Source organism: Hafnia alvei, from assembly GCF_900095695.1.
Classification (GTDB): domain Bacteria; phylum Pseudomonadota; class Gammaproteobacteria; order Enterobacterales; family Enterobacteriaceae; genus Hafnia; species Hafnia alvei_B.
The window spans coordinates 1-57,671 of sequence record NZ_FMIQ01000031.1; the positions used below are offsets into that span (position 1 = coordinate 1).

Sequence of the window (57,671 nt, forward strand, 5' to 3'; positions counted from 1 at the left end):
TTTTGTCACGCTCCAGCAGGCCGCCGCGCACCAGCCACAGGGATTCACTGCGGCTGAAATGCGCTTCGCCAACGGCGAGCGTGTTGAAATGCAGGCTGCGCACGCCGTTATCGTTGAGGATAAGGCCGGTTTTGGTCACCAGCAGGCTGATACCGCTGGGTAACTGCCAGCCGGGGCCGAGCAAGCCCACGGGCGCTGGGGTATCGGTTTGGTAGCTGCTGTAGCTGCGGGACAGGATAAAAGGCACGGCGGCCGGTAAGGCAACGTCGGTTTCGGCGGAGAGGACTTTGGCGCCGAGGGTCGGATTGACGGGCTTACCGACTTTTTGTCCATTGGGGCAGGTCGAACAGGCCACGCCGCTGGGTGCGCCGATCAACACGCCTAACGAGCCCTGCGTGATAGGGCCGCCGATTGTAGTTTCGTCTGTTTGACGCGCTGCGGGTAATCCTGCCATCGCACTTATCCCTGTACGTAATATGCACACCGAGTGTGCTTATCTATGCCACGGGCTGAGGGATTGTGAAATGGCGTTTGATTTATGAATTAATTAAGGGAAATTTAAGTGTTTGCGGAAAAACGCCCTATGAATAGGGCGATATTGAGGCTGTGGTCGAGTAAAATCAGTAGTGTGAAACCCGTTCCATCAAGAGTTTTACAAACCCTTCTCGATCGACGTTGAGCAATACTTCGGTATTGGGCGTATTCCCCGTTAGGTTATAGACGTCTGCCACGGTCATGCCCGTGGTGTATTTCCCCTGTGTTTCTACCCCAACCCAGTAGTGTGCCGAGGTGAATAGTTCTGGTTTAAGTAACCATGCCACGACGCAAGGATCGTGCATCGCCGCGCCCGGCAGCTTACGTGGTCCGCTAAGATAGAGTGGTAGATAGAAATCAAGCATCTCGGCCACGGCCTTCGCTACTGGATTATTTATTGCGCGAATTTGTTCGACTTCATCCGCCATTACCAACGCTTGATGGGTCATATTTAACCCAGCCATCACTAATGGCACGCCCGATTGCAACACAATTTCAGCGGCTTCGGGGTCAACGATGATATTGAATTCTGCCGCCGGAGTGGCGTTACCGCCGTCGATGCCGCCGCCCATGAAGACGATGCGTGAAATCTTAGATTTTAGCTCCGAGTATTGTGATAGCAATAGCGCGGCGTTGGTCATTGGCCCTGTGACTACCAGCGTTATCGGCGTATCTGATTCGCGGAGGATTTTTGCCATCAGCTCAACGGCATTGAGTGGGTGAGGCTGAATGGTGGCTGTTGGGAGCTTGGTGGTTCCCATTCCGGTTTCACCATGCACGTGGTCGGCAATCATTAATTTGCGCATAAGCGGCTGGTGCGCGCCGCCTGCTACAGGAATATCGGTACGCTGCATGAGCGTGAGCAAACCTAGCGCGTTATGCAGCGTTTTCTCAGGCGTTTGATTACCCGCAGAGGTGGTGACGGCTTTGATATCCAGCTCTGGCGAATGTAAAGCCATCGCCAGTGCGATTGCATCGTCAAGTCCTGGATCGCAGTCAAAAATAATAGGGGTTGGCATCGTTTTTTCCTCCGTTAGCGCAGATTGGCGTAGGCGGTGCCGACGCGTTCAACCAGTAAATCGACGAATGCCTGACGATCAATATCCATCATTACGGTGGTATTCGGGGCGTTGTTGGTCAGATTGTAGTAATCCACCACGGTCATCCCTTGTGTGTATTTTCCTTGCGTTTCAACGCCGACCCAGCGTTCAACACAGGTAAACATCGATGGCTTAATCAACCATGCGATGGTGCAAGGATCGTGTAGCGGAGCACCTTGGAATCCCCATTTTTCCTGTTTGTGATATTCCATGAAGAAATCTAGCAGGTCAGCGACCACGGCGGCGACGGGATTACCCAACTGACGGAAGCGTTCAATATCTTCACTCATGATTTGGGCACGATGAGTGACATCAAGTCCAGCCATAACAATCGGTAGCCCTGATTGAAATACGATTTCAGCGGCTTCAGGATCGACATAAATATTAAACTCGGCGGCTGGCGTCCAGTTGCCGAGCCCTGCTGCACCGCCCATGATCACGATGCGCGCAATTTTGGGCTGTAACTCGGCATGTGAGCTGAGGAGCAATGCAATATTGGTGAGTGGTCCGGTGGCGACAATCGTCACCGGCTCTGCGCTCTCACGTAGGGTTTTGGCGATAAGCTCAACGGCATTGCATTGTTGTGGTGCGAAGCTGGGTTCTGGAAGCTCAGGGCCGTCTAAACCGCTTTCACCATGCACGTTGTCGGCGATGATCAGCTCGCGCATCAGCGGTTTTACTGCGCCGCCGGCCACCGGAATATCGCTTCTTTGCAGCAGCGTTAAAATGCGCAGAGCATTGCGCAGCGTTTTCTCTGGCGTTTGGTTGCCTGCGGAGGTGGTAACGGCTTTGAGTTCGAGCTCTGGTGAGGCAAGGGCAAGGATGAGCGCAATAGCGTCATCGTGGCCGGGATCGCAATCAAGGATAATAGGTAAAGACATTCAAGAAGACTCCTGTCATCAGCGGGTTTTATTGTTTGAGCTTTTTTGTTTGAAGTTGATTGTTTGAAAATGATTGTGTGACCAGCTTAACGCGCAGAAGAAATTTGGAATAGAAAAGGGAGTGGAAAGCGTGAGGTAATGCGCAATCCCACGCGATTGTGGGAATTGCGCACGAAAACATTAATGAATGATTTTTGCGAGGAAATCTTTGGCGCGATCGGATTCTGGATTATTGAAGAAGTCGTCTTTATTGCGATCTTCCACAATTTTACCTTCATCCATAAAGATCACTCGGTTGGCCACTTTACGCGCAAAGCCCATTTCATGCGTCACCACCATCATGGTCATGCCTTCTTTTGCCAGCTCAACCATAACATCCAGCACTTCGTTGATCATTTCAGGATCGAGCGCCGAGGTCGGTTCGTCAAACAACATAGCGACAGGATCCATACACAGCGCACGTGCAATAGCCACGCGCTGTTGCTGTCCACCAGAGAGCTGGCTAGGGAATTTGTCAGCATGGGAGCTAAGTCCTACGCGTTCCAGCAGCTTTAACCCTTTGCTTTTTGCCGCTGCTTTTTCGCGGCCTAGCACCTTTACCTGTGCCAGCGTGAGGTTTTCGATAATCGACAAATGTGGAAACAGTTCAAAGTGCTGAAAAACCATGCCCACTTTCGAGCGTAGCTTGGCCAAATCTGTGCGCTTGTCGTTAACCTGAATTCCGTTCACCGTGATCTCGCCTTTTTGAATTGGCTCAAGACCATTAACGGTTTTTATCAACGTTGATTTACCTGAACCTGAAGGGCCACATACCACCACCACTTCGCCTTTTTTCACTTCCGTGGAGCAGTCTGCCAGCACCTGAAAGTGACCATACCACTTAGAAACATTTTTCAGGGAAATCATCAAACAGTCCTTTTTTTCAAGTAATTAACCAGCGCCGAAGCGGCTAGGCTGATAATAAAATAGACAAAACCGGCAAACAGAATCATTTCTACCTGCGTTCCATCACGTTCCCCAATGGTTGACGCGGTGCGGAAGAAATCGGCCAAGCTGAGTACGTACACCAGTGAAGTATCTTGAAAAAGCACAATTCCCTGAGTGAGCAGCAGCGGCACCATGGCGCGGAACGCTTGGGGCAGGATCACCAAACGCATCGATTGCCAGTGGGTCATGCCTAACGCCAGCGAAGCGCCTGACTGCCCCTTGGATACGCTTTGGATGCCCGCACGAATGATTTCTGAGTAATAGGCGGCTTCGAATAGAGAAAACGCTACCATGGCTGAGATAAGCCGAATATCGTTTTTTGGTGATAAACCTAGAACTTGTTGTAATAAGCTTGGAACAACAAGATAGAACCAAAGTAAAACCATCACCAACGGTACGGAGCGGAACAGGTTGACGTAGAGCGCGGCAAACCAGCTAATCGGTTTGAACGACGATAGACGCATAACGGCTAAAACAGTGCCCCAGATAATGCCAAAGACCACGGCGATGAGCGTAATTTTTAGCGTAATGACCATCCCATTCATCAGATAGGGCAGGCTGGGAACAATAGAACTCCAATCAAATTCGTACATTATTTGCTCCCCATATTCCCTGGTAGCTGAATCTTGCGCTCGACGAAGTGCATGATCAGCATGATCACCGCGTTGATGGCAATGTAGGCCAGCGTGATAGCGGTAAAGGATTCGTAGGCATGAGCGGAATAATCGAGTAGCTTGCCTGCCTGAGCCGCCATGTCGACCAGACCAATGGTTGATGCAATCGCCGAGTTCTTAACCAAGTTAAGCATTTCGGAAGTCATTGGCGGAACGATCACGCGATAGGCGTTAGGCAGCAAGACATAACGATAGGTTTGCGGCAGCGTGAGCCCCATGGCTAAACCGGCACTTTTTTGCCCGCGTGGTAGCGATTGAATGCCTGAGCGAACCTGTTCACACACGCGTGCAGCGGTGAATAACCCCAAACATAGCATCGATGAAACGAAGAACTGGATGTTGGGATCGAGCTCGCTTTTAAACCACATGCCAATATCGGCGGGCAATAACTCGGGGATCACCAGATACCACGTAAAGAATTGCACAATCAATGGGACGTTGCGAAAAAGCTCGACGTAACACATGCCGAGGCTTGAGAGAAAACGATTAGGAACGGTACGTAGGATGCCGAAAATAGATCCGACGAAAAACGCGATGATCCAGGCGCAGATAGACAGGGCTACCGTGACCTGAAAACCAGACCAGATCCACCCAAGATACGTCGTGTTGCCGAAAGGTGCCTGTTGCAAAAAGATGCCCCAGTTCCAGTCAATAGACATAGATAGCTCCCTAAAGTGAGATACGGCAATAACCTATTCAGATGTCAGGCTGGGTAGATAACCGCACACACGAAAATTGATGACAGTCACTTTTGAATTGGAGACAAGACAACTGCGACGAGAAAAAGGGGGAGGGAACGATCTCCCCCAATCCCGTCTGCCTAAAGTTTTGTCAGCAATCTAGCGCCTTTGTGTAACTCAAATGACAATGGCGATTGTCTCCGTCTCCTTAATTTTTAAATCGTGCGGAGACTAGGGTCTATTTAGCGATTTGGTCGTTAGGGGCTTTGAACAGCGCTTTCATGTCATCAGAAAGAGCAAAGTTCATATTCATGTTTTTTGGCGGAATTGGCTGGTTGAACCAACGTTCAAACCATTTAGCGGCTTCGCCGGAGGTTTGCGCTTTGGCAATGGTTTCATCCATCAGCTTTTTAAAGGCTGGATCATTCTTACGCAGCATACAGCCGTAGGCTTCATGTGACTGAGGTGTGCCAACGATCTCCCACTGATCGGGTTTTTTCGCTTTAGCACGCTCACCGGCTAATAAAGCGTCATCCATCATAAAGGCCACTGCGCGACCACTTTCCAGAGTACGGAAAGAGTCACCGTGATCTTTGGCGCTGATGATGCGCATTTTCATATTGTCTTTTTCGTTCAGTTTATTAAGCAGGATCTCAGAGGTGGTACCCGATGTTACAACGACTGGTTTACCCGCCAGATCTTTGAAATCTTTAATATCGCCGCCTTTTTTAGCCAGCAGACGAGTCCCGACAACGAAGATCGAGTTAGAGAAAGCCGCTTGCTGCTGGCGCTCTGCGTTGTTGGTGGTGGAACCACATTCAAAATCAAAGGTTCCGTTTTGCAGCAGTGGAATTCGGTTCTGCGAGGTGATAGGCAACATTTTTACCTGCAGATCAGGCATGTTCAGCTGCTTTTTAACCGCATCAACGATTTGATTCGAATAGTCTTGGGAATAGCCCACCACTTTCTGCGCGTTGTCATAATAAGAGAAAGGTACAGAAGATTCGCGATGACCAACGACGATAACGCCGCTGCTTTTAATCTTTTGTAATGTGTCTGCAGAAGCTTCAGTTTTCTGGGCATCTGCTGCTTTTGCTTCATCTGCGGCGTGAGCCACGGTGCCCGACATACCGATTAGCAGCATTGATAACGCCAGTTTGCGCATTTGCATTCGCGTACTCCTTTGATTGTTGTGCTACAAGTTTCACATTTAATTGTTATATAAAGCTTTTGTTACTGCTTTTTATCTTTTCGCACGTAGGTGCCGGAACGATGGCACCGCTGCACGTTTACCCATTGTCGAAATTGGTTGTCTCTTATTTGGCGTGCATAAAACGTCTGCACTTGATAGCAAAATAGCCTAATGTAACCAAATTGATATCTTTATGTTTATATTTTGAGACATAAACCGCACCATTTAGTGGCATATTTTTCTCGATGCACAAAAATAATGCAGCTAATGCATCAAGTTTGTGCAGAGTTTTTATCGATTAACGCCAATGCATGAGTTTCGGTGGTTATGAAGGGGATATTGCAAGAGGTGTGCCAGAAATTGAGCTCCGTTAGGGAGCTCATGGCGATATTAGGCTTGAGAGGCTGCTTGAGATAGCGCGATGTGGGCGTGAGCAATTTCCATAATAGAAGGCAGTGACGTAGGGTCAATATGGCGTTCGGTGTCCCATAAGCCCCCAAAGGTCACGGCTCTACCGCAGTGGATAAAGGCTTCTTCAACGTTAATTACGAGTACGCTACGGGCTGCATTTTCCTGAACATTGAAACGCTGGCACAACTCAGGATCGATGCTGAGTTGCGCTGTGCCATTCACACGAAAGGCTTCACTCCAGCCGGGGATTAAAAACAGCAGTCCGATGGTGGGATTACTCAGCAGGTTACGAATACCGTCTAAACGGTTGTTACCCGGTAAGTCTGGCAGTAACAGCGTCTTTTCATCTTCAACCACGACAAAGCCCGCATCTCCGCCTTTGGGAGAGCAATCCATCCCTTTTTCGCCAATAGTTGAAATCACGACAAATGAAGACGACGCGATCAGCTGGCGGGCGTAGCTATCAATGTGATCAATTTGCTTCTGCAGCACCATCTTATTGGGCTGAGCATAGTGTTCACGTAATTTTTGCTCATCGGCAATGATAAATTCAGGATTTAGCTGCATCACTTTCTCATTAATGACTAAGGAAATTGGGGGCACATTAACAGCAGTGAGTATGATTCGCAATCGCGAAAATAACCCTGCTTCATATGTAGGGAGGGGCTTTGGGGAATTGATAAGCACCTCCCCCGAGAAGGGGGAGGTGTGCCGGATTAACGGCGTTTACGCCCAGCAATCAATGCAAGACCGGCCATAACAAAGGTAATAACCCATAGTGGGATAGAACCAAAGCGGGCATAAGGCGTGATGCCTGTCGTTGGTGCAACGTTAACTTCAAGCACTTTGCGTTCGAACTGTGGGATTTCAGCAATCACATTGCCTGAAGCATCAACCGCGGCCGTGACGCCGTTGTTGGTGCTACGTAGCAGTGGGCGGCCAAGCTCTAACGCACGCATCCGTGCCATTTGGAAATGCTGCCACGGGCCAATAGAGTGACCAAACCACGCGTCGTTAGACACGGTGAGCAAGAAGTTGGTGTCTGGACGGAAGTTAGCCCGCACTTGTTCGCCAAGCACAATTTCATAGCAAATAGCCGCCGTTAGGTTATATCCCTGCACGCTGAGCTGCGGCTGGATATAGTCTCCACGGCTAAAGGCTGACATCGGCAGGTTAAAGAACGGTGCCAGAGGGCGCAGCAAATCTTCCATTGGCACAAATTCGCCAAAGGGAACCAAATGATGCTTGTTGTAGCGATTTTTGCTTGGATAAACGTACGGTTCTTTCTCACCCAAGACGATCACGGTGTTGTAGTAGCGTGGGCCATATTCGCCCATGCGGTCATCAACAATACCGGTAATCAGGCTGCTGTGGTGTGAGCGGAACAGGCTGTCGAGCATGGTTAAGAACTGGTTCTGATTCTTCTCGGTATCTGGGATTGCGGATTCCGGCCAAATAATAATTGGCGCTTTCCCCAGATAAGGACGTGATTCATCCAGATAGGTTTGTAGCGTGGTGATCAGCGCGTTTGGATCCCACTTCATGGATTGCTCAATGTTGCCCTGAACCATTGCCACGTTAACCGCTTTGTCTGTTTGGTTCTGATACCACTGAATGCCGCGCAGCGGCCAAGGTAATAACAGCAGCGCGAGAGCAACAATCGCGGGGACAATTTTGCGCAGGCAGACGGAAAGCACAACCAATCCACTGATAATCATCAGCAAATAGGTGATGGTGTCCATACCCGCAATCGGCGCGATGCCTTTCAGCGGGCCGTTGATCTGGCTATAGCCAAACTGAAGCCACGGGAAGCCGGTTAATACCCAGCCGCGCAAGAATTCAGTCAATTGCCAAAGCGCCGGAGCCGCAATAACCAAACGCCACACGTTCGCTTTAGGCCAAAAACGATTGAGCACGCCGGCAAAAAGCATTGGATACAGCGCAAGATAGGCGGCCAGCAGCACGACCAGTGACATACTCACCGGCGTTGGCATGCCGCCAAACTGTTCAATACTGACGTAAACCCAGTTGATTCCCGTTCCGAATAACCCCATTCCCCACAGAAAACCCAAACCGATGGCTTGTTTCGTGGTGCGGTTAAGCGTAACGGCAAGCAGCCCAATCAGTGAAACGAGAGCCGCAGGCCAGAAATCATAGGGAGAGAAAGAGAGGGTGCCGGCGGCACCCAAAATAAGCGGCAGCAGGGCGCGAACCCACTGGCGTTGGAGTAATGAACACATGTTGTTATTAATCTTCCAGATCCAATTTCGGTTGAGGGGACTCATCCGGGATTTTGACATGAACCTGTATAATGCGTCGACTATCGGCCATGGCTACTTTGAATTGGTAACCATCAATGTCAATGGTTTCGCCGCGTGCCGGGAGATGGCCAAAGGCTTGCATTACCAAGCCACCCACGGTATCAACTTCTTCGTCGCTGAAGTGAGTGCCGAAGGCTTCGTTAAAGTCTTCAATTTGAGTCAGCGCACGCACGGTGTACATGTGGCGGCTGATTTGGCGCACATCGCGATCTTCAACTTCGTCATATTCATCGTCGATTTCACCCACGATAAGTTCGAGGATATCTTCGATGGTGACCAGGCCAGAAACGCCACCGAATTCATCGATAACGATCGCCATGTGATAACGCTGTGAACGGAACTCTTTGAGCATACGGTCAACACGTTTGCTCTCTGGAACAACCACGGCCGCGCGCAGCACTCTGTCGATGCTGAACGGCTCAGAGTCGCTGCGCATAAACGGCAGCAAATCTTTCGCCATCAGGATCCCTTCGATGTGATCTTTATCTTCGCTAATCACCGGGAAACGAGAGTGGGCAGAATCAACAATCACGTCTAGACACTCTTCCAGCGTCTGATTACGTTTCAAGGTGACCATTTGGCTACGTGGGATCATGATGTCGCGAACGCGCTGCTCCGCGATATCCATCACGCCTTCCAGCATGTCACGGGTATCGGGATCGATCAGATCGTTTTGTTCGGAATCACGGATCAGTTCAACTAAATCTCCACGATTTTTAGGTTCTCCGTGGAACAGCTGATTGAGAATCAGAGAGAAAAAACCCTTTTTGGGACTGGGGCTATCGTTGTTTTGTGAATGGTCGTCGCTCATGGCGTTAGTGTGTGGTTACTCATATAAGTGGTCAATAATTCACGTCATACGGCGCGATTAGGGGCCGCATGACGCAATATTTAATTGGATTCTTTTTCCGCCGCGTAGGGATCGGGATACCCGAGTTCCTGCATGATTTCGGCTTCTAAAGCTTCCATTTCTTCTGCTTCTTCATCAATGATGTGGTCATACCCTAGCAGATGTAGACTGCCGTGAACAACCATATGCGCCCAATGCGATAGCAGGGAAATCTCTTGTTCTTTTGCTTCTGCTTCAACTACCTGCCGGCAGATAATCATATCACCCAACAGAGGAAGCTCAATGCCCGGAGGCGCTTCGAACGGGAAGGATAACACGTTGGTCGGTTTATCCTTACCGCGATAGGTCATATTGAGCTCGTGACTCTCTGCTTCATCAACCAAACGAATGGTGACTTCCGCTTCTTCTTGAAACTTAGGTAGCACCGCTTCAAGCCATTGACGGAAATCGGCCTCGACGGGCAACCCCTCCGTGTTTTCGCAGGCGATTTGCAGATCTAATATTACATTGCTCATAGTGTGTTGCTCATAATACTTCCAGCTTAGTGTGATTCTTGCCCTGAGGCTGACGTTTGGGCTTCGCGTTTACGCTGTTCAGCCAGCTCATCTTTGCGCTTTTGCTCTGCCAGTTCCCATGCTTCATAGGCTATGACGACCTGTGCGACCACCGGATGGCGTACCACGTCTTCGCTGGTCAGGAAGTTGAAGCTTATCTCTTCGACGGAAGAAAGCACTTCAATCGCATGGCGTAATCCCGACTTCTGAGCGCGCGGTAAGTCGATCTGGGTGACGTCACCGGTAATCACGGCTTTCGAGTTAAAGCCGATGCGCGTCAGGAACATCTTCATCTGTTCGATGGTGGTGTTTTGGCTTTCATCCAGAATGATAAACGCGTCATTCAACGTTCGTCCGCGCATGTAAGCGAGCGGGGCAACCTCAATGACGTTGCGTTCCATCAGCTTTTCTACGCGCTCAAAGCCGAGCATTTCGAACAGCGCATCATACAAGGGACGCAGGTAAGGATCGACTTTTTGGCTCAGGTCACCGGGTAAGAAGCCCAGCTTTTCACCGGCTTCAACCGCAGGACGGGTGAGCAAAATACGGCGGATCTCTTGGCGCTCTAAGGCATCAACCGCGGCGGCAACCGCAAGATAGGTTTTACCGGTACCAGCAGGGCCAACGCCAAAGGTAATGTCGTGATCCAACACGTTGGCGATGTACTGCGCCTGATTGGGCGTGCGTGGCTTGATGACGCCACGCTTGGTTTTGATATTAATGGCCTTACCGTATTCAGGAATATGGTCAGAAACCTGCTCCAAAATGCCACTTTCTTTAATGGCCAGATGGATTTGTTCAGGAATAATATCCGGAATATGGCCGCGCATTGGCGCCGTATCAACATACAGATGGCGCAGGATATCTTTGGCGGCGTTGACGCAGGCCGCTTTACCCACCAGTTTGAACTGGTTATCGCGATGGCTGATTTCGATACCTAAGCGGCGCTGTAGTTGCTTAATATTGTCATCAAACGGGCCACACAGGCTGTTTAGTCGCTGATTATCCGCCGGTTCTAATGCAAGTTCTTCAGTGATAATGTTCAAACTATTCCTCTGAGCTTATACCCATAACTAATAGCGTAAATGATACATGGCATTACGCCATTATTCTTCATCTGCGGGCTATTGTGATCAGAATTGCCAATACGCTTCGCAATTTCTCATTATTCAATGGGGGAGGAAGTGCATAATTTCAACCCATTTTGTTTTTCATGTTAACTGAAATGCATTATAGAGCCGCCAGCAGGGATGCTGGTGGCAGGTTGAAGGCACACAGGATGTGTGCTCTGAAACCGGTCGGCCAAGCGACTCGGTAAAAGCGCGCGGGTATTGGGTGCGCGCGCTGGCGCACCCAATTCGTTCGCGGATGGCCGTGTCTGCATAGAAATGCGTTGGCTTAATAGGCGAACGAAATTTTACACAACTCGCCTATTAACCTACGAAATGTAAGAGCATCAAGCACTAAGGCTGATAACTCCCCACCCCCAACGCATCCTCTTTACGCGTGCGTGCAATAACCGACTCCGGTGACTCATGAACGCGCAAATCCATCTGATCTTCGGTACGTACTAGCACGCCGCGCAGCGAGTTGGTTCTGACTTCAGTTATTTCCACATCAACGAAAGTGCCGACCAGCTCCGGTGAGCCTTCGAAATTCACCATGCGGTTATTTTCAGTGCGGCCTGAGATTTCCATAACATTTTTGCGTGATATCCCTTCCACCAAAATGCGTTGCACTGTGCCAACCATCTTGCGGCTGTAGCTCTGCGCCTGCTGATTGATGCGGTCTTGCAAAATATACAGGCGCTGTTTTTTCTCTTCTTCAGAAATGTCGTCGACCATGTCGGCGGCTGGCGTACCGGGGCGCGGGGAGAAAACAAAGCTGTAGCTTACGTCGAAGTTGATGTCAGCTATCAGCTTCATGGTTTGCTCAAAATCTTCCTGCGTTTCACCTGGGAAGCCGACGATAAAGTCTGAGCTGATGAGAATATCCGGTCGCGCTTTACGCAGTTTGCGAATGATGGATTTGTATTCAAGTACCGTATGGGTACGTTTCATCATGTTCAGAACTCGGTCTGAGCCGCTTTGTACCGGCAGATGCAGGAAGCTAACGAGCTCAGGTGTGTCTTCATACACGGCGATGATATCGTCTGTAAATTCAATAGGATGGCTGGTGGTAAAGCGAATGCGGTCAATCCCATCAATGGCGGCAACCAAGCGCAGCAGCTCGGCGAAAGTACAAATATCGCCGTCGAATGACGGGCCGCGATAGGCATTCACATTTTGCCCAAGCAGATTGACTTCGCGCACGCCTTGGGCGGCAAGCTGAGCGATTTCAAACAGCACGTCGTCGCATGGGCGGCTGACTTCTTCACCGCGGGTATAAGGCACCACGCAGTATGTACAGTATTTATTACAGCCTTCCATGATGGAAACAAAGGCGCTTGGGCCATCGGCACGCGGCTCGGGAAGCCGGTCGAATTTTTCGATTTCAGGGAAGCTCACGTCCACGATAGGGCTTTTGCTACCGCGAACCTTATTAATCATTTCTGGCAAACGATGCAGCGTTTGTGGGCCAAAAACGATGTCGACATAGTGGGCGCGTTGGCGCAGCAGTTTGCCTTCCTGCGAGGCCACGCAGCCTCCAACGCCGATAATGACGTTCGGATTCGCTTCTTTGAGTAACTTCCAGCGACCGAGCTGGTGGAAGACTTTTTCTTGCGCTTTTTCTCGAATAGAGCAGGTATTTAGCAGCAAGACATCTGCCTCTTCGGCATTCTCGGTCAGTTCGAAACCGTGCGTGCTGCCCAGTAAATCTGCCATTTTGGATGAGTCATACTCATTCATCTGGCAGCCCCAGGTTTTAATATGCAGTTTTTGTGTCATCGATTTGCCATTGCTTTATGCAGGTGGATTTCGGACAGACCGGCACTGTTATCTAAAGCGGATAAAGCATCGGGTGAAAATCGCTATAGATATTAAAAGGTAGAGGTGTCGGAACAAGCCCATACGCAGGTCGGCTATTGTAATCTTTGCCTTAGTTCATGACTACCCTATAACCTCACGCTTTGTGGACGGAATCAAAGGTAAAATCCGGTACAATGACGAAATATATAAGCAGGAGGATCTATGGCCGAGCATAAAAGTGATGTTGTCGTTATCGGTGGCGGCATGGTGGGCGCTGCCGCCGCGTTGGGGTTGGCACAGGCCGGTTTTACTGTCACGGTTGTTGAAAACCGTACGCCTCGCCCATTCGATGCGTCGCAGTCACCTGATTTGCGAATATCGGCTATCAGTGCCTCATCGGTGGCGCTGCTAGAGAGTTTAGGCATATGGAAAACGGTACGTCATATGCGCAGTGCGGCCTATCGTGGTTTAGAAACCTGGGAGTGGGAAGCATCCCGCGTCAGTTTCAGTGCCCAAGAGCTGGGTATTCCAGAGCTCGGCTACATGCTAGAAAACGAAGTGTTGCAGCTTGCGCTTTGGCAGCACTTAGAGCAGATGCCTAATATTTCGCTGATGGTTCCTGCTGAATTAAAAATCATCACACAAGACCAAGACGTGTGGAACGTGGAATTGAGCGACGGTCGTGAAATTGAAACCAAGCTGGTTTTAGGTGCCGATGGCGCAAACTCTTTGGTGCGCGCTCAGGCGGGCATAGGCGTGCGCGGCTGGCAATATCGCCAATCTTGCATGCTGATAACCGTTCAAACGCAGGAAGACCCCTTAGACGTCACGTGGCAGCAGTTTACGCCGCAAGGCCCGCGCGCTTTTCTGCCGTTATGGGATAACTGGGCTTCACTGGTCTGGTATGACAGTCCGGCTCGGATCCGTCAGCTTATGGCATTACCTATGTCGCAGCTTACGCAAGAAATCAAACAGACGTTCCCCGCGCGTTTGGGCGATGTTACGGCAACAGCCGCAGGATCGTTCCCTCTGGTGCGTCGCCATGCGAACCGTTACGTGCAAAATGGTTTGGCATTGCTTGGCGATGCGGCGCACACCATTAATCCACTGGCAGGGCAGGGGGTTAATCTGGGATATCGCGACGTAGATGCGCTGCTGGATGTGGTGATCAATGCGCGTCAGCAAGGTGAAATCTGGCACAGCGAGGAAATCCTGAAACGCTATCAACGCCGTCGCCGTCCAGATAATTTGTTAATGCAGGCTGGTATGGATCTGTTTTATAGCGCTTTCAGCAATGAGCTTAAGCCGCTGCAGCTGGTGCGAAATTTAGGATTGATGGCAGCGGAGCGCTCAGGAGAGTTAAAAAAACGCGCGTTGAAGTATGCGTTGGGGTTGTAGACCTCTAGCAATGTGTTGACTGCCTATGAGATCGAGATACACGGCCCCACCCTACGATTCCCCCTAAAATCAGGCTTAATTATTGATAAATGCTAGTCAAAGCTGAAGAAACTCAAGACGAAAAAAAGCTCGCTAAAAGCGAGCTCTTTTTATTGGCTGGGGTACGAGGATTCGAACCTCGGAATGCTGGTATCAGAAACCAGAGCCTTACCGCTTGGCGATACCCCAATTGTTTGGGTGTTACTATATTGCGTCTTTTAACGCGTAAACCTGTCTAAAACAGATTTAAGAAATATGGCTGGGGTACGAGGATTCGAACCTCGGAATGCTGGTATCAGAAACCAGAGCCTTACCGCTTGGCGATACCCCAAATGGTGGCTACGACGGGATTCGAACCTGTGACCCCATCATTATGAGTGATGTGCTCTAACCAACTGAGCTACGTAGCCAACTCAAGGAAACTCTTTAATACGTAATTTTAGTAGCCAATTCTATGGCTGGGGTACCAGGATTCGAACCTGGGAATGCTGGGATCAAAACCCAGTGCCTTACCGCTTGGCGATACCCCAATTGGGAATAGAATTCACTAGACCTTTTCGAGGAAAAGGATGGCTGGGGTACCAGGATTCGAACCTGGGAATGCTGGGATCAAAACCCAGTGCCTTACCGCTTGGCGATACCCCATCCGCTGCAAAACCGAGTCGTTTAAATGGTGCGGGAGACGAGACTTGAACTCGTACACCTTGCGGCGCTAGAACCTAAATCTAGTGCGTCTACCAATTTCGCCACTCCCGCTCATTTAATCGAAGGTGTTGAAAATAGATGGTGGCTACGACGGGATTCGAACCTGTGACCCCATCATTATGAGTGATGTGCTCTAACCAACTGAGCTACGTAGCCATCTATTTTTCGCCAACCTTCATCGGCGTTGCGGGGCGCATTATGCGTATATGAGAAAGTTGCGTCAACCCCTTTTTTATCGGAAAAGGACATCTGAGGCACGTTTGCGCGGGGATTATACAGCTCGGTGAGAAAATCAACAAAATTCAGGCTTATTAATAGGGTAAAACGGCGTTATCGATAAAAAAAACGGCGAACCTAAAAAGTTCGCCGTTTGGAGAATACATAACTTTTTAAACCGCTACTTTTGATAAGCAGACTGATGTACGCCTACAGCACGACCTGATGGGTCATCCATTTTTTTGAAAGACTCATCCCATTCAATCGCTTTTGCCGAGGAACAGGCAACGGAAGGACCGCCAGGAACACACTCAGCGGCGCTAGGCACGGGGAATAACTCTTCAAAAATTTCACGATACAAATAGCCTTCTTTCGAGTTTGGCGTGTTGTATGGGAAACGGAAGTGCGCATTTGCCAACATTTGATCGCTAATCTGCTGATTCGCGGTTTCTTTTAAAGTATCGATCCAGCTATAACCCACGCCGTCGGAGAACTGCTCTTTCTGACGCCATGCTACGCTGGCTGGCAGATAGGATTCAAAACATTCACGTAAGATGTATTTCTCCATTTTGCCGTTGCCGCACATTTTATCTTGTGGGTTTAGGCGCATAGCGACGTCGAGGAATTTTTTATCCAAGAAAGGAACACGTGCCTCAACGCCCCACGCTGACATAGCCTTGTTAGCGCGGGCGCAGTCATACATATGCAGCGCCAGCAGCTTACGCACGGTTTCTTCGTGGAACTCTTTGGCGTTCGGTGCTTTATGGAAATAGAGATATCCGCCAAAGACCTCATCGGCCCCTTCGCCGGACAGCACCATCTTGATGCCCATGGCTTTTATTTTACGCGCCATCAAATACATTGGCGTTGAGGCGCGGATGGTGGTCACATCGTAGGTTTCGATGTGATAAATCACGTCGCGAATGGCGTCTAAGCCTTCTTGCACCGTGAAATGAATTTCGTGATGCACCGTGCCAAGATGGTTTGCCACTTCCTGCGCGGCTTTTAAATCCGGTGAGCCTTCCAGCCCCACGGCGAATGAGTGCAGCTGTGGCCACCACGCTTCGCTGCGTTCACCGTCTTCAACGCGGCGAGCGGCAAATTTTTTGGTAATGGCGGAGATTACCGAGGAGTCGAGCCCACCGGATAGCAGCACGCCGTAAGGGACGTCAGACATTAGATGGCTTTTGACCGAATCTTCCAAGGCCTCTTTCAATTGAGCCGCGTCAGTGTGGTTTTCTTTAACGTTATCGAACTCAAACCAGTCGCGCTGGTAGTAGCTATGAATTTCGCCATCGTCGCTCGACATATAGCTGCCCGCAGGGAATTCTTTGATGGTGCGGCAAACCGGTACCAGAGCTTTCATCTCTGATGCTACGTAGAAGTTGCCGTGTTCGTCATAACCCATGTACAGCGGAATAATTCCGAGATGATCGCGGCCAATCAGATAGCTGTTTTTTTCTGTGTCATATAAAACAAAGGCAAACATGCCCTGCAGTTCGTCTAAGAACGCAGAACCTTGCTCTTCGTATAGCGCCAAAATGACTTCACAGTCAGAAGCTGTTTGGAATTCATAACGACCTTCGAAACGCTGGCGCAAAGCCTGATGGTTATAAATTTCACCATTCACGGCAAGAATATGGGTGTGCGCGGCATTGTACAAAGGCTGGGCGCCGTTGTTGACGTCAACGATAGACAGACGCTCATGCGCCAAAATCGCGTTGTCAGAAGCATAAATGCCGGACCAATCTGGGCCACGATGACGCATTAGGCGTGACAGTTCGAGTGCCTTTTTGCGCAGCTCAATAGGATCGGTTTTTAAATCAAGCACACCAAAGATAGAACACATAGATTTCTCCCATACTGCATTGTCTAGTTGTGACGTTGTGAGTCAGTTTAAGGCGGTAAAAAATTATTGATTTACGGCTCAGTGAGGCGTTTACCGCTGCTATAAATAACAAATTGCGTCAAAACCTGAATAGAATGCAAGTGCTTTAGCTTAATGGTGAGAAATAGTCTGTTGGTGTACTCTGAATCTTAATGATTATTCATTTTTTAAAGTGAATTATTGAGGAATCGATAATTTTTTAGCGTTCGATGAGTCATCGAGAAAAAAGCAGCGCAGAAAAAATGAAGTAAAAGCGGAGAGGAAAAAGAGAAAGTTGCGTCTGATCGAGCTGACCAGACGCAAATGGATAACGTTAGATGATGTCGATATCGGCAACGGAAGGGTAAATGTAGTTAGGTCGGAACGGCATGTTGTCCACGTCGTTTAACGTTGAGACGCCGGACAGCACTAATATCGTTTCTAGCCCCGCTTGGAAACCTGCCAGAATATCGGTATTCAGATTATCACCGATGATCACGGTGCTTTCTGAATGAGCCTGCATCTTGTTAAGCGCGGCGCGAATAATCCACGGACTTGGTTTACCAACGTAGAAAGGCTTGCGGCCTGAAATCAGTTCAATCGGCGCACATAACGCGCCACAGGCGGGGTAAAAACCACGGCCGTGCGTATCCGGGTTCGTCGCAATAAACCGTGCGCCGTTGACCACGAAGTATGAAGCCTTGTGGATCATCTCCCAGTTATACGAACGGGTTTCACCAACGATAACAAAATCGGGATTGATATCGGTGATGGTAAAGCCTGCTTTGTATAACTCGTGAATCAATGCACCTTCACCAATCACATAGGCTTTTTTCCCCTCCTGACGCTTAAGAAAATCGGCGGTGGCCATAGCCGAGGTGTAAAACACGCTTTCAGGGACATCAAGCCCAGCGGCTGCGAAGCGGTTTGCCAGATCCTGCGCGGTTTGAGAAGGGTAGTTGGTCAGGATAACCAGAGGAATGTCATTTTCTTGAATACGTGCCAGAAATTTATCTGCACCCGGAACCGGAGTGTTGTCGTGCATCAAAACGCCGTCGATGTCACAAATAATACTTTTGATTGTCATGGGTTTATTACTCGTTAAGTTGACAAGCACAAATCATATCATGCTTGTCAGTTAACGTAGCAGCTTGAAGTAAGAAGAGAATTAGTGCGGATGTTGCCCTTCCAGCAGGCGCTGTAGTAATACGCCGTTGAGCATGGCTCGCTTTACTAGCGCAAATGCCCCAATGGCTGACCGATGATCTAATTCAGACGTGACCACCGGTAGATTAATGCGGAAATTCTTCAACGCTTGAGTATTGATGCAGCTCTGAATCGCAGGCAGCAGCGTTTTTTCTGCTTCAATAATTTCGCCGGCGATGACCACTTTCTGCGGGTTAAACATGTTAATCGCAATAGCAATGGCGCGACCCAGATAGCGGCCTACCAATTCAATCACTTCTGTTGCTAGCGCGTCGCCTTTATTTGCCGCTTTGCAGATTGCGCTGATGCTGCAATCGTCCAGCGTGAGCTTGCTGGGATAGCCTTGCTCAAGCAGATGACGAACGCGTTGTTCAATGGCGGCGTTGGCGGCCACGGTTTCCAAGCAACCGAAGTTCCCGCAGTGGCAACGCTCGCCTAATGGATCGATTTGGATGTGCCCAATCTCACCAACGTTTCCCTTGCTGCCGAGAAATATTTTCTCGTTCACGATGATACCCGCACCGGTTCCTCGGTGTAGACGTACCAACATTGAATCTTCGCAGTCGCGGGTGGCGCCGAAATAATGCTCAGCTAAGGCGAGGCTACGAATATCGTGACCAACGAAGCTGGTGACGTTAAATCTGTCTTCTAGCGCTTTGACTAACGGCCAATCATTAACGGCAATATGCGGCATGTAGCGCACGATCCCATGCTGCGGATCGACCAATCCGGGCAAGATCACCGCAATGGCAATCAGCTCGCGGATTTTACGCTGATAGGTCAACATGAACTGCTCAATGGTATTCAGCAGTGCGTTTTCCACTGTTTCCTGAGTACGCTCAGGCAACGGGTAGTGCTCTTCGGCCAGCGATTTTCCGCTCATATCGTACAGCGTGATGGTGGCGTCGTGACGCCCTAAGCGGATGGCTACGGTATTGAAGAGGCGTGTTTCTGTCACAATGGAAATAGCACGGCGGCCACCGGTAGACGCTTGCTGATCGACTTCTTTGATCAGCCCGCGTTCCAGTAGCTGACGGGTAATTTTGGTGACGCTGGCGGGAGCAAGCTGGCTTAGTTCGGCAATTTGAATGCGCGAAATAGGGCCTTGCAGATCGATTAAACGATAAACAGCGGCGCTGTTAAGTTGTTTAACCAGATCTACGTTACCAATTTGTCCTTGTCCGCCTGTTGTCATCAATTTATTACCCGCTTAGAAAAATAGAGCTCAAGTTAATAAAGAAAGCACGCAGACTGATGTACGTTCTTTCTTATTTATTTTCGTAAACCGTTTCGCCGTTCACGATGGTTTTGATCACGCGATAGTCTGAAGTGAAAGCGGTCAGGTTCGCCACTTTACCCGCTTCGATGCTTCCCAGACGGCTATCAACACCCACCGCGCGCGATGGATAGAGCGTTGCCATACGCAATGCTTCATCCAGAGCAATACCGACGTGCTCAACGCTGTTTTTGACGGCGTCGATCATAGTCAGTGCAGAACCGCTCAGCGTACCGTTTTCATCAACGACTAAACCATTGCGGTAATATACTGTTTTTCCGGCGAAAATGAAGTGATCTATGTTGGCGCCTGCAGGTGCAGTCGCATCGGTGACCAGCACCAGATGTTCGCCTTTCAGACGTTTAGCCAGACGAATACTTGGCCAAGCGACGTGGTGACCATCGGCGATAATACCGGTGTACACTTCAGGGGTATCAAAAATTGCCCCCATCAGACCTGGAGCACGGCCAGAAATGGCTGGCATCGCATTATAAAGGTGAGTCGCAAAGCTCATACCTGCGGCGAAGCCTTTGCGCGCTTCTTCATAGGTGGCGTTGGAGTGGCCAGCGGAAACCACAATACCTGCGGCTTTCAGCTGCTGGATAGATGCCTGAGTTGCAACTTCCGGAGCCATCGTCACTTTGGTGATGGCGTCTGCGTGCTCGCACATGAAATCGATCATTTCATGATCCGGTTTACGGATGTATTTCGGATTGTGCGTGCCTTTCTTTTCCAAGCTGATGTATGGGCCTTCAATATGCAGACCTAGCGCCTGATTCTGGTGCTTGGTCAGATAGCTGCGCATAACATCGATACCGTGCTTCATTAAATCGTCAGCACTGGTGATAAGCGTAGGTAAATAGCTGGTACAGCCTGATTTCTCGTTGGCGTGCTGCATGATTTCAAGCGTTTCTTCCGAAACAGCTTCGACAGAATCATTAAACTGAACGCCGCCACAGCCATTAAGTTGCAGATCGATGAAACCAGGAGCAAGGATTGCTCCGCCTAGATCGTGAGTTTCAATGCCTGACGGAAGTTCAGCGACAGGACAGATCTTTTCAATTAAGCCATTGGCGATCATTACTGCATGGTCGTCGAGAATATCGTGGCCGGTATAAATCCGACAATGGGTCAAAGCGTACATCACATACCCCTGGTTACAGGTTGAAAATTATAGATTCTTCATGTTTTCCGCTTCTAACTCGCGGAAGTACTTAACTGTTTTGACTTTCAGCTCCATCGTGGAAGGCTCATCACATACGATGACGGACTTCGGATGAAGTTGCAGAGCGCTGATCGTCCACATATGGTTGACGCTGCCTTCAACGGCGGCCTGCAGAGACAGAGCTTTCGTGTGGCCAGTGACCAAAATCATCACTTCTTCAGCATCTAGCAACGTGCCAACGCCGACGGTAAGCGCATATTTTGGCACTTTTGTCATGTCGCCATCAAAGAAACGAGAGTTTGCGATGCGGGTTTCTTCGGTCAACGTTTTGATGCGAGTGCGAGAAGCTAAAGATGATGCTGGCTCGTTAAAAGCAATATGCCCATCGTTACCTACACCACCCATAAACAGATTGATTCTGCCGTAGGATTTGATTTTTTCTTCGTAGCGGCGGCACTCGGTATCAACATCAGCCGCATTGCCGTTCAGCAAGTTGATGTTTTCACGTGGGATATCCACGTGGTTGAAGAAATTATTATACATGAAGCTATGGTAGCTTTCTGGATGCTCTTCCGGCAGACCGATGTATTCGTCCATGTTGAACGTAACTACGTTCTTAAAGCTGATTTCGCCAGCCTTGTGCAGTTCGATTAAACGTTTGTAGGTTTGCAGCGGGGTGCCGCCGGTTGGTAGGCCAAGAACAAATGGGCGTTCAGCCGTTGGTTTGAAGGCATTGATACGGTTAACAATATGACGGGCAGACCATAAGCCAACGTCTGCAGCATTACTTAGAGGGATAAGTCTCATAGGGCACCTTTAGTGAATATAAATCTATATTATAAACGGGGGTCCACATTGCTCTTTGCTCAGAGTATAAGGCGTAATGCTTGCTAACGACTAATGTGTGACCTAACGCCGTTTGGATTTTTCGAATGATAAAATAAGTTTTGTATGATGGCTAGCAATTAGGCATGTTTAGAGCCTCCTTTGGTGATATTTATCACAAAACTGGAGGTTTTAATTTGCGGAGAAAAATAATTTTTTTACACTCCTGATTGTAGTCCATACTGTCAACTTAATAATTAAGTCAGTTATGACGTGACCATGAGCAGTGCCAATTCGAGCAATGACGGGTCCACAAGGGGGAAATGGTGAGTATTTTAGGTTATCTGCAAAAAGTCGGCCGTGCGCTGATGGTACCGGTGGCGACGCTACCGGCTGCCGCGATATTAATGGGTGTCGGTTATTGGATCGACCCGGTAGGTTGGGGGGGCGCTAATGCGTTAGCGGCCTTCTTCATCAAGTCGGGCTCTGCCATTATCGACAACATGTCCGTACTGTTTGCGATCGGTGTCGCTTACGGTATGTCTAAAGATAAAGACGGCGCTGCCGCATTAACTGGCTTTGTTGGCTTCTTGGTATTGACTACGCTGTGCTCTCCAGCCGCGGTAGCCATGATCCAGAAAATCCCTGCGGATCAGGTTCCAGCTGCATTCGGTAAGATTAACAACCAGTTCGTCGGTATCTTGGTTGGTATTATCTCTGCTGAACTGTACAACCGCTTCAGCGGCGTTGAGTTGCCGAAGGCGCTGTCCTTCTTCAGCGGCCGTCGTCTGGTGCCAATTTTGACCTCTTTCGTCATGATTCTGGTGGCGTTTATCCTGATGTACATCTGGCCGTTAATCTTCGACGGACTGGTGAACTTCGGTGAACACATTCAGAAAATGGGCTCTGTCGGCGCAGGTATCTACGCGTTCTTCAACCGTTTGCTGATCCCTGTTGGTCTGCATCATGCTCTGAACTCCGTATTCTGGTTTGACGTTGCGGGTATTAACGACATTCCTAACTTCTTGGGTGGCGCACAGTCTATCGAAGCGGGCAAAGCCGTTGTTGGTATCACTGGCCGCTATCAGGCTGGTTTCTTCCCAATCATGATGTTTGGTTTACCGGGTGCTGCGCTGGCGATTTACCATTGCGCACGTCCAGAAAACAAAGCCAAAGTGGCCGGTATCATGATGGCCGCTGCGTTTGCAGCCTTCTTCACCGGTATCACCGAACCGTTGGAATTCTCCTTCATGTTCGTTGCGCCAGTGCTGTATGTTCTGCATGCATTCCTGACCGGTATTTCCGTATTCATCGCAGCTTCTATGCACTGGATTGCGGGCTTCGGCTTCAGCGCCGGTCTGGTGGATATGGTGCTGTCTTCACGTAACCCATTGGCAACTCACTGGTACATGCTGATCCCTCAGGGTCTGGTGTTCTTCGTGATTTACTACGTGGTGTTCCGTTTCACTATCACCAAATTCAACCTGCTGACCCCTGGCCGTGAACTGGCTACTGACGCTGACGAAAGCGCTGATGGCTACGATCTGGATCTGGACAATGCGAAAGGCGGTAACGAAACGGCAAATCTGGCACGCAACTACATTGCCGCGGTTGGTGGCTCTGCCAATATCACCGGTATCGATGCATGTATCACGCGTCTGCGTCTGAGTGTTAAAGACTCTGCTATCGTCAACGACAGTTTGGCTAAACGTCTGGGTGCTTCAGGTGTTATTCGCCTGAACAAACAGAGCGTACAGGTCATCGTGGGTACACGTGCTGAAGCAATCGCGACCGCAATGCGTGGCGTGATGGCATCGGGTCCAATTGAAGCCGCTGTTGCTCATGCTGCGCCTGCAGCAGCTGAAGTGAAAGCACAGGCAACGCCAAACGCTGCTGCGGTGGTTAAAGCGACGCTGGTTTCTCCAATCACCGGTGAAGTGGTGGCGTTGGATCAGGTTCCTGACGAAGCGTTCGCCAGCAAAGCCGTGGGCGACGGTGTGGCGGTTCGCCCAACGGATAAAACCGTGGTTTCCCCAGCACGTGGCACTATTGTTAAGATCTTCAACACCAACCATGCGTTCTGTTTAGAAACGGATGAAGGCGCAGAAATCGTTGTTCATATGGGCATCGACACCGTGGCGTTGAATGGTCAAGGCTTCAAACGTCTGGTTGAAGAGGGTGCAGAAGTGAAAGCAGGTCAGCCAATTCTAGAAATGGATTTGGAATATCTGAACGCCAATGCACGCTCAATGATTAGCCCTGTTGTTGTCAGCAACATCGATGATTTCGGTGGTCTGAAAGCGCTGGCTGCGGGTCATGTCGTGGCGGGTGAAACCAAGCTGTATGACATCACTGCAAAATAAGAGCTTTGCAAAATAACTTGCTGATGAACGGTTAGCTGATTTATCAGAAACTGTTTTAAGCAAGCAGAACGGAGAAGGGGTGACCTTTCTCCGTTTTTTTGTTTTTAGCGTCCGCTGATATACAGTGTCACTTAGCAGATCTGTCATCTTTTGACATAACCATGGAAAAAACGCCGTGATAATGGCAACAAACGGTTGTTTCCCGCCACAGGTTGTAAGATCATTACTGGTTATGAGTCGCGTTTTTAGGCATAGAGGAATAGAAAATGAGTGAGGCTGAAGCCCGCCCAAGTAACTTTATCCGTCAGATCATCGATGAAGATCTGGCCTCAGGTAAACATAATTCAGTTCATACCCGTTTTCCGCCAGAGCCAAATGGCTACCTGCATATTGGCCACGCCAAATCCATTTGCCTGAACTTTGGCATTGCCAAAGACTATCAAGGCCAGTGCAATCTGCGCTTTGATGACACCAACCCGGTGAAAGAAGACATTGAATACGTTGAGTCAATTAAACGCGACGTACAGTGGCTAGGTTTTGAGTGGAGCGGCGCGGTGCGTTACTCCTCTGATTACTTCGATCAGCTGCACCAGTACGCCGTTGAGCTGATTAGCAAGGGGCTGGCTTATGTTGATGAGCTTACTCCTGAGCAGATCCGTGAATATCGCGGGACCCTGACATCTCCGGGCAAAAATAGCCCGTATCGCGACCGTAGCGTCGAAGAGAATCTGGCACTGTTCGAAAAAATGCGTAACGGCGAATTCGCCGAAGGCACTGCGTGCCTACGCGCCAAAATTGATATGGCGTCTCCGTTTATCGTGATGCGCGATCCGGTTCTGTACCGTATTAAATTTGCTGAACATCACCAGACCGGCAACAAATGGTGCATCTACCCGATGTACGATTTCACCCACTGCATTTCCGATGCGCTGGAAGGGATCACGCATTCACTGTGTACGCTGGAGTTCCAAGACAACCGCCGTCTATACGACTGGGTTTTGGATAACATCACCATTCCAACCCATCCGCGTCAGTACGAGTTCTCTCGTCTGAATCTCGAATATGCCATTATGTCTAAGCGTAAGCTGAACCAGCTGGTGACCGAGAAAATTGTGGAAGGTTGGGACGACCCACGTATGCCAACGATTTCTGGCCTGCGTCGTCGCGGATATACTGCAGCTTCTATCCGCGAATTCTGCCTGCGTATTGGCGTGACCAAGCAAGACAACAACGTTGAAATGGCTGCGTTGGAATCCTGCGTGCGTGATGACCTAAATGAAATCGCACCGCGTGCGATGGCGGTTCTGGATCCGGTCAAAGTGGTTATTGAAAACATGTCTGCGGATAGCGTAGAAATGCTGGCGATGCCAAACCATCCGAACAAGCCAGAAATGGGCAAACGCGAAGTGCCGTTTAGCAACGAGATCTATATCGATCGTGCCGATTTCCGCGAAGAAGCCAACAAACAATACAAGCGCTTAGTCTTGGGCAAAGAAGTTCGCCTGCGTAATGCCTATGTGATTAAAGCCGAGCGCGTTGAGAAAGACGCTGATGGCGAAATCACTACCATTTACTGCACCTACGATGCGGATACTTTGAGCAAAGATCCTGCTGATGGTCGCAAAGTGAAAGGCGTTATTCACTGGGTTTCTGCAAACCACGCAGTGCCTGCTGAATTCCATCTGTACGATCGCTTGTTCAGCGTTGCAAACCCAGGAGCGGCGGAAGACTTCCTGTCTACCATCAACCCTGAGTCGTTGGTTATCCGCAAAGGTTTTGTTGAACCAAGCCTTGGTGTAGCGACTCCAGAAGTCACCTATCAGTTTGAACGTGAAGGTTATTTCTGCGCTGACTGCCGCTATTCCGCGCCAGACCATTTAGTGTTTAACCGCACTGTGGGTCTGCGCGATACGTGGGCAAAAGTGGGTGCATAACCCAAGTTAGTCATCATTAAAAAGCCGCTTACGTTGTAAGTAGTACTGGTCATTTAAGCCTGATTTTAGGGGAAGTACACCGATGGGATCGTAGCGGCGTAAGCCGCCGGAGCGCCCCGCGGTGTGCTAGCCCCGTGTATCTCGATTTCTTAAACGATCCGCATTACTTATGCCGTAAGTGGCTTTTTTTATCTGTCTTCAATCGTCCCCCTTTCTAATTTAAATCCTAATTGTAAATAGTTTAGTAACTCGATGTTATTTCTCGAGGTGTATAAACGCCCTCTGAATATTTGTTTAACGAATTAATTAATTGCCACAGATTTACCTCGGCATAAAAATGGTTATCCCTTCAGCGTCTGTTTTCTAAGCATTCTCACCTGAGCTTACAATGAAATTACAAATATAATGCTGTTTTTAAAGGGTATTTTAATATTCCCCCAGCAAAAGTGTGTCACATGTAACAAAACATTAAAATATGTGCACTCGGTCAAGAATTGGCACAATTGTTTTACTTTTCATTTGATAATTCGCGTCGCGAAAAATAGTCTAAGACGGTAGATGAGCAATTGAGTTATTCACTCTACTACGAATTAATTTTTCCCCATTTTAGGGGTTTTGCGTCCTAGACCGGTGAACGTCGAGGGTCGCGTTTTTCAAAGTCAAAGAGGATCGATTTTATGGTTACGCATCGTTTGAAGCGCAACGCGCTAACGCTCGCCATAACTGGGGTGTTGTTGGGTAGTGGTTTTTATGCAATGCCAGAAGCTAAGGCTGAAGGCTTTGTTGATGATTCAACGCTGACAGGTGGTGTTTACTACTGGCAACGTGAGCGTGACCGTAAAGATGTCACCACTGGAAACTACGAGACCAACCTTAATCATTCCACGTGGAACGCCAATCTAGATTTCTCATCCGGCTATGCAGCCGACATGTTTGGTATTGATGTTGCCGCATTTACCGCAATCGAAATGGCAGAGAACCATGATAGCGGACATCCAAACGAAATTGCCTTCTCCTCGAAAAACAAAGGCTACGACGAAGACTACTCGGGTGATAAGAGTGGCATAAGCCTGTACAAAGCTGCTGCGAAATTTAAGTACGGCCCAGTCTGGGCGCGTGCCGGCTACATTCAGCCAACAGGCCAAACTTTACTGGCGCCACACTGGAGCTTTATGCCTGGTACTTATCAAGGTGCTGAGGCCGGTGCAAACTTTGACTACGGTGATGCAGGAGCGCTGAGCTTCTCCTACATGTGGACCGACAAATATAAAGCGCCATGGCATACCGAAGTTGATGGTTTCTATCAAAACGACAAAAAAACCGGCGTTTCTTATCTGCACTCATTAGGCGCCAAGTATGATTTCAAAAATGATTTCATACTGGAAGCGGCCTTTGGTCAGGCTGAAGGTTATGTCGATCAATACTTTGCTAAAGGTTCCTACAAGTTTGATGTCGCGGGTAACCCGATGACAACCAGCTACCAATTCTATGGCACGCGCGACCGCGTACATGACGGCGGCGTGAACGATCTTTACGACGGTACCGCATGGTTACAAGCGCTGACTCTGGGCTACAAAGTGGGGCAGTTCGACTTCCGCTTGGAAGGTACTTACGTCAAAGCTGAAGGTAATCAAGGCTACTTCTTACAGCGTATGACTCCAACCTACGCATCTTCAAACGGACGTTTGGATATTTGGTGGGATAACCGTTCTGACTTTAACGCCAACGGCGAAAAAGCCATTTTCGGCGGCGTGATGTACGACCTGAGCAAGTGGGATATGCCGGGCTTCGCCATCGGCGGTTCTTATGTTTACGCATGGGATGCTAAACCAAGCACCGATCCTCAGTACGATCAAAGTCAGCGCGTGAAAGAAAGCGCCTACAGTCTGGATGCGATGTACACCATTCAGGACGGTCGTGCGAAAGGCACGCTGTTCAAACTGCACTTCACTCAGTACGACAACCATTCAGACAACCCAAGCTGGGGCGGCGGTTATGGCAACATGTTCCAAGACGAACGTGATGTTAAGTTCATCGTAATCGCGCCGTTCACCATTTTCTAAGCCAAAGACTCGGCGTGTTTTGCTAAACATGCCGAGTCACTTTGACGGGATCAAAAAATGAAAAAAATTCTATTGGTTGTCGCTGCCGTTGTTGGGTTAAGTGCCTGTGTACAGCAATCTACTGCACCTCAAGAAGATGCAAAATTAAAGCAAGCCTATAGCAACTGCATTAATACCGCTGAAGGCAATCCAGATAAAATCTCAGCCTGTCAGTCAGTGCTAGAAGTGTTGAAACAAAGTAAGCCGCATCAGGCCTTTGCCGAAAAGGAAAGCGTGCGCGTATTTGATTACCAAAATTGTATTCAGGCAGCTAAAACCGGAGCTGGAGATAACTACCAGCAGGCCTGTGGCAAAGTTTGGCAGGAAATTCGCAGCAACAATAACTGATTAAGGACGGGGCTTTAGGATGAGCAAATTTAAATTGAACACGTTGGCCGTTGCCGTTTCTGCACTGGGCATGCTCGGTTTTTCCGCAGCAAGTCAGGCAGATCAGCAAATCGTTGACCAACTGAGTCAGTTAAAAGTTAACGTGAAAGTCACCGACAACCGCGCGGCAGAGAACGGCGTAGATTGTGCCGCGCTGGGCGCTGATTGGGCGTCGTGTAATCAATCCGTTATTACGCTAACCAGCGATAGCGATATTAAAGGCAACGACTGGGCGATCTATTTCCATAACCCACGTCAGGTTCTGGACGTGAAAAGCGATCAGTTCAAAATTACCTTTGTGACCGGTGATCTGCATAAGATTGAACCAACCGATAAGTTTAAAGGATTTACCGCTGGTCAATCGGTAGAAATTCCTCTAATTGGTGAATACTGGCAGTTGTTTGAAAGTGACATTATGCCTCGTTGGTACGTCACTTCTCAGGATGCTAAACCTAAGGTGATTGCCAGCACCGATACGGAAGATCTGCGCCAGTTTGTGACGCCGTTTGCGGGCGATCTGTGGAAGCGTACCAAAGACGATAAAAACGTTCTGATGGTGCCTGAAACTCGCTTCGACAAAAACGCTGATGTGAAAGAGCTGCCAGCACAGAGCCTGCGTGGCCAAATTATGCCAACGCCGATGGAAGTGAAAATCCATCAGCAGGACGTTGACCTCAGCAAAGGCGTAGCGCTCGATCTTACCGTTCTGAACAGCGCCACGGCAGAAGCCGCGCAGCAGCGTTTCGCGCTGTTAGGTGTGAAAAGCGATGCCAAAGGCTATCCAATCAAAACGGCGATTGCGGTTAATCACTTCAAAGGCGATTTAGCGGTGCCGGGGGCTTACGAGCTGAAGATCGGGCCGAAGGGCGCAGAAGTTATTGGTTACGATCAGGCTGGCGTATTCTACGGCTTACAGTCCATCCTTTCGCTGGTGCCAAGCGATGGCAGCATGAAGATTGCAACCTTAGATGCGAAAGACGCGCCGCGTTTCCAATACCGTGGCATCTTCTTGGACATCGGGCGTAACTTCCATTCCAAAGAAGCAGTACACCGTCTGCTAGACCAGATGGCGGCGTACAAGATGAACAAATTCCACTTCCATCTGACCGATGATGAAGGCTGGCGCATTGAGATCCCAGGTCTGCCAGAGCTTATCGATGTGGGCTCAAAACGCTGCCACGATCTGAGCGAAAAAGAGTGCCTGCTGCCGCAGCTAGGTTCGGGGCCTGATGCTAACAACAATGGCACTGGCCATCTGACTCGCGCCGAATATATCGATATCGTTAAATATGCTCAGGCGCGTCAGATTGAAGTGATCCCTGAAATCGATATGCCTGCACATGCCCGTGCAGCCGTGGTTTCGATGGAAGCGCGCTATGACAAATTGAAAGCCGCCGGTGACGAAAAGGGGGCGAATGAATTCCGTTTGGTTGATCCAACGGATACCTCAAATACCACCTCCGTACAGTTCTACGATCGTAAGAGCTATTTGAATCCATGCTTAGATTCCTCTAAGCGCTTTGTCGATAAAGTGATTGGCGAAGTGGCGCAGATGCACAAAGAAGCGGGGCAGCCGTTAACCACGTGGCACTTCGGCGGTGATGAAGCTAAAAACATCCGCTTAGGGCCGGGTTATCAGGATAAAAATGGCAAGATTGAGCCGGGTAAAGGCATTATCGATCAGAGCAAAGAAGATAAACCATGGGCGCAGTCTCAGGTTTGTCAGACCCTAATTAAGAGCGGCAAAGTGGAAGATATGGAACATCTGCCAAGCCACTTTGCGATTGAAGTCAGCCAGATCGTCAATAAGCATGGCATTGAAAAAATGCAGGCGTGGCAGGATGGTCTGAAAGATGCCAAAGACGCGAAGGCATTTGCCACCAAACGTGTAGGTGTTAACTTCTGGGATACGCTCTATTGGGGCGGTTTTGATACTGTCAACGACTGGGCGAACAAAGGCTACGAAGTGACGGTTTCTAACCCAGACTACGTCTACATGGACTTCCCGTATGAGGTGAATCCACAGGAAAATGGCTACTACTGGGGCACTCGCTTTAACGATGAGCGTAAAATCTTCAGCTTCGCGCCAGACAACATGCCACAGAATGCGGAAACTTCCGTAGACCGTGACGGCAACTTCTTTACCGCGAAAAGCGATAAGCCATGGCCGGGTGTTTATGGACTCTCAGCGCAGCTGTGGAGTGAAACCACGCGCACCGACGAAATGATGGAGTATAAAATCTATCCTCGCGTGATGACGGTAGCGGAACGCGGATGGCATCGCGCGGGCTGGGAGCAAGACTACAAAGCGGGCCGCGAATATAAAGGCGGAGAAACCAATCTGGTAGACAAAAAATCTCTGCTGAGTGATTGGCAGCGTTTTGCAAACCTGATGGGGCAGCGTGAGCTGGCGAAAATGGATAAAGCCGGTGTGGAATATCGCCTGCCGGTTCCTGGAGCAAAAGTTGTGGGCGGGAAACTGGAAGCCAACATTGCGCTACCAGGGCTGGGGATTGAATACTCGGTAGACGGTGGCAAGCAGTGGCAGCGTTATGATGCTAAAGCCCAGCCGACCGTTTCTGGCGACGTTCAAATTCGTTCAGTGAGCCCAGATGGCAAACGCTATAGCCGCGTAGAACCGGTACAGGCGTGATATCCAAATAGGTAAGCTAGCTATTTCCTACCCCGGTGGGGTAGGGAATAGCGCAATAACGTTTTTATGCAGTGGTTTTTAATACCGTTTCATCATCATCATTATTGTTGTCATGGTTTTTGCCGAAGCCATATGAGTGACTGAGTTATTTAGCCCCCAGCCTGAGGGGCTTTTTTTGTCTATTATTTGGTGAGAAAACGAATATTGCGGATTTCAGGAAATAAAAAAAGCGACCCTCAGGTCGCCTCATTACACTCGCGTATTCTTACTCTCTGCCATCGTGCAGACTTTCGTCTTCGCGGCAATCACCCGCAGCGCAGTGACCATAAAGATACAGGCTGTGGTTGGTCAGCTGGATACCGTATTTTTTAGCAATTTCGTGCTGACGTTTTTCAATGGAGTCATCACTAAACTCAATCACTTTACCGCAGTCTAAGCAGATCAGATGATCGTGGTGATGCTGCTGAGTCAGCTCAAATACGGATTTTCCGCCTTCAAAATTGTGACGAGTTACAATTCCAGCGTCGTCGAACTGGTTCAGTACACGGTAAACGGTGGCTAAGCCGATTTCTTCACCCATATCGATCAGCTTCTTATACAGATCTTCTGCGCTGACGTGGTGGCAAGTTGGATCTTGCAGAACTTCCAGAATCTTAAGACGCGGAAGCGTGACTTTAAGTCCAGCCTTCTTTAAAGCAGTGTTGTTATCTGTCATTCGGATTCTGTCCCGTTACTTAGTTCGAAGACGTTTAGGATAGTCTGCATTTGCTGCCAGCGTTGCCTGAATTGTCACCGAACTGAAAATATAATTGAGATTCATTATAAAGCTGATGGCGGTAAATGGAAACCGCAGTGTGTTAACAACTTGGGCGGAAGTACAGGGTGGAAATAAAACGTAACACACTGACAAATATGTAACTCTGCTGGTGGCGGGTGCTAGAGCGGGAAAAATGAGTTACATAGATGTTGCAAATTGCTTTTGCCAATCGTTGAAATACCCGCTGGCTTATGCAGTCAGCGGGCACAATTTCATATTAGCCAGCCAGTTCAGCCAAGCTCATCTCTTCGGAGATTTGTTTCACCCACGCATCAACACGCGTTGCGGTGAGTTCAGGCTGGCGATCTTCGTCAATAGCCAAACCGACGAAGGTTTTGTCATCAACCAGCGCTTTAGACGCTTCAAAATGGTAACCCGCCGTTGGCCAGTGGCCGACGATGGTCGCGCCGCGTGGCTCGATCAAGTCACGGATGGTGCCCATTGCGTCGCAGAAGTACTCTGCATAGTCTTCTTGGTCGCCGCAGCCGAACAGAGCAACCAGTTTACCGTTGAAGTCGATCTCTTCCAGAGAAGGGAAGAAATCATCCCAGTCACACTGAGCTTCGCCGTAATACCACGTTGGGATGCCAAGCAGAAGAATATCGAATGCCTCGATGTCTTCTTTGCTGCTTTTGGCAATGTCATGAACTTCAGCAACGTCTTTTCCGAGTTGCTTTTGGATCATCTTAGCGATGTTTTCCGTGTTGCCCGTGTCGCTGCCAAAGAAAATGCCTACGATTGCCATGTCGCGTTTATACCTTTTATATCAAATAATTAAACTAGAATCTTTAGAAAGACCAGTACGTACTTTACGCACTATAGCACTTTAAACCGTATCGATTTGTCGTCATTGTGTGCTGGTGGCGTTAAGATTTTAAAATCTGATTGAGCAAAATTTGTTCAATCAATTCACTGCGGCTAATGTTTTGTTCTTGAGCCAAACGATTCAGCATTTCAACCGCTTCTTCGTTAATTTTTAGCTCGACGCGACGCAGCCCTTTCACTTTATCGCGGCGCAGTTGGTTGCGTTTGTTAATTCTTAGCTGTTCATCCCGAGATAACGGGTTGGTTTTCGGGCGACCCGGACGACGTTCATCTGCGAACAGATCCAGAGTCGTGCGGTCCGTTTGTTCTTTGGCCATATCAGGTAGCGGTACTACAAGGAGAATTTTGAATCTGCGTAACGAATCAGATCATGATTAACATACTAGGGCCATTCACCCTTTACCGGCACTATCCTTGAACAGCAAAACTGCCTGCCAGAATAATAGCGCGCCATAATACCCCAGCGCCCCCAGCCGCGACAATCCTTAATCTTACTTACCTCACTGATGAACGGTGATTTTTTCTACAGTGTGGTTATGCTGAGGGGGAGAAGACAACAAAAGTAAGCCGTTTAGCTTATTCATCGCTATCCAGAAAACGGTGCAGCGTGCGTAGCACCAATTCGGGCTTTTCCGCATGCAGCCAGTGGCCAGTACCGGCAATCACGTGGGCTTTGGCATGAGGAAACTGACGTGTGATGGCGGCGCGATGAATATCTTGTATATAAGGCGATGAGCCGCCTTTGATAAACATTGCGGGGCCTTGGTAAGGCGTCACGTCTTGCCAGCCCACGATATTTTCGTATTGATCCCACAGCACGGGCACATTAAATAGCCACTCGCCGTCCTGAAAAGACTTCAGCAAAAACTGTATCACGCCTTCTTCTTGGATATAGCCGCGCATGATTTCAGCGGCCTCTTGGCGGCGCGTCACCTGCGCAGCCGTTACCGCATTAATAGCAGTAAAAATCGTATCGTGACGACGAACTTGATAATCAACGGGTGCAATGTCCAGCAAGGCAAGGCGACGAATACGGTCGGGGGCAAGTGCGGCCAGCGTCATGGCGGCTTTTCCGCCCATTGAATGCCCAATGACATCCAACTGAGGCAAAGAAAGATCGTCAATCAGCGCCAGTAAATCTTCGGCCATCGCGGCATAATCCATGCGCTCTGAGCGAGGTGAGTGTCCATGATTGCGCATATCCACCTGAATGACACGTCGATCGCTGCGCAAGTCTCGTCCTAATATACCTAGATTATCCAAGCTGCCGAATAACCCGTGGATCAGTAATGCCGGTGGAAACTGGGCTTGCTGGGTTGGAATATGTTCGCGGTAGTTGAGTTTCATATCGTTAAGTCTATTCGTGGTGTCTATTCGCGGAATCCATGTGCTAAACATGCGGCAATGGAGTGCGAAGAATCTTATGTTGTAACAAATAGGTTACCACGACTAAGCATGATTGTTAGTCACCGAGTATTATCCAGCAAAATTTAAGGGTATTCTTTCCATAAGTTTGGGAAAAAACTCACTGAATTGATCAGAGCATCGGGTTTACGCTATCCGCATGAGGCGTTTGACTTTATAATCCTGCTGATTAAGTCGTAAACCTGTATTGGATAATGATGAAAACTATTGAAGTCGACGAGGAGCTGTACCGCTACATTGCAAGCCACACGCAAAGTATCGGTGAGAGTGCTTCTGACATATTGCGCCGCCTGCTGAAAGTCTCCGAACATAAAGCGACTACTGCTCCGGCAGTAACACCGACCGTTATCGCTGCGCCAGTGGCTGCTCCGGTAACTGCCCGTCCGGTAGACCGCGTTCGTACCATGCGTGAATTGCTGCTGTCTGATGAATATGCAGAGCAGAACAAAGCGGTAAATCGCTTTATGCTGGTACTTTCAACGCTTTACTCTATTGATAATCAGGGATTTGCCGCTGCGACGGAATCCTTGCATGGCCGCACGCGTGTCTATTTCGCCGGCGACCAGCAAACGCTGTTGCAAAACGGCACGCATACCAAGCCTAAACACGTCGCGGGCACGCCTTACTGGGTGATCACCAATACCAACACCGATCGCAAGCGCAGCATGATTGAACACATCATGCAGGCGATGCAGTTCCCCGCTGAACTGATTGAAAAGGTCTGTGGGACCATCTAATTCAAGAACTGCCTAATCGCAAGCCTTGGCAACGCGATTAGGCACTCAACCATACAAGCGTAATAGCGTAGGGAGTAGTGACCATGGCAAATCACCCCCGTGCCGGGCAGCCTGCCCAGCAGAGCGATTTGATCAACGTGGCTCAACTGGTTTCTCAATACTATGTATTGACGCCGGAAGTGGGTAACACGTCGCATGCGGTAAAATTCGGGACCTCAGGTCACCGTGGCAGCGCCCAGCGCCATAGCTTTAACGAAGCGCACATTTTAGCTATTGCCCAAGCAATTGTTGAAGTGCGTAAAGCCAATGGCATCGAAGGCCCCTGTATCGTGGGTAAAGATACGCATGGGTTGTCTGAACCTGCGTTTATCAGCGTGCTAGAAGTTCTGACGGCAAACGGCGTGGACGTCGTGGTACAGCAGGATAATGGTTTCACCCCAACGCCTGCGGTTTCTCACGCTATTCTGACTCACAACAGCAATAAGAATGCGGTATTGGCCGACGGTATCGTCATCACGCCTTCGCACAATCCGCCTGAAGATGGCGGTATCAAATACAATCCGCCAAATGGTGGACCGGCAGATACCGATCTTACCAAGGTGATTGAACAGCGCGCCAACGAACTGTTAAGCCTTAACTTGCAGGGTGTGAAGCGTCAAACGCTCGATGCAGCTTGGAAAAGCGGCTTGGTGCACGCTAAAGATCTGGTACAGCCTTATATTGAAGGTTTGGTTGATATCGTTGATATGCAAGCCATTCAGCGCTCTGGCCTGCATTTAGGCGTCGATCCATTGGGCGGTTCCGGCATTGAGTATTGGCAGCGCATTGGTGAACATTACAAACTTGATCTGACCTTGGTGAACGATCACGTTGATCCATCATTCCGCTTCATGCACTTAGACCACGATGGCGTGATCCGTATGGATTGCTCATCGGAAAGCGCAATGGCGGGATTGCTGGCGCTGCGAGATCAGTTTGATTTAGCGTTCGCTAACGACCCAGACTACGATCGCCACGGTATCGTCACGCCTTCAGGCCTGATGAATCCGAATCACTACTTAGCCGTAGCTATTAATTATCTGTTCCAGCATCGCCCACAGTGGGGCGCTGATGTTGCCGTAGGTAAAACGCTGGTATCCAGCGCCATGATTGACCGCGTCGTCAATGACTTAGGTCGCAAACTGGTGGAAGTTCCTGTCGGCTTTAAGTGGTTTGTTGATGGCCTGTTTGACGGCAGCTTTGGTTTTGGTGGCGAAGAGAGCGCAGGCGCTTCCTTCCTGCGCTTTAACGGTACGCCGTGGTCAACAGACAAAGACGGCATCATTATGTGCCTGCTTGCCGCTGAGATCACTGCCGTTACCGGTGAAAACCCACAGCAGCATTACAATAAGCTGGCGGAACGTTTTGGTGCGCCAAGTTATAACCGTATTCAGGCACCGGCTACGCATGCGCAGAAAGATGCGCTGTCTAAGCTCTCTCCTGAGATGGTTAAAGCTGACAAACTGGCGGGCGATCCAATTACCGCTCGTTTGACCAAGGCTCCGGGCAACAACGCCTCTATCGGCGGGCTGAAAGTGATGACCGACAACGGCTGGTTTGCTGCTCGTCCATCTGGCACAGAAGAAGCCTACAAAATTTACTGCGAAAGTTTCTTAGGCGCTGAACATCGCCTGCGAATCGAGAAAGAAGCGGTGGATATTGTGAGCGCTGTGCTCGCCAGCGCCAAATAAGCGAGTTCTTCAGAAATTCTAAAAGCGCCTTTAACGGCGCTTTTTTTATGCCGCAAAAAGTGAAGCTCAACCTGCTCGAATATGATAAAAGTTATCATTATCAAAAAATATTCGAAGAGGGAATACCATGTCTGGATATCGCTACCGCATCACCGTAGAGCCGATTGCCGATCGTAAAGGCGATCCGATTGATAAAGCGCCAATCAGCTTTGAAGTTGAAAATCATGATGAGATTCTATCTATCGTCGAAAGGCTGGGGGCAAGGGACGATTTGCCATTCACCGGTGATAAATCGAAGGCCTTTGCCGTTGGTTTAAAACTGTTTTCAGAATCACTGCTGGAGAACCGTAAACATCCGCTGTTTGACGATCTGCGTGATTCATTCCGCGCTTTTATGATGACTTTAAAAGGTATCAAGCGCGGTGAGAGTGCCGACGAAGCAAAAGAAGAACAAAAAGAAGGTTAAAAATTACAGCATAAACCGGTAACCAACGCCGGTTTCAGTCAGTAAGTGCTTGGGGCGTGCTGGTTCAGCCTCGAGTTTTTGCCGTAAATGCCCCATATAGATCCGCAGATAATGGCTGTGCTCAACGTAGTTTGGCCCCCAAACCGTACTAAGCAGCTGGCGCTGTGTGAGCACTTTTCCTGCATTGGCGATAAGTTCGGTTAGCAAACGAAACTCCAACGGTGTGAGATGCAAATCCTCACCGGCTCGAGTGACTCGGCGGTTAATCAAATCCACCTCAACGTCTGAGAATTGAATTAGCGGGCTTTCCTGATTTTGCTGAGCATGGCGGCGCAAAGAGACGCGCACGCGGGCCAATAATTCCGCTACGCCAAAGGGTTTACTTAGATAATCATCGGCTCCGGCATCTAGCGCCAGCACCTTGTCCGACTCCTCGCTGCGCGCAGAAAGCACAATCACCGGAATTGAACTCCACTGGCGCAAATCGCGGATAAAATCTAGGCCATCGCCATCCGGTAAGCCTAAGTCGAGAATAATCAGATCTGGTTTTCGCGTTCCCGCCTCGATCAGACCACGCTGCAATGTATCGGCGTCGAAAACCCGCCAGCCCTCATTCTCAAGCGCAGAACGGACAAAGCGGCGGATCTCTTTTTCATCTTCAACGATGAGCACATTTATCGGGGTTTGATTCACGTTATCTCTCTGTTTCGCCGCTCTCTGTTTTTCAAGAACTTGGATGATCAAGTTCATCCTCAATATCAGGCGGTGCTTCTAGCGGTAGGGTAAAGTGGAAACAGGCCCCGCCTTGAGCAATATTTTCTGCCCATATTTTACCACCGTGTACTTCTATAATGGCACGACAAATGGCTAAGCCCAAACCGACCCCAGGAATCGCTGACTCTTTATCGCCGCGGGTAAACTTATTGAATATCAGCAGTAGCTGTTCGGCGGGAATACCGTTGCCGCGATCTTCAATTTCTACTTCTAACCAATCTTCTGAGGCTTTTGCCCGAATCGCCAACGGTGATTCCAGTCCGGCATATTTGCCCGCGTTTTCTAACAGATTTTGTATCACGCGCTCAATCAAGCTGCCGTCGCAGTTCACTAAGGGGAGATCTGCCGGTAAATCAATCGTCAGCGGATGCGAATTCAGCATCGGTTCTAACGTATTAATTGCACTGCCGACGATTTCCTCCAGCGATTGCCACTCTTTACGCAGGTTAAATCCGCCGGACTGAATACGTGCCATATCCAGTAAATTATTGACCAGCCGCGTGGTGTTGAGGATCTGCTGGCGGATTTGATTGGCCTGTTGGGCATGCGGCGATTTTTCAGCGGCCAGATCGAGCGTTAAAATTTCAGCCTGACCAAACAACACGGTGAGCGGGGTACGCAGATCGTGCGAAAGAGCGGCTAACAGCGAGTTTCTGAGCTGTTCGCGCTCGGTGTCCATACGTGCGCTCGCCGCCGTTTGGGCCAGATGTAAACGCTCAAGCGCGCTAGCAATCATCACCGCATAAGTTTGTAACAGACGCTGCTGTTCAGGCACCATCAATTGGCGCATGTTCATGGGTTCGATGGCTAAAACGCCAAAGGTCTGCTGTGAGGTGCTCAGGGGCAGTAGTTGATAAGGAACACCGGGTAGCGTATCGGTACCTGCCCCTGCGGGTTGCTGCTTATCGAAGCACCAATGTGCAATAGCAAAATCAACGCCCGACACACCTTCCTGTGGCGGTGTCACCTGAACCAACGGCGTATCATCGCTGGGAATTAATACTGATGTCCGTGCGTTGAAACTGCTGTTAAGAAAATAGCTGCCGCTGCGAGCGATATCTTCATTGGTAATTGCATTACTCAGGGCTTTGGACAGTTCATACATATGGCGCGCGCGCTGCTCGCGATAACGCGCCACTCGCGCCTGATAGCGCACACCTGCGGTCAGATTACCAATCACGATCCCGACGGTTAGCATCACACCAAAGGTCACGAGATATTGAACGTCGGTAACGGCGAACGACCACTGAGGTTGGATGAAAAAAAGATCGAAACTGGCAACGCTAACCACGGCGGAAAGTACGGAAGGCCAGCGGCCATAAAACAGCGCCACGATCACTACCCCCAGCAGATAGACCATCACGATATTAGCCTGATCGAAGTTGGGGAAAATCATTCTTGCCAGTAGCGTAATCAGCGCACATAGGGCAATGGCAACCAGACACCCGCGAATTTGCATCCGCCACTTTTCGCTGAAAGAGCGACTATCGGACTCTTTGCTGGCGGTGCGAGGTTTGTCTTCAACGGCGACGATAATTAAATCGAGATCCGGCCCGAGTTTAGCCAGCCTGTCAGCAAAACTTTCATGCCACCACCAACGCCGCTCTTTCTTATTGCGCCTGCCAATAATAATTTTGCCGAGATTATGCTCACGGGCGTAGCGCAGAATGGCTTTTTCTTCATTGGGATCGGATAGCGTGGTGGTTTCTGCGCCTAATTCTTGTGCCAGCTTAACGCTGCGTAAAATCGCCCGCCGCTGATTTTCCGGTAATCGATGCAGGCGCGGTGTTTCCACATAAACTGCGTGCCAGATGCAGCCAAGACGAGCCGCCAGCCTAGACGCTGTGCGGATAAGTTTGTCGTTATCGACGTTGTGGCCAATACACAGCAAAATGGCATCACGGGTATGCCAAACGCGTTCTTTATCTTGGCTATTACGAAACTCGCGCATTTGCTCATCAACGCGGTCTGCGGTACGACGCAGCGCCAATTCGCGTAAGGCAATCAAATTTCCTTTACGGAAAAAGTGCTCGATGGCGCGTTCTGCCTGCCCAGGAATATAGACTTTCCCTTCGTTTAGGCGCTGGCGTAAATCGTCCGGTGGTAAGTCCACCAGCACGATTTCGCTGGCATCATCGAAGATGCGGTCAGGCACGGTTTCGCGCACGCGAATTCCGGTTACGGAACCAACCACGTCGTTAAGACTTTCAAGGTGCTGAACGTTAACGGTAGTAAGCACGTCAATGCCCGCATCCAGCAGTTCCTCGACGTCTTGCCAGCGTTTAGGATGGCGCGAACCGGCGGCGTTGCTGTGCGCTAGCTCATCCATCAGGATTAGCGCAGGGTGGCGAGCCAGCGCCTGATCGAGAGCAAACTCTCGCACTTGACGACCGCGATGATGAATTCGCTTGAGGGGTAAGATATCCAGCCCCTCAAGCTGTGCAGCGGTCTCCGCACGGCCATGGGTTTCCACTACGCCGACCAGAACGTCTAAGCCTTGGGCACGAAGGCGCTGCGCTTCTTGCAGCATCGCGTAGGTTTTTCCAACGCCAGCGCAGGCGCCGAAAAAGACTTTTAGTTTTCCGCGTGGCTTTTCGCAAACCTGAGCCAGCAAGGTATCTGGATCGGGGCGGCGCAGCTCTTCATCGTCTAGCATGTCGTTCTCTTTATGATCGCGCTGGTGGCGTTATAAATGCGTGTTAGATGCATTGTGGGGCAATAATGCATCCAGTGCCATGTTCAGTTCTAATACGTTAACCACCGGCTGACCAATAAACTGTGGCAGGCTATATTGGGTGTTAGAGGCAATCAGTTTTTCAACGCTGGCCTGTGGCAAATTGCGCACTTTAGCGATGCGTGCAGCCTGATAATAGGCCGCTTGCGGCGAGATATGAGGATCCAAGCCACTGGCTGAGCTGGTCATTAGATCGACCGGAATAGCCATCGGCGCCGAAGGATCTGCTTGGCGTAATAGCGCAGCGCGCTCTTGCAAATTTTTATCCAACTGTGGGTTAGACGCTGCCAAATTGCTGCCGCCGGAAGCCTGTGGATTATAGGCCGCGTCAGCGGTCGCGGATGGACGATCCCAAAAGTATTTTGGTTGAGTAAAGTTTTGGCCAATCAAACGTGAACCCACGATGACGCCATCGTGTTCAATCAACGATCCTTCGGCCTGAGAGTGAAACATCACCTGCGCTAACCCTGTGGTTAGCAACGGGTAGGCAATACCGGTGATGGCGGTCAAAATCAGCATCATCATCATAGAGGGACGTAGTAGCGACATTATTCATTCCTTAAAACATTCTGTACTTCATATGCTTAGCTAAGAATATCTTCAGCAAACAATAGAACTTTCTGAAGCCTGATTTTAGGGGAAGTACACCGATGGGGTCGTAGCGGCGAAGCCGCCGGAGCGCCCCGCGGTGTGCTAGCCCCGTGTATCTCGATCTTATAAACGGCTGGCGTTAACTCATGAGCGTATTAAGCCAAGCCACAAACGGTCAGCAACATATCGATCAATTTGATCCCGACAAACGGCACCAACAGCCCGCCTGCACCATAGAGCCATAAATTTCGGCGCAACAGTGCGCTGGCGCTTAGCGGTTTATAGCTCACGCCTTTCAGCGCCAGCGGGATCAAGAACACAATGATCAACGCGTTGAAAATGACCGCTGACATAATGGCCGACGCCGGCGACGTTAGGTGCATGACGTTGAGCGCATTCAGCTGAGGATAAGTGGCTGCAAAGGCTGCTGGAATAATGGCGAAATATTTCGCCACGTCATTGGCGATACTGAAGGTAGTCAGTGAACCACGCGTCATCAGCATCTGTTTGCCGATATGCACCACTTCAATCAACTTGGTTGGGTTAGAGTCTAAATCAACCATGTTGCCCGCTTCTTTAGCGGCCTGTGTGCCTGAGTTCATGGCGACCGCAACGTCGGCTTGGGCCAGCGCTGGCGCATCGTTGGTACCGTCGCCGGTCATGGCCACTAAGCGACCTTCAGCTTGATACTGACGGATCAGCGCCAATTTGGCTTCGGGCGTAGCTTCCGCCAGAAAATCATCCACGCCAGCTTCGGCAGCGATAGCCGCAGCGGTTAAGCGGTTATCACCGGTAATCATGACCGTTTTGATACCCATGCGGCGTAGCTCAGAGAATCGCTCTTTGATGCCGCCTTTGACGATATCTTTCAGCGCCACCACGCCAAGAATCCGGCCATCTTCTGCCACCACCAGCGGTGTGCCGCCGGTGCGTGCAACGCTTTCCACGCGTTCATCAACCGCACGTGGGAAGTGGCCTTGGTTAGATTCAACGTGGCGGCGTATTGCGTCCACTGAACCTTTGCGGATCATTCTTCCCTGCACGTTAACGCCGCTCATGCGGGTTTGGGCCGAGAAGGGCACAAAGGTTGCGCCTAGGCTCGCTAAATCACGTTCGCGCAGATTGAAACGCTGCTTAGCCAGCACCACAATGCTGCGGCCTTCAGGTGTTTCATCGGCTAGCGAAGCGAGCTGTGCCGCGCTGGCGAGCTCTTCCTCACTCACGCCGGGGACAGGCAAGAATTCGGTCGCCTGACGATTGCCCAGCGTGATAGTGCCCGTTTTGTCCAATAGCAACACATCGACGTCACCGGCGGCTTCCACGGCGCGCCCGCTGGTGGCAATGACGTTTGCGCCTAGCATGCGGCTCATCCCCGCCACGCCAATGGCTGACAGTAAGCCACCAATGGTGGTTGGGATTAAACAGACCAGCAGGGCGACTAGCACGGTAATCGTCACCGGAACCCCAACGTGGCCGGCCTGCGCGCTAAACAGCGAGAAGGGGTAAAGCGTTGCCGTAGCCAGTAAAAACACCAGCGTTAAGGCAATAAGCAAAATGGTTAGCGCGATTTCGTTAGGGGTTTTACGCCGCTTCGCGCCCTCAACCATCGCAATCATGCGGTCGAGGAAGGTTTCTCCAGGATTAACGGTGCATTGGATCACCAGCCAATCTGACAGAATACGCGTGCCACCGGTAACGGAAGAAAAGTCACCGCCCGATTCGCGAATGACCGGTGCTGATTCGCCGGTAATCGCGCTTTCGTCAACCGAGGCGCCACCTTCTAACACTTCACCGTCACAGGGAATGGTGTCACCGGCTTCAACCAGCACAACATCGCCTTTGCGCAGAGAATCAGCAGATACTTTTTCTTGCTGCGAATCATGTTGCGGTGAGGCCAGTTTTTTAGCCCAGCTAGTTTTTTTCACCCCTTTCAGGCTTTCGGCCTGCGCTTTGCTGCGCCCTTCGGCCAGAGCTTCGGCAAAGTTAGCAAACAGAACCGTGAACCAAAGCCAAACAGCCACGCTTCCAGTAAATGCGGCGCTGCCGTCACTTTGCCCGCTGAGGATGGAGATCCAGATTATGGTGGTGAGAATGCTGCCCAAATACACCACGAACATCACCGGATTGCGCCACTGCACGCGAGGATAGAGTTTTTTAACAGCATCTTTGATAGCGGTACGGACCAGTTTTGGTTCGAACAACGCGCGTTGTTTACGAGTCATTATTTTATCTCTCAACGTGTTAACCAAACTTGCAGGTGTTCAGCTACCGGCCCCAGCGCCAGCGCTGGAATAAACGTTAATGCGCCGACCAATAAAATGGTGCCAACCAGCAATCCAATGAACAGCGCTCCTTGAGTGGGTAGCGTTCCGTTCCCGGCTGGCTGACGTTTTTTCGCGACTAAAGAACCCGCAATCGCCATCACCGGAATGATGACGCCAAAGCGACCAACGAACATGGCAATCGCCAACAGAACGTTATAGAACGGCGTATTCACACTCAGACCGGCGAAAGCGCTGCCGTTGTTGTTAGCCGCTGAAGAAAGGGCATAAAGCACCTCACTAAATCCATGAGCGCCCGGATTAAGAATGCCGGCGCGGCCTGCGTCGGTCATTAGCGCCACGGCGGAGCCAATCAGCACCAGCGCGGGGGTAACCAAAATGGCCACCGCCGTCATTTTCATATCGAAAACTTCGATTTTTTTGCCGAGATATTCAGGAGTACGGCCAATCATCAGGCCAGCAATAAAGACCGTCAGCAGCACGAAGAGCAACATGCCGTAGAGGCCAGAGCCCACGCCGCCAAAGACAACTTCACCGATCTGCATCAGCCACATGGGCACCATGCCGCCAAGCGCGGTGAAGGAGTCATGCATCGCATTTACCGCACCGCAGGATGCAGCGGTAGTGACAACCGAATACATCGCCGTTGCCAGAATGCCAAAGCGAGTTTCCTTCCCTTCCATGTTGAAATTGCTGGCTGCACCAAAGTCGGATAAATGCGGATTTCCCTGTAGCTCGGCGTACATCACCACGATAACCGCCACGACAAAAATCAGGCTCATGGCCCACAGTAGCGTATGGCCTTGGCGGCTTTCTCCCACGGCTTGCCCAAAGGCAAAGCAGAGCGCTGCTGGGATCAAGAAGATCGCCAACATTTGCACCATATTGCTCAGTGCCGTAGGGTTTTCGAATGGATGTGCCGAGTTAGCGCCAAAGAAACCGCCGCCGTTGGTGCCGAGTAATTTAATCGCTTCCTGCGAAGCCACCGGCCCCATTGGCAGCAGCTGAGTGCCGCCTTCCAGCGTATGCACCGTGATATAACCATGCAGGTTTTGTAGAACGCCTTGGCTGACGAAGAACAATGCCAGAATGAGCGACAGCGGCAGCAGAACGTAAAGCGTTACGCGGAACAGATCGACCCACGCATTTCCTAGCGTGCTTGCTGAGTGGCGAGCAAATCCACGGATCAACGCAAAGACTACGGCAATTCCCGTCGCAGCAGAAAGGAAGTTTTGTACGCTCAACCCAACCATTTGGCTGAAATAGCTTAAGGTGTTTTCGCCGCTGTATGCCTGCCAGTTAGTGTTGGTCACGAAGCTGACCGCGGTATTAAGCGCGAGGTGCCAAGACATCCCCGGCATTTGCTGTGGGTTCAGCGGCAATATGCCTTGTGCCATGAGTAGACCGAAGAGCAGTAAAATGCCCAGCAGGTTAAAGGCGAAAATGGCGAGCAAATATTGTAACCAACTCATTTCCTGCGGTTGGATCCCACAGCAACGCCAAAAACCATTTTCCACGCCGCGCAGGGCAACGAAGGGTTCACCATCAATCAGGCGTGCCAATACTCTTCCCAAAGGCAATGCCAAGGCAAAAAGCACCAGCAGAAATACCGCGATCATCAGAAACGCAGAAGCAGCCATCAGAATTCCTCCGCGTTAAATAATGCATAAATTAGATAAGCCAGCAGCAAGACAACCAAGACTGCACAGGCAATCACCCCGATATTCATACAACCTCTCCAAAGGCATTTTTGATACTGCCTAGCCTAGGTAACTTAGGGAATAAATAGCGTAAAAAGGCAGGGCGTGGGTGTAAAAAAAGTATAAAAATGGCGGAAAAACAGTCGATATCTGAGTGTTTTGCAAGCGAGATGTCGTTAAATGAAAAAGTGTGGAATACGTTTCGCAAATCTAATCGCAGCAGCTGGCGTCGCTTTTCTTCTGTCATTAGGGTGATGCCAATTCGTGGAGTGATGGGGAAAGAAGGGATGCTGGAGGTTTATCAGATAAATACATTTTTATATACGGTGTTGCAGCAGGCGCAGGTTGCTCTGCAACAACAGGATATCCAGCGTTTTGTGTGTGACGCTGCGGAAGCGTCTCGGCATGACGGGGTCGCTGAACGTCCGACAGCGACGCTATTACTGTCGGCACTACCTTTCAATCGACAATTGAAAAGGTTACAGGCTAGCGCAAAGGAGCAGGCTTTTTTTGTATGGAAAATGCTGTGTCTGCCTTTGAAGCAATTTCCAAGTTCAGGACGGCTGGTTTTAAATCAGCAAACGGATGAACCTGAATTAAATCGGCGATTGAAAAATCTCGCGGCAGAGCTAGGCCCCGTAGAGTTGCGGATCCTCAGGGGCTATCCATATCTTGTGCTGTATTTATTTAATGGTCGCGAAGTGTGTTTGCTGCGCTTGCTTGATGCATCATTGTTTAATGAAGCCTTCTTGAATGGCTATTTTTCATAGTGGAATTTTTAGTGTGAAACTTTTGTCACGCATAGTGAAATAAAAATGTTAAATAAAAGTATCAATAAAATAACTAATGTTAAGTTTTTATTTAACCATAAGGTAACAAAATTACATAAAGGCACAATGAAGGCGAAAAAAACGGCAAATATAGTGGTCGGATGAGTGGTAAACTTTCAGCAGATGGGGTAATATTTTGTTCAGATTACAGGCAAACTTAAATATGAAACATTTTAATTTATAACGTCCGCTGCTTTAGTGATCCCTTTAGGGAAACAGCTACGTTTTAAGGAGGACTCAATGTACCAACAGTATTCATTATCTCGCATTCTCCTGCGTCGTTGTGGCGTTGTTATTGCCGGTGTTTTGGCACTGCCAGTGATGTTATTCCGCAGTGATCGCGCACGTTTCTATAGCTATTTGCACCGTGTGTGGGCTAAAACTAGCGATAAGCCGGTTTGGTTGGCGCAGTCGGAGCAGGTTGCTGCTGATTTTTATTAATCGCCGCTAGCGAAACAGTAAACGTGAAGAAACCACCTCAATGCAGGTGGTTTTTTGCTATCTGGAACCATTAAAAGGAATTTTCTTCATCTGGTTTATCTTCGATTGTCCATATCCCTATCTTTCGTTGGTGTAATTCCTTCTCTTCTGCACCTACACTGAAAGTGCACAACCCATAAATATCAATAAATAGAGGTGCGCGATGTCAGATAAAATACCCGTTGGTGTGAGCGCCTGTTTACTGGGCGAAAATGTTCGTTTTGATGGTGGCCACAAACGGTTACCGTTTGCGGTGGATGAGTTGTCTGCTTTTGTTCGCTTCGAAGCCGTGTGCCCTGAAATGGCGATTGGTTTACCGTCTCCGCGTCCAACCCTCCGTTTGATCAAACAGGGCGATGATGTTGCTTTGGTTAACAGCCGCGACGGGGAAGGCGATGTGACGCAAAAAATGCGTGAGTTTTCCAAACAGAAAGTGGCGAGTCTTGAACATCTATGTGGCTACCTTGTCTGCGCCAAATCTCCCAGCTGCGGCATGGAAAGAGTGAAGGTGTATACCGAGCATGACGCGCGTAAAAGCGGGGTCGGGATTTTCACCCAGCAGCTGATGGCGCATATGCCTTGGCTGCCGGTAGAAGAGGACGGCAGATTATATGACCCCGAACTACGAGAGAATTTTGTTGAGCGCATTTACGCACTACACGAGTTTAACCAGCTTTGGAAAAACGGTTTAACCCGTGGCGCTCTGGTGGCTTTTCACAGCCGCTATAAGCTCTCTCTGCTGGCTCATTCACAGCCGGAATATCGCGAACTTGGGCGTTTTGTTGCGGCGATGGAGCAGTGGGAATCCTTAGATGAATACGCGTACGAATATCGAAATCGCTTTATGGCTTTGCTCAAGCATAAGGCCTCGCGGCGTAATCATACCAACGTGTTACAGCACGTTCAGGGCTATTTCCGTCGCCAGCTCACCAGCAGCCAGAGACAAGAGTTGGCCGATCTGATCCTGCGTTATCGGCAGGGAACCCAACCATTATTGGCGCCCATCACGCTGTTACGTCATTACCTCAAGGAATACCCAGACAGCTATTTAGCCGGGCAGCGCTATTTCGACCCTTATCCTGAAGTACTGCGTTTGCGGTATGGTCACTAAGCATTGACAAGGAAGCGTAATGACTGCCACACATTTAGTTTGGTTTCGTAATGATCTACGGATAACGGATAACCGCGCGCTGCATGCCGCCTGTCAGGATATTCACGCTAAGGTGATCGCGATTTATATCGCGACGCCTGAGCAGTGGCGGCAGCATGATATGGCACCGCGTCAGGCGGCATTTATCCAGCAAAATTTACATTGTTTAGATGCTTCACTAGCAGAAAAAAACATCACGCTTTTCTCTCATCAATGCGCAGACTTTGCCCAGAGCATTGAGTGGCTCAGTGATTTTTGCCAGAAAAACGGCGTCACCGACCTATTTTATAACCGCCAATATGAACTGAACGAGCGACACCGCGACGATCGAGCCGGTGAGTTACTGCAGGGAAAGTGCACGCTGCACGCCTTTGATGACAGTTTGCTTCTGCCACCCGGCAGCGTGGTGACCGGTAGCGGCGAAATGTATAAGGTGTTTACCCCGTTCCGTAAGTCTTTCCTACAGCGGTTAACTCATTCAGATACACGCTGTTTGCCAGCACCAAAACCGAGAGCGGGCAACGCTGAACGGTTGCCGATAGTGTCTTTTGATTATCCCTTCGAGCAACCCGACCCGTCACTATTCCCAGCGGGAGAGGACGCTGCGTTACAGCGTTTGCGAAGTTTCTGCCGCGAACGCGTGCAGGATTATCAACAGCAGCGTGATATCCCCGCCATTAATGGCACGAGTTGCCTGTCGCCTTATCTGGCCATCGGCGTGCTGTCGCCGCGTCAGTGTTTTAACCGGCTTTTAGCGGAGTGTCCGCAGGCGTTGGAAGACGATCAAAGCGGCGCCTTTGTTTGGTTGAATGAGCTGGTTTGGCGCGAGTTTTATCGCCACCTGCTGGTGGCTTATCCCAAGCTGTGTCGGCATAAGCCGTTTATTGCGTGGACTGACAATGTGCGCTGGAGCGGTGACGCCGATCATTTAGCCGCGTGGAAAGCAGGGAAAACCGGTTTTCCGATTGTGGATGCCGCGATGCGGCAATTAAACCAAACCGGGTGGATGCATAATCGACTGCGCATGATTGTCGCCAGCTTTTTAGTTAAAGATCTGTTGATAAACTGGCGAGCGGGAGAGTGCTATTTTATGTCTCAACTGCTGGACGGAGATTTGGCGGCAAATAACGGTGGTTGGCAGTGGGCGGCATCTTCGGGAACCGATGCGGCGCCCTATTTTCGTATTTTTAACCCGACCACACAGGGCGAGCGTTTTGACAAAAAGGGCGATTTTATTCGTCGTTGGCTGCCGGAGCTTGCGGATGTACCAGACAGTGATATTCATCACCCGCATCAATGGGCGATTAAACAAGGTCGCGTGTTAGACTACCCTGAACCTCTGGTGGATCATGCCGTTGCACGTAAGCAAACCCTTCAAGCTTTTGAAGAGGCTAAGCGAGGCGCGGGCTGATATTTCCAGCCGCTTTTACTGCAAGGAGCACGTAACAAATGCGAAAGACACTCATAGCTGTGGTGCTGGCGGGCTATTCCGCATTTACCTGGGCCAGTTTTGACGTTGTGGCGTTAGGCACTCAGGGAGGATTATCGGGAGATAACCTGACTTCCTACCTTATTCGCACCGAGGGGGATGCCCGCTATATTGCGCTTGATGCGGGGAGCACTTTACCCGGCATTGCGAAAGGCATTGAAAAAGGAAGTTTCCCAGACGTCACGCCAGAAAAAGCCGCACCGCTCACGCCGCAGGGATACATTTTTCGTGAGCAGATTAATGCCTATTTCATTAGTCACCCTCATCTGGATCACGTTGCCGGTCTGATTCTGGGTTCGCCAGATGACAAAAAGAAGACTATCTATACCCTCGCCGACAGTGCGAATACGCTGCATAACCACTATTTCAACTGGAAAAGTTGGCCGAATTTCAGCGATTCAGGCAACGGTGAACGATTAGGCACTTATCGAATTAATTCGCCGCGCGTCGGACAGACTTTTACATTAGGCGTCACGCCGATGCGCGGGGTGATTTATCCGCTGAGCCACAATGGAACGGCGTCGTCGATGCTGTTGATTAGCGCGCGCGGAGAGTCTTTTGCCTATTTTGGCGATACCGGCGCTGATGCCGTAGAACGCTCTAAAAATCTGGATGCAATTTGGCGTGTTTTAGGACCGCTTATTCAGCAAAAAGCGCTCAAAGGGATGATTATTGAAACCTCCTATGATGACGCGCAGCCTGACAACAAACTGCTTGGACATCTGACGCCGAAATTGCTGCTTTCAGAGCTGGCTCAGCTTGAGAAATACAGCGGCGGCGCAGGTTCGTTGAAAGATTTACCGATTGTGATTAGCCATATTAAACCCACGCTGGTGGCGGGGAAGGATCCGCAAGCGCTGATTCAGCAACAGCTGAGCGCAGGGAATTCATTGGGCGTGAAGTTTATGTTTATGCAACAGGGCGACAAAGCCGTTTTCTAATGATTAATCCAAATTTTTGTGACTAGACACTATGAATAATATTGAACTGGAAAAACTGCTCGATCAGCAACTTAGCGTTAACGATTTCCGTGACTATGCACCCAATGGTTTGCAGGTTGAAGGGCGACAGGAAATTAAGAAAGTTATTACCGGTGTGACTGCCTGTCAGGCCCTGCTCGACGCCGCCGTGGCGGAGCAGGCCGATGCTATTTTGGTGCACCACGGTTATTTCTGGAAAAACGATGCGCCTACCGTGCGCGGTATGCGTCGACGTCGTTTGAAAACGCTGCTGATTAATGACATTAACCTGTATGGCTATCATCTGCCGCTGGATGCCCATCCGGTGCTGGGCAACAATGCGCAGCTGGCACGCGTGATGAAAATCAAGCCATTAGGGATGATCGACCCTTTACTGCCTTACGGTGAGTTTGAGCAACCGATGAGCGCGGGTGAGGTGATTGGTCGCTTAGAGCGTAAGCTACAGCATGCCGTGTTACACAGCGGAGACAATGCGCCACAGGAGATCCGTCGAGTTGCGTGGTGTACCGGCGGTGGCCAGAGCTATATTGAACAGGCCGCTGAGTTTGGCGTTGACGCGTTTATTAGCGGTGAGGTTTCAGAGAAAACTATTCATATCGCCCGTGAGATGGGGCTGCATTTCTTTGCGGCGGGTCATCATGCGACAGAACGTGGTGGCATTCGTGCGTTAGGCGAGTGGTTAGCGGCGGAACATGGATTAGACGTGAAGTTTATTGATATCCCTAATCCAGCGTAAAAGCGTTATGCAGTAATGAGAAACACTCCGTTGCTATCGGTATTTGTCTGATAACAACGGAGGTAAAAATATTAGCTCTTTTTCACAAACTCAGATTTCAGCTTCATTTGGCCGAAACCGTCGATTTTACAATCGATGTTGTGGTCGCCTTCAACCAGACGAATTCCCTTCACTTTAGTGCCGATCTTCAGCATAGACGAGCTGCCTTTCACCTTCAGATCTTTGATCACGGTGACGGAATCGCCGTCAACCAGCAGATTGCCGTTGGCGTCTTTCACCACCAGTTCATCGCTTTCTTCTGCCGGTGCGCTGTCATTCCATTCGTAGGCGCATTCAGGACAGATGTACATATCGTTGTCCTGATAGGTGTATTCAGAGTTGCACTTCGGGCAGTTTGGTAATTGCATGCTAAGGTCGCCTTTAACAGAAAATAAAAAAATGCAGCGCTGCTATTGTGATGATTGATACCCACGGTCTTGGCGTCGTCTCAAGTTGGTAGGGCATCTAGCAGAGATTCCGCAGGGCGGATCTGCAAAGCGCGCGATCATACAACTTTTGACCAATGTCGAAAATGATTTATGTTAAAAAGATCGCAATTAGAGTGTTTCTTATAACCTAAATAGAGCATGGAGTCTATTTTCTCGCCGTTAGGCTGCAATGTGCCCCAGCGCCTGCAGAAATGCGTGCGCAATCGGTGATTGGAGTTCGCGATGGTAGAGCGCATAGAGATCGGCGGGGATCGGCTGTTTTAGGGGAACAAACGTCACGCCTGGCCAGTGAATAAGCGAGCAGGTTTCCGGTAATAACGCGATGCCCAAGCCTGCGCTGACCAGCGCCAACACCGTTTGTGGCTCCATGGCCTGTTGGGCTATGAGTGGATAAAAACCGGTCTGCACGCAGTAATCATAGAGCTGCTGGGCAAAATCGCTGTGGCTGAACGAGAGCGAGATAAATGGGCGTTCGGCAAGCTGCATAAGGTCGAGGCTTGAGAACTGGCATAAAGGATCGTGATCGAGCAATGCAACCATGACAGATTCGCGAGCAATATGCTGGTAGCAGATATTGGGCGTGGACTCTACGGCCACATTTCGGTTGATGCCAATATCGATGGTGTGCTGCATGATCTGTTCAATTTGGCGCTGCTGCGGCAGCTCATGCAACGTCCACGTAGCGTGGGGGTAATCAGCGCGAAATGATTTTAGCGCGGGTAACAGCGCCCCCCACAGCGCGGTGCCGATGATGCCGATATTCAAGTGTTGGTTTTCATTGCGTCCGATCTGACGCACATAATTCAATGAGGTTTCGGTCGCATTCAAAATGCGATCGACCTCGGTTTTGAGCACGCCTCCGGCGTGGGTTAACGCCACTTTTCGGCTGTTACGTTCGAGCAGCTTAACCTCAAGTATATCTTCTAGCTCTTTAATCTGCGTGCTGAGCGGCGGCTGGGAAATATTCAGCAGTGCCGCAGCGCGGCCAAAGTGCAGTTCATCAGCCAACACCTGAAAATAACGCAGCATGCGTAGACTGATACGGCCGTTGCTGTGTACGTGAGTGGTGAGTTGAGCGATAGGCGTGGTTGGCATGAGGCACCTGAATGAAAAAAGGCAGTACTGCATGATGCAGACCGCCTTGGAGGGAGTCAAATAATCAGAAAAATATCGCTAGGCCGAGGCTTGGGTTGCTTTGGCATGAGAGATTTTTTCAGCACGGCTGAGTGCGATGGCGGCCAATAACGCAATCAGCAATAAGCCATACGAAATTGCCGCGGTTCCCAATGCCCAATGCAGCCCGTAGTAGGAGTTCATCAGCGATGACACGGTTGCAAACAGCAATGTACCCACGGTGCCACAGGTGAGTAGGGCAGAGATAAGGGTTGGCGGGCTGTGGCGCACCTGAAGTGAACCATAGCTCATCAATCCAGAGAATAATCCGGAGTTGAAGAAGCCAAATACGCCGCAGGCGACCATGATGAGCTGGGTATTTGTGCTGGTGGTGATCACTAGAATGGAGGCCATTCCGATCAGCGCGCAAGCTAACAGGAAGGTGCGTAGCTTCATTAATTTGACAGTGAATTGGTTAACGAACAGACCCGTGGCTTTCGCCCACCAGTAGCATGCCGTGAACAGCGCAGCGTTTTCCGGCGTGATGTGGAAGCGATCTTGCAGATAGGTTGGTGTCCACATGGTGAAAATAGGTTCAGCCAATAAGAAAGCGAACAGCGCAAAGCAGAGCAGATAAATAGCGGCTCCCCATGGTTCTGCCGTGGTTTGGACGGCGTGCGTTGAGGTTTCAGCCGGTGCTTCGGTGGTTGGAAAGCGGCTACGCAAGGTGATGGACAACATTAAAGCACCGATTGCGCCCATAATCGCGTACATGGCTAACCAGTTTGCACCGAGTTTAAACATCCAAGCGAGCACGACCGAGAGCGTTGCCCCCGCTAAACTGAAGAAAAAGTCGGTAAAAATTAGGCTGGAAGAGCGTTTTTTCTCTTCAGGATTGATGCGAACCACCAAATAACTGCCGATGGTCATAAATACGCCCCCGCAGGCGCCAATCAAGGTCACGGCGACGCTGAAGACGGTGAGCGTGGGGCTAAGAAACAGTACGATGCTGACGATCACGGTGACGGCGGAGGCGATCACCAATGGCTTTTGCAGACCCCATTTTTTCATCAAGAGTCCGCCGAGCATGATCGGTAGGAACATCCCCAGATTCATCAGCGTAAATACCTGACCGATGAAGCTGTAGTCTTTGTGAAATGCGTCGCACAGCGGGCCGAGAACGATACCCAAGGTAGAAACCAGTGCGCCCACAAAATAGTAACTGAGGTAGGAAATCGCGTTCATATTCACGCGAGAGAAAGATGACTCTGTCATAGCGAAACTCCAAGCCGGAGAATGAATAAGGCGGGCTTATGCTGTAATACTTCCGCTGAAGTTCGATTTTAGGGGGAATCGTAGGGATGGGGTCGTAGCAGCTTTAGCTGCCAGAGCGCCCCACCCTGCGGTAGCCCCCGTGCATCTCGATCAATTAAACGTTCGCATTACGCTTATGCTGCCCGCTATTGGCCTAAATTACTGCGCATAGCCCGCAACAAATGTACCGATCAGGCGGACAAAGTCGTCGGTTACCATGGCAGCGCATTTCAGCGTTTGTTCGTGAGAAAGCTCGACGTCGCTCAGGCCTTCAGCCATGTTGGTGATGGCTGAAACCGCCAGCACTTTCAGGCCGCAGTGGCGAGCCGCAATCACTTCAGGCACCACAGACATCCCCACCACGTCGCCGCCGATCATTTGCATCATGCGGATTTCAGCGGCGGTTTCGAAGTTAGGCCCCGGATAGGAAACGAATATCCCTTCGTGCAGTTTTAGCGACAAAGATTCGGCGGTTTGATGCAGGCGGCTACGCAGGTCGGCGTCATAGGCGTTGGCGAGGCTGAAGAAACGCGGGCCAAAACGTTCATCATTAGGGCCAACCAGCGGCGTTGAAGGCATGGTGTTAATGTGATCGTTAAGTGCCACCAAGCTCCCAGCGGGAATACCGGTATTCAGAGAGCCAGCCGCGTTGGTACAAAATAGGAACTCACAGCCCAAAAGTTTGAAGGTGCGTACCGCTGGGGTCATGATCCCCATGCCTTTGCCTTCATAGAAATGTCCGCGCCCTTTCATACAGACAACGTCTACGCCGTTGATCGAACCTAACACTAACTCTCCGGCATGGCCGACGACGGTACTGACGGGAAAACCGGGCAGATCCTGATAGGAAATAGCGACTTTGTTATCAAGCTGGTCGGCAAATACACCTAAACCGGAGCCGAGAATGAGCGCAATGCGTGGTTTGAATCCGGGCTTAGCCGCGCGGATGATATCTGCGGCATGAAAAGGGAAGTTATCACAATGTGAGAAAGACATAGTCGACTCCAGAAAAGGGAAGGTATGTCCGCATTGTGTGTATGGCTTCGATTGGCAATCCAATATTAAAAATGCTTTGATTGATATGAAAATCGAATTGATAGCGCGCTTGGGCAATTTATATTTCAGATTCAGCGCATTGTGAAAGCGACGAGGAAGAGGTACTCGCGGATGGGTGCTAACTCAAATTGCCATTCTGTGATCGGAATCTCACTGGTGGATTCATTGACGGCGGTGTTGTCTTTGCGCATAAGTTAACGTAGTGATTGATTATTTGTGGGTGAAATCCATAGGGAGGCGGTCTTGCAAAAAGCACGATGTTATCTGTTAGGTGAACGCGCGGCGGTGTTAGAACTTGAGCCCCCTTTGTCTTTAGAGAGTCAAAAGCGTATTTGGTCGTTAACCACGCGCCTGCGCGAGTATCCGAACGTAGCGGAAGTGATTCCCGGTATGAACAACATTACTCTGCTGCTATCGGTACCGAAGGCCGATCCGGTTGAAGCGCTGGAAAAACTACAGCAGTGGTGGGAAGAGAGCGAGTCTGCCCAGCCAGAAGTGAGCCACATTGATATCCCCGTGATCTATGGCGGAGCAGAAGGACCCGATCTAGAAGAAGTGGCTCGATTGCATAATCTGACCGCACGTCAGACCGTCGAGCTGCACAGCAGCGCCGAATATGTGGTCTATTTCCTCGGTTTTCAGCCGGGCTTCGGTTATTTGGGCGGTTTGCCTGAGGCGTTGCATACGCCACGACGCGCGGTTCCCAGAGTGAAAGTGCCGCAGGGCTCGGTGGGTATCGGCGGCAGCCATACCGGTGTTTATCCGCTAGCATCTCCCGGTGGTTGGCAGATTATTGGCAATACGCCGCTGGCGTTATTTGATCCTCAGGCTTCGTCATCAACCTTGCTACGTCCCGGTGATAGCGTGCGCTTTGTACCGCAGAAGGAGGGAGTATGTTGAAAATTATTCGTGCGGGTTTGCAAACGACGGTACAGGATCAGGGGCGTCATGGCTTTCGTGGTCAGGGCGTGGGTTTAGGCGGTGCTTTGGACGCGCCCGCGCTGTACGCCGCGAATATCTTGGTAGGAAATAAAGGCACTGACGCAGGGCTTGAGATCACCCTCGGTGAATGTACGGTGGAGTTTACCCGCGATGGCTGGATGGCATTAACCGGCGCGGGGTGCGATGCCTATCTGGATAAGCAGCGTATCTGGACCGGCTGGAATTATCCGGTTCGTGCGGGACAACGTTTGATGTTACACCGCCCTAAGCGCGGCATGCGTAGCTATCTTGCCGTCAGCGGAGGGATTGATGTGCCCGAAGTATTGGGATCGCGAAGCACCGATCTCACCGGCGGCTTTGGCGGATTGGAAGGGCGTAAATTAAAGGATGGCGATAGCTTACCTTTAGCCGATGTGCGCTTTGTGCCGAAAAAATCCCAAGGTATTAAGCAACTACTTTTCAACAACTATATCCGTGTGTTGCCGGGGCCAGAGTTTCAGGAATTTAGCCCGCAGGAACAGGACTTTTTCTGGCGTACACCGTGGCATCTCAGCCCGCAAAGTAATCGTATGGGCTATCGCTTAACCGGACATTCGTTGAAACGCGAGAGTTCACGCGAGATGTTTGCACATGGTCTATTGCCCGGCGTTATTCAGGTGCCTCACGGCGGTCAGCCGATTGTGCTGATGGCTGATGCGCAAACCACCGGCGGATATCCGCGTATTGCCTGTGTGATCGAAGCCGATCTCTATCATTTGGCACAGATCCGCCTCGGTGAGCCGATTCACTTTATTCGTTGCACGCTGGCACAAGCCCAGCAGGCGTATAAAGAACAGAGAATTTATCTGCGCCAGCTGGAGCGAGGGATTCAGGGTGATTGATCTCAATGCGGATTTAGGCGAAGGCGGGGCGAACGACTATGCGCTGCTAAAGCTGGTCAGCTCAGCCAATATCGCCTGCGGATATCACGCCGGTGATGATGCAACCATGCGACAGTCGGTTATTTGGGCCAAGGAGTTGGGCGTCGCTATCGGCGCACACCCTAGCTTTGCTGACCGAGAGAATTTTGGCCGCAGCCGTCAAAACCTGCCACCGGATGAGGTTTATCAGTTGGTTACTGAACAGCTTCATGCGCTCAATCGGCATTGTTTGGCGCTGGGTGCAACCCTGCGGCACGTGAAACCCCATGGCATGCTCTACAACCAAGCTGCGGTTGACCCCGCGCTGGCGCATGCCATTGCGCGTGCCGTGCTGGATTTTAACCCCGCCCTGCGTTTGGTTGGTCTGGCGGGAAGCGCACTGATAAGTGAGGGGCGGGCATTAGGTTTAACCACATGGCAGGAAGTTTTTGCCGATCGCAACTATCAGGCTGATGGTTCTTTAGTTGCGCGTAGTGAACCTAATGCGTTAATCACTGATGACCAACAGGCACTGCGACACACCCTGATGATGGTACAACATCATCAGGTGGTTACCCCTCAGGGCGATATTGTGCCTGTTCAGGCTGATACCGTATGTTTGCACGGCGACAATGCGCATGCGTTGGATTTCGCACGTTTGTTACGCGCCCATTTTTCACAGCAAGGGATTAAGGTCAGCGCCGAGTGACGTTTGGCACGCTATGCCGATCGCGCTATTCTGGCCTTAGGTTTTAGCCAGATTAAGAGAGTTCAGATGCCAGAAGGCCCAGAGATTCGTCGCGCTGCGGATAAGCTCACCGATGCCGTAGTGGGCAAAACGCTGACCGAAGTATGGTTTGCGTTTCCTCAGTTAAAGCATTATC

The 57,671-nt window shown here is 50.1% G+C and carries 51 protein-coding genes and 7 tRNA genes (1 of these 58 running past the window's edge); 19 read left to right on the forward strand and 39 right to left on the reverse strand.

Features of this window, described 5'->3' with window-relative positions:
* From BN1044_RS23090 to miaB, 13 genes are all read right to left on the reverse strand, one after another.
* The coding region (locus BN1044_RS23090) for a DUF6531 domain-containing protein (protein WP_254663925.1) at window positions 1-454 on the reverse strand (454 nt) is incomplete at its 3' end.
* Window positions 455-620: 166 nt separating this feature from the next.
* Window positions 621-1,553, reverse strand: coding sequence for a pyrimidine-specific ribonucleoside hydrolase RihA (gene rihA / locus BN1044_RS08930; RefSeq protein WP_072308386.1), 933 nt, complete (start codon window positions 1,551-1,553; stop codon window positions 621-623).
* A 14-nt stretch (window positions 1,554-1,567) separates the two neighbouring features.
* Window positions 1,568-2,515, reverse strand: coding sequence for a pyrimidine-specific ribonucleoside hydrolase RihA (rihA, locus tag BN1044_RS08935; protein ID WP_072308387.1), 948 nt, complete (start codon window positions 2,513-2,515; stop codon window positions 1,568-1,570).
* Between the two features lie 180 nt (window positions 2,516-2,695).
* Window positions 2,696-3,421, reverse strand: coding sequence for an amino acid ABC transporter ATP-binding protein (locus tag BN1044_RS08940; RefSeq protein ID WP_025800658.1), 726 nt, complete (start codon window positions 3,419-3,421; stop codon window positions 2,696-2,698).
* On the reverse strand, window positions 3,421-4,095 hold the full coding sequence (gene gltK / locus BN1044_RS08945; RefSeq protein WP_072308388.1) for a glutamate/aspartate ABC transporter permease GltK: 675 nt from the start codon (window positions 4,093-4,095) through the stop codon (window positions 3,421-3,423). Before gltK ends, BN1044_RS08940 begins: the two co-directional genes overlap by 1 nt.
* Window positions 4,095-4,835 (reverse strand): amino acid ABC transporter permease, encoded by a 741-nt coding sequence (locus BN1044_RS08950; RefSeq protein WP_025800660.1) that lies wholly within the window; start codon window positions 4,833-4,835, stop codon window positions 4,095-4,097. The genes gltK and BN1044_RS08950 overlap by 1 nt, the downstream gene beginning before the upstream one ends.
* 259 nt (window positions 4,836-5,094) lie before the next feature.
* Window positions 5,095-6,027: a glutamate/aspartate ABC transporter substrate-binding protein gene (locus BN1044_RS08955; protein WP_072308389.1), complete on the reverse strand. Its 933-nt coding sequence runs from the start codon at window positions 6,025-6,027 to the stop codon at window positions 5,095-5,097.
* Window positions 6,028-6,438: 411 nt separating this feature from the next.
* Window positions 6,439-7,026, reverse strand: a complete 588-nt coding sequence (locus BN1044_RS08960) for an MSMEG_1061 family FMN-dependent PPOX-type flavoprotein (RefSeq protein ID WP_072308390.1) — start codon at window positions 7,024-7,026, stop codon at window positions 6,439-6,441.
* A 149-nt stretch (window positions 7,027-7,175) separates the two neighbouring features.
* Entirely contained in the window at window positions 7,176-8,699 is a 1,524-nt protein-coding gene (gene lnt, locus BN1044_RS08965; protein ID WP_072308391.1) for an apolipoprotein N-acyltransferase, read from the reverse strand.
* Window positions 8,700-8,706: 7 nt separating this feature from the next.
* Window positions 8,707-9,591: a CNNM family magnesium/cobalt transport protein CorC gene (corC, locus tag BN1044_RS08970; RefSeq protein ID WP_004096455.1), complete on the reverse strand. Its 885-nt coding sequence runs from the start codon at window positions 9,589-9,591 to the stop codon at window positions 8,707-8,709.
* A gap of 80 nt (window positions 9,592-9,671) precedes the next feature.
* The gene (gene ybeY / locus BN1044_RS08975) at window positions 9,672-10,145 is read right to left on the reverse strand and encodes an rRNA maturation RNase YbeY (protein WP_072308392.1); all 474 of its coding nucleotides are present in this window, start codon (window positions 10,143-10,145) and stop codon (window positions 9,672-9,674) included.
* A 26-nt stretch (window positions 10,146-10,171) separates the two neighbouring features.
* A complete protein-coding gene (locus BN1044_RS08980; protein ID WP_072308393.1) occupies window positions 10,172-11,230 on the reverse strand; it encodes a PhoH family protein in 1,059 nt (352 codons plus the stop codon).
* A gap of 417 nt (window positions 11,231-11,647) precedes the next feature.
* Window positions 11,648-13,072 carry a tRNA (N6-isopentenyl adenosine(37)-C2)-methylthiotransferase MiaB gene (miaB, locus tag BN1044_RS08985; protein ID WP_072308394.1) on the reverse strand — a complete coding sequence of 475 codons (1,425 nt, stop codon included), beginning with the start codon at window positions 13,070-13,072 and terminating at the stop codon, window positions 11,648-11,650.
* Window positions 13,073-13,315: 243 nt separating this feature from the next.
* Here miaB and ubiF point away from each other — a divergent pair, with 243 nt between their 5' ends.
* Window positions 13,316-14,491 (forward strand): 3-demethoxyubiquinol 3-hydroxylase, encoded by a 1,176-nt coding sequence (ubiF, locus tag BN1044_RS08990; RefSeq protein WP_072308395.1) that lies wholly within the window; start codon window positions 13,316-13,318, stop codon window positions 14,489-14,491.
* A gap of 153 nt (window positions 14,492-14,644) precedes the next feature.
* Here the strand turns inward: ubiF and BN1044_RS08995 are convergent.
* The 12 genes from BN1044_RS08995 to nagB all read right to left on the reverse strand — a co-directional run bounded on the left by BN1044_RS08995 (window position 14,645) and on the right by nagB (window position 21,772).
* Window positions 14,645-14,719 (reverse strand) — tRNA-Gln (locus tag BN1044_RS08995).
* A gap of 67 nt (window positions 14,720-14,786) precedes the next feature.
* Window positions 14,787-14,861 (reverse strand) — tRNA-Gln (locus tag BN1044_RS09000).
* 2 nt (window positions 14,862-14,863) lie between these two features.
* A tRNA-Met gene (locus BN1044_RS09005) sits at window positions 14,864-14,940 on the reverse strand.
* 45 nt (window positions 14,941-14,985) lie between these two features.
* A tRNA-Gln gene (locus BN1044_RS09010) sits at window positions 14,986-15,060 on the reverse strand.
* Window positions 15,061-15,100: 40 nt separating this feature from the next.
* Window positions 15,101-15,175, reverse strand: a tRNA-Gln gene (locus BN1044_RS09015).
* Between the two features lie 26 nt (window positions 15,176-15,201).
* Window positions 15,202-15,286, reverse strand: a tRNA-Leu gene (locus BN1044_RS09020).
* Between the two features lie 28 nt (window positions 15,287-15,314).
* A tRNA-Met gene (locus BN1044_RS09025) sits at window positions 15,315-15,391 on the reverse strand.
* A gap of 241 nt (window positions 15,392-15,632) precedes the next feature.
* Window positions 15,633-17,300, reverse strand: coding sequence for an asparagine synthase B (gene asnB, locus BN1044_RS09030; RefSeq protein WP_072308396.1), 1,668 nt, complete (start codon window positions 17,298-17,300; stop codon window positions 15,633-15,635).
* Between the two features lie 352 nt (window positions 17,301-17,652).
* Window positions 17,653-18,405, reverse strand: coding sequence for an HAD-IIA family hydrolase (locus BN1044_RS09035; protein WP_072308397.1), 753 nt, complete (start codon window positions 18,403-18,405; stop codon window positions 17,653-17,655).
* Between the two features lie 81 nt (window positions 18,406-18,486).
* The gene (gene nagC / locus BN1044_RS09040) at window positions 18,487-19,719 is read right to left on the reverse strand and encodes a DNA-binding transcriptional regulator NagC (RefSeq protein WP_072308398.1); all 1,233 of its coding nucleotides are present in this window, start codon (window positions 19,717-19,719) and stop codon (window positions 18,487-18,489) included.
* A 73-nt stretch (window positions 19,720-19,792) separates the two neighbouring features.
* Window positions 19,793-20,944: an N-acetylglucosamine-6-phosphate deacetylase gene (gene nagA, locus BN1044_RS09045; protein ID WP_072308399.1), complete on the reverse strand. Its 1,152-nt coding sequence runs from the start codon at window positions 20,942-20,944 to the stop codon at window positions 19,793-19,795.
* A gap of 27 nt (window positions 20,945-20,971) precedes the next feature.
* Window positions 20,972-21,772: a glucosamine-6-phosphate deaminase gene (gene nagB / locus BN1044_RS09050; RefSeq protein ID WP_072308400.1), complete on the reverse strand. Its 801-nt coding sequence runs from the start codon at window positions 21,770-21,772 to the stop codon at window positions 20,972-20,974.
* Between the two features lie 344 nt (window positions 21,773-22,116).
* Between nagB and nagE the strand changes: the two genes are divergently transcribed.
* The 5 genes from nagE (at window position 22,117) to BN1044_RS09075 (ending at window position 31,229) form a co-directional block, all read left to right on the forward strand.
* The gene (gene nagE, locus BN1044_RS09055; protein WP_175421598.1) at window positions 22,117-24,153 is read left to right on the forward strand and encodes an N-acetylglucosamine-specific PTS transporter subunit IIBC; all 2,037 of its coding nucleotides are present in this window, start codon (window positions 22,117-22,119) and stop codon (window positions 24,151-24,153) included.
* 266 nt (window positions 24,154-24,419) lie between these two features.
* Window positions 24,420-26,087 (forward strand): glutamine--tRNA ligase, encoded by a 1,668-nt coding sequence (glnS, locus tag BN1044_RS09060; protein WP_072308402.1) that lies wholly within the window; start codon window positions 24,420-24,422, stop codon window positions 26,085-26,087.
* A 677-nt stretch (window positions 26,088-26,764) separates the two neighbouring features.
* Complete coding sequence (gene chiP, locus BN1044_RS09065) at window positions 26,765-28,150, forward strand: chitoporin ChiP (protein WP_040045685.1); 1,386 nt, start codon at window positions 26,765-26,767, stop codon at window positions 28,148-28,150.
* 57 nt (window positions 28,151-28,207) lie between these two features.
* A complete protein-coding gene (gene chiQ, locus BN1044_RS09070; RefSeq protein WP_072308403.1) occupies window positions 28,208-28,537 on the forward strand; it encodes a ChiQ/YbfN family lipoprotein in 330 nt (109 codons plus the stop codon).
* 19 nt (window positions 28,538-28,556) lie between these two features.
* Entirely contained in the window at window positions 28,557-31,229 is a 2,673-nt protein-coding gene (locus BN1044_RS09075; RefSeq protein WP_072308404.1) for a beta-N-acetylhexosaminidase, read from the forward strand.
* Between the two features lie 265 nt (window positions 31,230-31,494).
* Here the strand turns inward: BN1044_RS09075 and fur are convergent, their stop codons facing one another.
* The 4 genes from fur to ybfF form a co-directional block, all read right to left on the reverse strand.
* Window positions 31,495-31,944: a ferric iron uptake transcriptional regulator gene (gene fur / locus BN1044_RS09080; protein ID WP_072308405.1), complete on the reverse strand. Its 450-nt coding sequence runs from the start codon at window positions 31,942-31,944 to the stop codon at window positions 31,495-31,497.
* Window positions 31,945-32,263: 319 nt separating this feature from the next.
* Window positions 32,264-32,791: a flavodoxin FldA gene (fldA, locus tag BN1044_RS09085; RefSeq protein WP_025800679.1), complete on the reverse strand. Its 528-nt coding sequence runs from the start codon at window positions 32,789-32,791 to the stop codon at window positions 32,264-32,266.
* A 121-nt stretch (window positions 32,792-32,912) separates the two neighbouring features.
* Window positions 32,913-33,188, reverse strand: a complete 276-nt coding sequence (ybfE, locus tag BN1044_RS09090) for a LexA regulated protein (RefSeq protein WP_025800680.1) — start codon at window positions 33,186-33,188, stop codon at window positions 32,913-32,915.
* 259 nt (window positions 33,189-33,447) lie between these two features.
* A complete protein-coding gene (ybfF, locus tag BN1044_RS09095; RefSeq protein WP_072308406.1) occupies window positions 33,448-34,218 on the reverse strand; it encodes an esterase in 771 nt (256 codons plus the stop codon).
* A 275-nt stretch (window positions 34,219-34,493) separates the two neighbouring features.
* On the opposite strand from ybfF, the gene seqA reads away from it, so the two are divergent.
* From seqA to BN1044_RS09110, 3 genes are all read left to right on the forward strand, one after another.
* Entirely contained in the window at window positions 34,494-35,033 is a 540-nt protein-coding gene (gene seqA, locus BN1044_RS09100; RefSeq protein WP_072308407.1) for a replication initiation negative regulator SeqA, read from the forward strand.
* A gap of 83 nt (window positions 35,034-35,116) precedes the next feature.
* Window positions 35,117-36,763 (forward strand): phosphoglucomutase (alpha-D-glucose-1,6-bisphosphate-dependent), encoded by a 1,647-nt coding sequence (pgm, locus tag BN1044_RS09105; protein ID WP_072308408.1) that lies wholly within the window; start codon window positions 35,117-35,119, stop codon window positions 36,761-36,763.
* Window positions 36,764-36,890: 127 nt separating this feature from the next.
* Window positions 36,891-37,229, forward strand: a complete 339-nt coding sequence (locus tag BN1044_RS09110; RefSeq protein ID WP_072308409.1) for a DUF3861 domain-containing protein — start codon at window positions 36,891-36,893, stop codon at window positions 37,227-37,229.
* Between the two features lie 3 nt (window positions 37,230-37,232).
* On the opposite strand, the gene kdpE is transcribed toward BN1044_RS09110, so the two are convergent.
* From kdpE to kdpF, 6 genes are all read right to left on the reverse strand, one after another.
* A complete protein-coding gene (gene kdpE / locus BN1044_RS09115) occupies window positions 37,233-37,922 on the reverse strand; it encodes a two-component system response regulator KdpE (protein WP_072308436.1) in 690 nt (229 codons plus the stop codon).
* A 31-nt stretch (window positions 37,923-37,953) separates the two neighbouring features.
* Complete coding sequence (gene kdpD, locus BN1044_RS09120) at window positions 37,954-40,659, reverse strand: two-component system sensor histidine kinase KdpD (RefSeq protein WP_072308410.1); 2,706 nt, start codon at window positions 40,657-40,659, stop codon at window positions 37,954-37,956.
* Window positions 40,660-40,689: 30 nt separating this feature from the next.
* The gene (kdpC, locus tag BN1044_RS09125) at window positions 40,690-41,286 is read right to left on the reverse strand and encodes a potassium-transporting ATPase subunit KdpC (protein WP_072308411.1); all 597 of its coding nucleotides are present in this window, start codon (window positions 41,284-41,286) and stop codon (window positions 40,690-40,692) included.
* A gap of 197 nt (window positions 41,287-41,483) precedes the next feature.
* Window positions 41,484-43,550, reverse strand: coding sequence for a potassium-transporting ATPase subunit KdpB (gene kdpB, locus BN1044_RS09130; protein ID WP_072308412.1), 2,067 nt, complete (start codon window positions 43,548-43,550; stop codon window positions 41,484-41,486).
* A gap of 11 nt (window positions 43,551-43,561) precedes the next feature.
* Entirely contained in the window at window positions 43,562-45,250 is a 1,689-nt protein-coding gene (gene kdpA, locus BN1044_RS09135) for a potassium-transporting ATPase subunit KdpA (protein WP_072308413.1), read from the reverse strand.
* Window positions 45,250-45,339: a K(+)-transporting ATPase subunit F gene (gene kdpF / locus BN1044_RS24200; RefSeq protein WP_038502049.1), complete on the reverse strand. Its 90-nt coding sequence runs from the start codon at window positions 45,337-45,339 to the stop codon at window positions 45,250-45,252. The genes kdpA and kdpF overlap by 1 nt, the downstream gene beginning before the upstream one ends.
* Before the next feature lie 99 nt (window positions 45,340-45,438).
* Here kdpF and BN1044_RS09145 point away from each other — a divergent pair, with 99 nt between their 5' ends.
* The 6 genes from BN1044_RS09145 (at window position 45,439) to BN1044_RS09170 (ending at window position 50,975) form a co-directional block, all read left to right on the forward strand.
* Complete coding sequence (locus tag BN1044_RS09145) at window positions 45,439-46,080, forward strand: hypothetical protein (protein ID WP_247650241.1); 642 nt, start codon at window positions 45,439-45,441, stop codon at window positions 46,078-46,080.
* Window positions 46,081-46,380: 300 nt separating this feature from the next.
* The gene (locus BN1044_RS09150) at window positions 46,381-46,581 is read left to right on the forward strand and encodes a YbfA family protein (RefSeq protein WP_072308414.1); all 201 of its coding nucleotides are present in this window, start codon (window positions 46,381-46,383) and stop codon (window positions 46,579-46,581) included.
* A 202-nt stretch (window positions 46,582-46,783) separates the two neighbouring features.
* Entirely contained in the window at window positions 46,784-47,731 is a 948-nt protein-coding gene (locus tag BN1044_RS09155; protein ID WP_072308415.1) for a YbgA family protein, read from the forward strand.
* A 19-nt stretch (window positions 47,732-47,750) separates the two neighbouring features.
* Window positions 47,751-49,181, forward strand: a complete 1,431-nt coding sequence (gene phrB / locus BN1044_RS09160) for a deoxyribodipyrimidine photo-lyase (RefSeq protein WP_072308416.1) — start codon at window positions 47,751-47,753, stop codon at window positions 49,179-49,181.
* Window positions 49,182-49,219: 38 nt separating this feature from the next.
* Entirely contained in the window at window positions 49,220-50,200 is a 981-nt protein-coding gene (locus BN1044_RS09165) for an MBL fold metallo-hydrolase (RefSeq protein WP_072308417.1), read from the forward strand.
* A 31-nt stretch (window positions 50,201-50,231) separates the two neighbouring features.
* Window positions 50,232-50,975, forward strand: coding sequence for a type 2 GTP cyclohydrolase I (locus BN1044_RS09170; RefSeq protein ID WP_072308418.1), 744 nt, complete (start codon window positions 50,232-50,234; stop codon window positions 50,973-50,975).
* Window positions 50,976-51,046: 71 nt separating this feature from the next.
* On the opposite strand, the gene BN1044_RS09175 is transcribed toward BN1044_RS09170, so the two are convergent.
* The 4 genes from BN1044_RS09175 to xapA all read right to left on the reverse strand — a co-directional run bounded on the left by BN1044_RS09175 (window position 51,047) and on the right by xapA (window position 54,886).
* Window positions 51,047-51,382 (reverse strand): zinc ribbon domain-containing protein YjdM, encoded by a 336-nt coding sequence (locus BN1044_RS09175; protein WP_025800696.1) that lies wholly within the window; start codon window positions 51,380-51,382, stop codon window positions 51,047-51,049.
* A 240-nt stretch (window positions 51,383-51,622) separates the two neighbouring features.
* Window positions 51,623-52,558 (reverse strand): LysR family transcriptional regulator, encoded by a 936-nt coding sequence (locus BN1044_RS09180; RefSeq protein WP_072308419.1) that lies wholly within the window; start codon window positions 52,556-52,558, stop codon window positions 51,623-51,625.
* Window positions 52,559-52,636: 78 nt separating this feature from the next.
* Window positions 52,637-53,851, reverse strand: coding sequence for an MFS transporter TsgA (gene tsgA / locus BN1044_RS09185; RefSeq protein ID WP_072308420.1), 1,215 nt, complete (start codon window positions 53,849-53,851; stop codon window positions 52,637-52,639).
* A gap of 198 nt (window positions 53,852-54,049) precedes the next feature.
* Window positions 54,050-54,886: a xanthosine phosphorylase gene (xapA, locus tag BN1044_RS09190; RefSeq protein WP_072308421.1), complete on the reverse strand. Its 837-nt coding sequence runs from the start codon at window positions 54,884-54,886 to the stop codon at window positions 54,050-54,052.
* 303 nt (window positions 54,887-55,189) lie between these two features.
* Between xapA and pxpB the strand changes: the two genes are divergently transcribed.
* The 4 genes from pxpB to nei all read left to right on the forward strand — a co-directional run.
* A complete protein-coding gene (gene pxpB / locus BN1044_RS09195) occupies window positions 55,190-55,846 on the forward strand; it encodes a 5-oxoprolinase subunit PxpB (RefSeq protein ID WP_072308422.1) in 657 nt (218 codons plus the stop codon).
* Window positions 55,840-56,769 carry a 5-oxoprolinase subunit PxpC gene (gene pxpC / locus BN1044_RS09200; protein ID WP_072308423.1) on the forward strand — a complete coding sequence of 310 codons (930 nt, stop codon included), beginning with the start codon at window positions 55,840-55,842 and terminating at the stop codon, window positions 56,767-56,769. The genes pxpB and pxpC overlap by 7 nt, the downstream gene beginning before the upstream one ends.
* Window positions 56,762-57,496, forward strand: a complete 735-nt coding sequence (gene pxpA, locus BN1044_RS09205; protein WP_072308424.1) for a 5-oxoprolinase subunit PxpA — start codon at window positions 56,762-56,764, stop codon at window positions 57,494-57,496. Before pxpC ends, pxpA begins: the two co-directional genes overlap by 8 nt.
* 66 nt (window positions 57,497-57,562) lie before the next feature.
* Window positions 57,563-57,671: the 5' end (the start) of an endonuclease VIII gene (nei, locus tag BN1044_RS09210; RefSeq protein WP_072308425.1), read on the forward strand. 683 nt of this gene lie beyond the right edge of the window; only the first 109 of its 792 coding nucleotides appear in the window; its start codon is at window positions 57,563-57,565; its stop codon lies beyond the right edge, outside the window.

Excerpts from the sequence above, each read along its gene's own strand:
- seqA (WP_072308407.1), top strand. The coding sequence starts at position 34,494 with ATGAAAACTATTGAAGTCGACGAGGAGCTGTACCGCTACATTGCAAGC.
- asnB (WP_072308396.1), bottom strand. The coding sequence starts at position 17,300 with ATGTGTTCTATCTTTGGTGTGCTTGATTTAAAAACCGATCCTATTGAG.
- BN1044_RS09075 (WP_072308404.1), top strand. The coding sequence starts at position 28,557 with ATGAGCAAATTTAAATTGAACACGTTGGCCGTTGCCGTTTCTGCACTG.
- BN1044_RS09035 (WP_072308397.1), bottom strand. The coding sequence starts at position 18,405 with ATGACAATCAAAAGTATTATTTGTGACATCGACGGCGTTTTGATGCAC.
- corC (WP_004096455.1), bottom strand. The coding sequence starts at position 9,591 with ATGAGCGACGACCATTCACAAAACAACGATAGCCCCAGTCCCAAAAAG.
- BN1044_RS09155 (WP_072308415.1), top strand. The coding sequence starts at position 46,784 with ATGTCAGATAAAATACCCGTTGGTGTGAGCGCCTGTTTACTGGGCGAA.
- fldA (WP_025800679.1), bottom strand. The coding sequence starts at position 32,791 with ATGGCAATCGTAGGCATTTTCTTTGGCAGCGACACGGGCAACACGGAA.
- kdpA (WP_072308413.1), bottom strand. The coding sequence starts at position 45,250 with ATGGCTGCTTCTGCGTTTCTGATGATCGCGGTATTTCTGCTGGTGCTT.
- BN1044_RS09170 (WP_072308418.1), top strand. The coding sequence starts at position 50,232 with ATGAATAATATTGAACTGGAAAAACTGCTCGATCAGCAACTTAGCGTT.
- tsgA (WP_072308420.1), bottom strand. The coding sequence starts at position 53,851 with ATGACAGAGTCATCTTTCTCTCGCGTGAATATGAACGCGATTTCCTAC.
- rihA (WP_072308387.1), bottom strand. The coding sequence starts at position 2,515 with ATGTCTTTACCTATTATCCTTGATTGCGATCCCGGCCACGATGACGCT.
- ubiF (WP_072308395.1), top strand. The coding sequence starts at position 13,316 with ATGGCCGAGCATAAAAGTGATGTTGTCGTTATCGGTGGCGGCATGGTG.
- pxpC (WP_072308423.1), top strand. The coding sequence starts at position 55,840 with ATGTTGAAAATTATTCGTGCGGGTTTGCAAACGACGGTACAGGATCAG.
- BN1044_RS08960 (WP_072308390.1), bottom strand. The coding sequence starts at position 7,026 with ATGCAGCTAAATCCTGAATTTATCATTGCCGATGAGCAAAAATTACGT.
- BN1044_RS08950 (WP_025800660.1), bottom strand. The coding sequence starts at position 4,835 with ATGTCTATTGACTGGAACTGGGGCATCTTTTTGCAACAGGCACCTTTC.
- nagC (WP_072308398.1), bottom strand. The coding sequence starts at position 19,719 with ATGACAACAGGCGGACAAGGACAAATTGGTAACGTAGATCTGGTTAAA.
- nagB (WP_072308400.1), bottom strand. The coding sequence starts at position 21,772 with ATGAGACTTATCCCTCTAAGTAATGCTGCAGACGTTGGCTTATGGTCT.
- BN1044_RS09145 (WP_247650241.1), top strand. The coding sequence starts at position 45,439 with ATGGCGGAAAAACAGTCGATATCTGAGTGTTTTGCAAGCGAGATGTCG.
- phrB (WP_072308416.1), top strand. The coding sequence starts at position 47,751 with ATGACTGCCACACATTTAGTTTGGTTTCGTAATGATCTACGGATAACG.
- chiQ (WP_072308403.1), top strand. The coding sequence starts at position 28,208 with ATGAAAAAAATTCTATTGGTTGTCGCTGCCGTTGTTGGGTTAAGTGCC.
- chiP (WP_040045685.1), top strand. The coding sequence starts at position 26,765 with ATGGTTACGCATCGTTTGAAGCGCAACGCGCTAACGCTCGCCATAACT.
- xapA (WP_072308421.1), bottom strand. The coding sequence starts at position 54,886 with ATGTCTTTCTCACATTGTGATAACTTCCCTTTTCATGCCGCAGATATC.
- gltK (WP_072308388.1), bottom strand. The coding sequence starts at position 4,095 with ATGTACGAATTTGATTGGAGTTCTATTGTTCCCAGCCTGCCCTATCTG.
- pgm (WP_072308408.1), top strand. The coding sequence starts at position 35,117 with ATGGCAAATCACCCCCGTGCCGGGCAGCCTGCCCAGCAGAGCGATTTG.
- BN1044_RS09180 (WP_072308419.1), bottom strand. The coding sequence starts at position 52,558 with ATGCCAACCACGCCTATCGCTCAACTCACCACTCACGTACACAGCAAC.
- kdpD (WP_072308410.1), bottom strand. The coding sequence starts at position 40,659 with ATGCTAGACGATGAAGAGCTGCGCCGCCCCGATCCAGATACCTTGCTG.
- ybeY (WP_072308392.1), bottom strand. The coding sequence starts at position 10,145 with ATGAGCAATGTAATATTAGATCTGCAAATCGCCTGCGAAAACACGGAG.
- glnS (WP_072308402.1), top strand. The coding sequence starts at position 24,420 with ATGAGTGAGGCTGAAGCCCGCCCAAGTAACTTTATCCGTCAGATCATC.
- miaB (WP_072308394.1), bottom strand. The coding sequence starts at position 13,072 with ATGACACAAAAACTGCATATTAAAACCTGGGGCTGCCAGATGAATGAG.
- ybfE (WP_025800680.1), bottom strand. The coding sequence starts at position 33,188 with ATGGCCAAAGAACAAACGGACCGCACGACTCTGGATCTGTTCGCAGAT.
- BN1044_RS08940 (WP_025800658.1), bottom strand. The coding sequence starts at position 3,421 with ATGATTTCCCTGAAAAATGTTTCTAAGTGGTATGGTCACTTTCAGGTG.
- BN1044_RS09175 (WP_025800696.1), bottom strand. The coding sequence starts at position 51,382 with ATGCAATTACCAAACTGCCCGAAGTGCAACTCTGAATACACCTATCAG.
- fur (WP_072308405.1), bottom strand. The coding sequence starts at position 31,944 with ATGACAGATAACAACACTGCTTTAAAGAAGGCTGGACTTAAAGTCACG.
- lnt (WP_072308391.1), bottom strand. The coding sequence starts at position 8,699 with ATGTGTTCATTACTCCAACGCCAGTGGGTTCGCGCCCTGCTGCCGCTT.
- BN1044_RS09165 (WP_072308417.1), top strand. The coding sequence starts at position 49,220 with ATGCGAAAGACACTCATAGCTGTGGTGCTGGCGGGCTATTCCGCATTT.
- kdpF (WP_038502049.1), bottom strand. The coding sequence starts at position 45,339 with ATGAATATCGGGGTGATTGCCTGTGCAGTCTTGGTTGTCTTGCTGCTG.
- kdpC (WP_072308411.1), bottom strand. The coding sequence starts at position 41,286 with ATGTCGCTACTACGTCCCTCTATGATGATGATGCTGATTTTGACCGCC.
- kdpB (WP_072308412.1), bottom strand. The coding sequence starts at position 43,550 with ATGACTCGTAAACAACGCGCGTTGTTCGAACCAAAACTGGTCCGTACC.
- ybfF (WP_072308406.1), bottom strand. The coding sequence starts at position 34,218 with ATGAAACTCAACTACCGCGAACATATTCCAACCCAGCAAGCCCAGTTT.
- BN1044_RS09110 (WP_072308409.1), top strand. The coding sequence starts at position 36,891 with ATGTCTGGATATCGCTACCGCATCACCGTAGAGCCGATTGCCGATCGT.
- rihA (WP_072308386.1), bottom strand. The coding sequence starts at position 1,553 with ATGCCAACCCCTATTATTTTTGACTGCGATCCAGGACTTGACGATGCA.
- nagA (WP_072308399.1), bottom strand. The coding sequence starts at position 20,944 with ATGTACGCTTTGACCCATTGTCGGATTTATACCGGCCACGATATTCTC.
- BN1044_RS08955 (WP_072308389.1), bottom strand. The coding sequence starts at position 6,027 with ATGCAAATGCGCAAACTGGCGTTATCAATGCTGCTAATCGGTATGTCG.
- BN1044_RS09150 (WP_072308414.1), top strand. The coding sequence starts at position 46,381 with ATGTACCAACAGTATTCATTATCTCGCATTCTCCTGCGTCGTTGTGGC.